The organism is bacterium Unc6, assembly GCA_013626165.1.
Lineage (GTDB): Bacteria > Omnitrophota > Gorgyraeia > Velesiimonadales > Velesiimonadaceae > Velesiimonas > Velesiimonas alkalicola.
In genome coordinates this window covers 1-57671 of sequence record NDHX01000003.1, presented here as the reverse complement: position 1 = coordinate 57671, position 57671 = coordinate 1, and the positions used below count along the sequence as shown (strand labels likewise).

59 protein-coding genes, 3 tRNA genes, 1 other RNA gene and 1 pseudogene (1 of these 64 running past the window's edge) are annotated in these 57671 nt (G+C 37.9%); 62 read left to right on the top strand and 2 right to left on the bottom strand.

All coding sequences use genetic code 11. The features are described 5' to 3' along the window. Window positions 1-538 carry the 5' end (the start) of a hypothetical protein gene (locus B9J78_01950; protein MBA2123692.1) on the bottom strand. It extends 653 nt beyond the left edge of the window, so the window shows 538 of its 1191 coding nt (coding positions 1-538); it begins with the start codon at window positions 536-538; the stop codon falls past the left edge of the window. Between the two features lie 138 nt (window positions 539-676). On the opposite strand from B9J78_01950, the gene B9J78_01945 reads away from it, so the two are divergent. The 27 genes from B9J78_01945 to B9J78_01815 all read left to right on the top strand — a co-directional run bounded on the left by B9J78_01945 (window position 677) and on the right by B9J78_01815 (window position 24391). Next, on the top strand, window positions 677-1816 hold the full coding sequence (locus B9J78_01945) for an 8-amino-7-oxononanoate synthase (GenBank protein MBA2123691.1): 1140 nt from the start codon (window positions 677-679) through the stop codon (window positions 1814-1816). Between the two features lie 169 nt (window positions 1817-1985). Then, complete coding sequence (locus tag B9J78_01940; protein ID MBA2123690.1) at window positions 1986-2414, top strand: division/cell wall cluster transcriptional repressor MraZ; 429 nt, start codon at window positions 1986-1988, stop codon at window positions 2412-2414. 15 nt (window positions 2415-2429) lie between these two features. Then, window positions 2430-3326, top strand: coding sequence for a 16S rRNA (cytosine(1402)-N(4))-methyltransferase (locus B9J78_01935; protein MBA2123689.1), 897 nt, complete (start codon window positions 2430-2432; stop codon window positions 3324-3326). A gap of 2 nt (window positions 3327-3328) precedes the next feature. Continuing rightward, on the top strand, window positions 3329-3685 hold the full coding sequence (locus tag B9J78_01930) for a hypothetical protein (protein MBA2123688.1): 357 nt from the start codon (window positions 3329-3331) through the stop codon (window positions 3683-3685). A gap of 197 nt (window positions 3686-3882) precedes the next feature. Next, window positions 3883-5607 (top strand): hypothetical protein, encoded by a 1725-nt coding sequence (locus B9J78_01925; GenBank protein ID MBA2123687.1) that lies wholly within the window; start codon window positions 3883-3885, stop codon window positions 5605-5607. Between the two features lie 94 nt (window positions 5608-5701). Continuing rightward, the gene (locus B9J78_01920) at window positions 5702-7147 is read left to right on the top strand and encodes a UDP-N-acetylmuramoyl-L-alanyl-D-glutamate--2,6-diaminopimelate ligase (GenBank protein ID MBA2123686.1); all 1446 of its coding nucleotides are present in this window, start codon (window positions 5702-5704) and stop codon (window positions 7145-7147) included. Between the two features lie 152 nt (window positions 7148-7299). Continuing rightward, window positions 7300-8694, top strand: coding sequence for a hypothetical protein (locus tag B9J78_01915; protein MBA2123685.1), 1395 nt, complete (start codon window positions 7300-7302; stop codon window positions 8692-8694). Beyond that, window positions 8670-9758: a phospho-N-acetylmuramoyl-pentapeptide-transferase gene (locus tag B9J78_01910; GenBank protein ID MBA2123684.1), complete on the top strand. Its 1089-nt coding sequence runs from the start codon at window positions 8670-8672 to the stop codon at window positions 9756-9758. Before B9J78_01915 ends, B9J78_01910 begins: the two co-directional genes overlap by 25 nt. 41 nt (window positions 9759-9799) lie before the next feature. Beyond that, a complete protein-coding gene (locus tag B9J78_01905; protein ID MBA2123683.1) occupies window positions 9800-10933 on the top strand; it encodes a putative lipid II flippase FtsW in 1134 nt (377 codons plus the stop codon). Continuing rightward, complete coding sequence (locus B9J78_01900; GenBank protein MBA2123682.1) at window positions 10930-12042, top strand: undecaprenyldiphospho-muramoylpentapeptide beta-N-acetylglucosaminyltransferase; 1113 nt, start codon at window positions 10930-10932, stop codon at window positions 12040-12042. The genes B9J78_01905 and B9J78_01900 overlap by 4 nt, the downstream gene beginning before the upstream one ends. Next, window positions 12032-12217, top strand: coding sequence for a hypothetical protein (locus B9J78_01895; protein MBA2123681.1), 186 nt, complete (start codon window positions 12032-12034; stop codon window positions 12215-12217). The genes B9J78_01900 and B9J78_01895 overlap by 11 nt, the downstream gene beginning before the upstream one ends. A 79-nt stretch (window positions 12218-12296) precedes the next feature. Beyond that, complete coding sequence (locus B9J78_01890) at window positions 12297-12746, top strand: hypothetical protein (protein MBA2123680.1); 450 nt, start codon at window positions 12297-12299, stop codon at window positions 12744-12746. A 175-nt stretch (window positions 12747-12921) separates the two neighbouring features. Further along, window positions 12922-13158: a hypothetical protein gene (locus B9J78_01885; protein MBA2123679.1), complete on the top strand. Its 237-nt coding sequence runs from the start codon at window positions 12922-12924 to the stop codon at window positions 13156-13158. Beyond that, a complete protein-coding gene (locus B9J78_01880) occupies window positions 13159-14193 on the top strand; it encodes a 3-methyl-2-oxobutanoate dehydrogenase subunit VorB (protein MBA2123678.1) in 1035 nt (344 codons plus the stop codon). Window positions 14194-14195: 2 nt separating this feature from the next. Then, on the top strand, window positions 14196-14918 hold the full coding sequence (locus tag B9J78_01875) for a 2-oxoglutarate oxidoreductase (GenBank protein MBA2123677.1): 723 nt from the start codon (window positions 14196-14198) through the stop codon (window positions 14916-14918). Further along, entirely contained in the window at window positions 14867-15460 is a 594-nt protein-coding gene (locus B9J78_01870; GenBank protein ID MBA2123676.1) for a hypothetical protein, read from the top strand. Before B9J78_01875 ends, B9J78_01870 begins: the two co-directional genes overlap by 52 nt. 1 nt (window position 15461) lies before the next feature. After that, complete coding sequence (locus tag B9J78_01865; protein MBA2123675.1) at window positions 15462-16769, top strand: glutamate--tRNA ligase; 1308 nt, start codon at window positions 15462-15464, stop codon at window positions 16767-16769. Continuing rightward, window positions 16760-16833 (top strand) — tRNA-Gln (locus B9J78_01860). Before B9J78_01865 ends, B9J78_01860 begins: the two co-directional genes overlap by 10 nt. Window positions 16834-16996: 163 nt before the next feature. After that, a complete protein-coding gene (locus tag B9J78_01855) occupies window positions 16997-17494 on the top strand; it encodes a pantetheine-phosphate adenylyltransferase (protein ID MBA2123674.1) in 498 nt (165 codons plus the stop codon). Between the two features lie 10 nt (window positions 17495-17504). After that, window positions 17505-17792, top strand: coding sequence for a hypothetical protein (locus B9J78_01850; GenBank protein MBA2123673.1), 288 nt, complete (start codon window positions 17505-17507; stop codon window positions 17790-17792). A gap of 45 nt (window positions 17793-17837) precedes the next feature. Further along, the gene (locus B9J78_01845) at window positions 17838-18308 is read left to right on the top strand and encodes a hypothetical protein (GenBank protein ID MBA2123672.1); all 471 of its coding nucleotides are present in this window, start codon (window positions 17838-17840) and stop codon (window positions 18306-18308) included. Between the two features lie 160 nt (window positions 18309-18468). Further along, window positions 18469-18663: a 50S ribosomal protein L32 gene (locus B9J78_01840; protein ID MBA2123671.1), complete on the top strand. Its 195-nt coding sequence runs from the start codon at window positions 18469-18471 to the stop codon at window positions 18661-18663. Window positions 18664-18665: 2 nt separating this feature from the next. Then, window positions 18666-19673, top strand: a complete 1008-nt coding sequence (locus B9J78_01835) for a phosphate--acyl-ACP acyltransferase (GenBank protein ID MBA2123670.1) — start codon at window positions 18666-18668, stop codon at window positions 19671-19673. A gap of 39 nt (window positions 19674-19712) precedes the next feature. Next, window positions 19713-20906, top strand: a complete 1194-nt coding sequence (locus B9J78_01830; protein ID MBA2123669.1) for a tryptophan synthase subunit beta — start codon at window positions 19713-19715, stop codon at window positions 20904-20906. Window positions 20907-21026: 120 nt separating this feature from the next. Next, window positions 21027-21947: a branched chain amino acid aminotransferase gene (locus tag B9J78_01825; GenBank protein ID MBA2123668.1), complete on the top strand. Its 921-nt coding sequence runs from the start codon at window positions 21027-21029 to the stop codon at window positions 21945-21947. Between the two features lie 223 nt (window positions 21948-22170). Continuing rightward, window positions 22171-23100 (top strand): hypothetical protein, encoded by a 930-nt coding sequence (locus B9J78_01820; protein ID MBA2123667.1) that lies wholly within the window; start codon window positions 22171-22173, stop codon window positions 23098-23100. A 4-nt stretch (window positions 23101-23104) separates the two neighbouring features. After that, a complete protein-coding gene (locus tag B9J78_01815; GenBank protein MBA2123666.1) occupies window positions 23105-24391 on the top strand; it encodes an adenylosuccinate synthase in 1287 nt (428 codons plus the stop codon). A gap of 27 nt (window positions 24392-24418) precedes the next feature. Here B9J78_01815 and B9J78_01810 read toward each other — a convergent pair whose 3' ends face one another. Further along, the gene (locus B9J78_01810) at window positions 24419-25255 is read right to left on the bottom strand and encodes a hypothetical protein (GenBank protein ID MBA2123665.1); all 837 of its coding nucleotides are present in this window, start codon (window positions 25253-25255) and stop codon (window positions 24419-24421) included. A 54-nt stretch (window positions 25256-25309) separates the two neighbouring features. Here B9J78_01810 and B9J78_01805 point away from each other — a divergent pair, with 54 nt between their 5' ends. The 35 genes and pseudogenes from B9J78_01805 to B9J78_01635 all read left to right on the top strand — a co-directional run bounded on the left by B9J78_01805 (window position 25310) and on the right by B9J78_01635 (window position 57627). Then, window positions 25310-26671, top strand: coding sequence for a hypothetical protein (locus tag B9J78_01805; protein MBA2123664.1), 1362 nt, complete (start codon window positions 25310-25312; stop codon window positions 26669-26671). A gap of 145 nt (window positions 26672-26816) precedes the next feature. Then, window positions 26817-27263 carry an SsrA-binding protein gene (locus tag B9J78_01800; protein ID MBA2123663.1) on the top strand — a complete coding sequence of 149 codons (447 nt, stop codon included), beginning with the start codon at window positions 26817-26819 and terminating at the stop codon, window positions 27261-27263. Window positions 27264-27379: 116 nt separating this feature from the next. After that, window positions 27380-27730, top strand: a transfer-messenger RNA (tmRNA) gene (gene ssrA / locus B9J78_01795). A 71-nt stretch (window positions 27731-27801) separates the two neighbouring features. Further along, window positions 27802-28011 (top strand): hypothetical protein, encoded by a 210-nt coding sequence (locus B9J78_01790; protein MBA2123662.1) that lies wholly within the window; start codon window positions 27802-27804, stop codon window positions 28009-28011. Between the two features lie 13 nt (window positions 28012-28024). Beyond that, a complete protein-coding gene (locus tag B9J78_01785; GenBank protein MBA2123661.1) occupies window positions 28025-28870 on the top strand; it encodes a hypothetical protein in 846 nt (281 codons plus the stop codon). A gap of 317 nt (window positions 28871-29187) precedes the next feature. Continuing rightward, the gene (locus B9J78_01780; protein MBA2123660.1) at window positions 29188-30222 is read left to right on the top strand and encodes an HflK protein; all 1035 of its coding nucleotides are present in this window, start codon (window positions 29188-29190) and stop codon (window positions 30220-30222) included. After that, window positions 30219-31085, top strand: coding sequence for an HflC protein (locus B9J78_01775; protein MBA2123659.1), 867 nt, complete (start codon window positions 30219-30221; stop codon window positions 31083-31085). The genes B9J78_01780 and B9J78_01775 overlap by 4 nt, the downstream gene beginning before the upstream one ends. A gap of 16 nt (window positions 31086-31101) precedes the next feature. Beyond that, window positions 31102-31491 (top strand): hypothetical protein, encoded by a 390-nt coding sequence (locus B9J78_01770; GenBank protein ID MBA2123658.1) that lies wholly within the window; start codon window positions 31102-31104, stop codon window positions 31489-31491. A 27-nt stretch (window positions 31492-31518) separates the two neighbouring features. After that, a complete protein-coding gene (locus B9J78_01765; protein MBA2123657.1) occupies window positions 31519-31704 on the top strand; it encodes a hypothetical protein in 186 nt (61 codons plus the stop codon). A 29-nt stretch (window positions 31705-31733) separates the two neighbouring features. Next, on the top strand, window positions 31734-32843 hold the full coding sequence (locus B9J78_01760; GenBank protein MBA2123656.1) for a hypothetical protein: 1110 nt from the start codon (window positions 31734-31736) through the stop codon (window positions 32841-32843). Then, the gene (locus tag B9J78_01755) at window positions 32806-33603 is read left to right on the top strand and encodes a glutamate racemase (protein MBA2123655.1); all 798 of its coding nucleotides are present in this window, start codon (window positions 32806-32808) and stop codon (window positions 33601-33603) included. The genes B9J78_01760 and B9J78_01755 overlap by 38 nt, the downstream gene beginning before the upstream one ends. Before the next feature lie 16 nt (window positions 33604-33619). Further along, the gene (locus B9J78_01750; protein ID MBA2123654.1) at window positions 33620-33988 is read left to right on the top strand and encodes a 6-carboxytetrahydropterin synthase QueD; all 369 of its coding nucleotides are present in this window, start codon (window positions 33620-33622) and stop codon (window positions 33986-33988) included. 577 nt (window positions 33989-34565) lie between these two features. Beyond that, window positions 34566-36266 (top strand): formate--tetrahydrofolate ligase, encoded by a 1701-nt coding sequence (locus B9J78_01745; GenBank protein ID MBA2123653.1) that lies wholly within the window; start codon window positions 34566-34568, stop codon window positions 36264-36266. Between the two features lie 173 nt (window positions 36267-36439). Beyond that, window positions 36440-37594 carry a dehydrogenase gene (locus tag B9J78_01740; protein MBA2123652.1) on the top strand — a complete coding sequence of 385 codons (1155 nt, stop codon included), beginning with the start codon at window positions 36440-36442 and terminating at the stop codon, window positions 37592-37594. A gap of 26 nt (window positions 37595-37620) precedes the next feature. Then, window positions 37621-38583, top strand: coding sequence for a xylose isomerase (locus B9J78_01735; GenBank protein MBA2123651.1), 963 nt, complete (start codon window positions 37621-37623; stop codon window positions 38581-38583). A 3-nt stretch (window positions 38584-38586) separates the two neighbouring features. Beyond that, on the top strand, window positions 38587-39249 hold the full coding sequence (locus B9J78_01730; GenBank protein ID MBA2123650.1) for a hypothetical protein: 663 nt from the start codon (window positions 38587-38589) through the stop codon (window positions 39247-39249). Then, window positions 39249-40250 carry a hypothetical protein gene (locus B9J78_01725; protein MBA2123649.1) on the top strand — a complete coding sequence of 334 codons (1002 nt, stop codon included), beginning with the start codon at window positions 39249-39251 and terminating at the stop codon, window positions 40248-40250. The genes B9J78_01730 and B9J78_01725 overlap by 1 nt, the downstream gene beginning before the upstream one ends. Window positions 40251-40252: 2 nt before the next feature. Further along, window positions 40253-42241 carry an electron transport complex subunit RsxC gene (locus B9J78_01720; protein ID MBA2123648.1) on the top strand — a complete coding sequence of 663 codons (1989 nt, stop codon included), beginning with the start codon at window positions 40253-40255 and terminating at the stop codon, window positions 42239-42241. Beyond that, entirely contained in the window at window positions 42232-42867 is a 636-nt protein-coding gene (locus tag B9J78_01715) for a hypothetical protein (protein ID MBA2123647.1), read from the top strand. The genes B9J78_01720 and B9J78_01715 overlap by 10 nt, the downstream gene beginning before the upstream one ends. Window positions 42868-42905: 38 nt before the next feature. Next, window positions 42906-43778: a 5,10-methylenetetrahydrofolate reductase gene (locus B9J78_01710; protein ID MBA2123646.1), complete on the top strand. Its 873-nt coding sequence runs from the start codon at window positions 42906-42908 to the stop codon at window positions 43776-43778. Between the two features lie 40 nt (window positions 43779-43818). Further along, a complete protein-coding gene (locus tag B9J78_01705) occupies window positions 43819-45537 on the top strand; it encodes a hypothetical protein (protein ID MBA2123645.1) in 1719 nt (572 codons plus the stop codon). Between the two features lie 152 nt (window positions 45538-45689). Beyond that, window positions 45690-46160 (top strand): transcriptional regulator NrdR, encoded by a 471-nt coding sequence (locus B9J78_01700; protein MBA2123644.1) that lies wholly within the window; start codon window positions 45690-45692, stop codon window positions 46158-46160. After that, entirely contained in the window at window positions 46157-48607 is a 2451-nt protein-coding gene (locus B9J78_01695; GenBank protein ID MBA2123643.1) for an anaerobic ribonucleoside-triphosphate reductase, read from the top strand. Before B9J78_01700 ends, B9J78_01695 begins: the two co-directional genes overlap by 4 nt. Before the next feature lie 72 nt (window positions 48608-48679). Beyond that, window positions 48680-48943 carry a hypothetical protein gene (locus B9J78_01690; protein ID MBA2123642.1) on the top strand — a complete coding sequence of 88 codons (264 nt, stop codon included), beginning with the start codon at window positions 48680-48682 and terminating at the stop codon, window positions 48941-48943. A 149-nt stretch (window positions 48944-49092) separates the two neighbouring features. Further along, window positions 49093-49611 (top strand): hypothetical protein, encoded by a 519-nt coding sequence (locus B9J78_01685; GenBank protein ID MBA2123641.1) that lies wholly within the window; start codon window positions 49093-49095, stop codon window positions 49609-49611. A gap of 3 nt (window positions 49612-49614) precedes the next feature. Continuing rightward, window positions 49615-50664, top strand: a complete 1050-nt coding sequence (locus B9J78_01680; protein MBA2123640.1) for a UDP-3-O-(3-hydroxymyristoyl)glucosamine N-acyltransferase — start codon at window positions 49615-49617, stop codon at window positions 50662-50664. Continuing rightward, the gene (locus tag B9J78_01675; GenBank protein MBA2123639.1) at window positions 50645-51958 is read left to right on the top strand and encodes a hypothetical protein; all 1314 of its coding nucleotides are present in this window, start codon (window positions 50645-50647) and stop codon (window positions 51956-51958) included. Before B9J78_01680 ends, B9J78_01675 begins: the two co-directional genes overlap by 20 nt. A gap of 12 nt (window positions 51959-51970) precedes the next feature. Beyond that, entirely contained in the window at window positions 51971-52738 is a 768-nt protein-coding gene (locus tag B9J78_01670; protein ID MBA2123638.1) for an acyl-[acyl-carrier-protein]--UDP-N-acetylglucosamine O-acyltransferase, read from the top strand. Next, window positions 52714-53538 (top strand): hypothetical protein, encoded by an 825-nt coding sequence (locus tag B9J78_01665; GenBank protein MBA2123637.1) that lies wholly within the window; start codon window positions 52714-52716, stop codon window positions 53536-53538. The genes B9J78_01670 and B9J78_01665 overlap by 25 nt, the downstream gene beginning before the upstream one ends. Before the next feature lie 12 nt (window positions 53539-53550). Further along, window positions 53551-53633: transfer RNA gene (locus B9J78_01660), tRNA-Leu, on the top strand. 279 nt (window positions 53634-53912) lie between these two features. Continuing rightward, window positions 53913-53989: transfer RNA gene (locus B9J78_01655), tRNA-Val, on the top strand. 242 nt (window positions 53990-54231) lie between these two features. Continuing rightward, the gene (locus tag B9J78_01650) at window positions 54232-54420 is read left to right on the top strand and encodes a hypothetical protein (GenBank protein ID MBA2123636.1); all 189 of its coding nucleotides are present in this window, start codon (window positions 54232-54234) and stop codon (window positions 54418-54420) included. Window positions 54421-54427: 7 nt separating this feature from the next. Continuing rightward, window positions 54428-55129, top strand: coding sequence for a hypothetical protein (locus B9J78_01645; GenBank protein ID MBA2123635.1), 702 nt, complete (start codon window positions 54428-54430; stop codon window positions 55127-55129). Between the two features lie 326 nt (window positions 55130-55455). Continuing rightward, window positions 55456-55851: pseudogene (locus tag B9J78_01640) on the top strand (hypothetical protein). 498 nt (window positions 55852-56349) lie between these two features. Then, the gene (locus B9J78_01635; GenBank protein MBA2123634.1) at window positions 56350-57627 is read left to right on the top strand and encodes a hypothetical protein; all 1278 of its coding nucleotides are present in this window, start codon (window positions 56350-56352) and stop codon (window positions 57625-57627) included. Window positions 57628-57671: the final 44 nt, after the last annotated feature.

The following is a 57671-nucleotide window of genomic DNA, read 5'->3' as shown; positions in this document are numbered from 1 at the left end:
GTGATTGTGCAATCTGATATCCTGTATCAGTATTGGAGGATTGTTCATATGCTTTTCCGCCGCAACTTATTATTACCCTGTTACAGGTATGAGAACATCCTCTTTGAAATATTTTAAATCCGTTTTTTACAGGTTTTATTCCTATTATTTCGCAACCTGTATTTTCTATTACACCAAGTTCTTTGATTTTTTGTTTAAGGCAAAAAACAACAGAAGATGCCTGATTTGATTTTGGGAAAAACCTTCCTTTTTCATCACAATAAGAATCAATACCTATTGAATTAAAAAAATCAACGGATGCCTTATTATCAAATGCATCAAGGGCCGGCTTTATAAAATTTTTATCCCTACAATGAAAGTGTGATAAACGTAAGTCTTTGTTTGTAAAATTACATCTACCGTTTCCTGTTACAAGAATTTTCTTTCCTAAATCCTGTTTTTTCTCCCATAGAATGACTTTTGAATTGCTTTTTGCAGCAAATATTGAAGCAATCATTCCGGATGCTCCGCCACCTATAATAGATATAGTCTTTTCCATAACGGGTTGTTCAGGCTGTAGACTGTTAGGCTGCAGGTTTTTTCTATAGCCTTGTAGTTTATTTTAAAAGTCTATCTTCTTATCAGTCTATCTACCTAAACAGTCGCATATGTTATAATATACCATAATTAAAAACATATGAAAAAAATAGAAATGTTTTTAGAAGAAAGAAAAGAAAGGGGACTTTTAAGGGAGTTGAGACCCTTTTCTTTTAAGATACAGGGGAAGATATATACAGACGAAAGGGTTTTTATAGATTTTTCCTCAAATGATTATTTGGGTCTGTCTTCACATCCCTATCTTATTGAAAAAGTCAGAGAAGCTGTTGCAATGTTCGGCACCTGTTCTTCTGCATCAAGACTTTTAGGTGGAGATTTTCAGATTCATCACAGACTAGAGGAAAGGGTTGCCAGGTTCAAGGGCAAAGAGTCCGCCGTTGTGTTTAATACAGGATATCAGGCAAACATAGGGATTTTAAGTTCTTTGTTATCAACACAGGATGTTGTTTTTGCCGACAAGGCCTGTCATGCAAGTATTATTGACGGGATTATACTTTCGGGTTCAAAACTGTTCAGGTTCAGACATAATGATACGAACCACCTTGAAAGTCTTCTTAAACAAAAAAGAAAACAGTATAAGACCTCAATGATAATTACTGAAACCATATTTAGTATGGATGGGGACAGGGCAGATTTGAAAAATATTGTCGGTCTGAAAAACAGATATGATTCTTATCTTATGGTTGATGAAGCCCATTCAACAGGTATATATGGCAGAAACGGTTCCGGTATGATTGAAGAAGAAGGGCTTTGTTCTGATGTAGAGTTAATAATGGGAACTTTCAGCAAGGCACTGGCTGGTTATGGCGGGTATCTTGCAACATCAAAAAAGATAGCCAGTTACATTATAAACACATCCAGAAGTTTTATATATTCAACCGCTCTTCCTCCCTTTATATCTGCCTGCAATCTTGCGGGACTGGATTTAATAGAAAAAGAACCTGAAAGAAGAAAAACCGTACTTGAATTATCCGATTTTTTAAGAGAGTCTTTAAAAACAAAAGGTTATAAAATTATCGGAAATTCACAGATTGTTCCTTTGATTACAGGTGATAATACTAATACACAAAAAACAGCATCATTGCTTCTGGAAAATGGATTCTGGGTTTTCTCAGTAAGGCCTCCCACTGTGCCTGAAGGCACATCCAGAATAAGATTTTCAATAACATACCATCATAAAAAACAAGATCTGCAAAAAATAATCTCTCTCATCAATTAAACTCAACAGCACTCCCTACAACAAGCATCATGTCCTATCCAAAACAGACAGTCTTTTTTGCCTTTTTATCTTGTCCTTTTTATTGAAAAAAAAATTTCAAAAAAAATACTTGACAGGGTTTATTTTATATGGTAGATTTGTGGTGGAAAGTGGTGGAAAGTGGTGGATAGTGTTTTACGGCGAATACAATTATAAGATAGATAACAAAGGACGGCTGTTTGTTCCTTCAAAATTTAAACGTGTTTTGCAGGAAGAGGTATCTTCAAAATTTTTTATAACAAGAGGGCTTGAAGGATGTCTTATGGGATTTGCAGAATCAGGGTGGAGAAAAGAAGAGGAAAGGTTAAAGTCAATGCCATTTCAAAGAAAGGATGCAAGAAGGTTTCAGAGGTTATTCTTTAGTGGGGTATCTGAAACAGAAATGGATTCTCAGGGAAGGATATTGATACCTGATTATTTGAAAAAATATGCAGAACTTAAAAATGATGCAAAGATTATAGGGGTTTCACATTATTTTGAAATCTGGGATCCTAAAAAGTGGGAAGTGTTTAAAAAAGAATCGGAAGATAGTTTTGAAGAGATTGCAGAAAGATTATAAAAGACACAGACTAATATGGTCCATATTCCTGTCCTGTTAAAAGAGGTTCTGGATTACCTTAAGCCCAGGAACGGTTTTTTTATGCTTGATTGCACTGTTGGTGCCGGTGGGCATTCAAAAGAAATTCTTCAAAGGATAATGCCTGACGGGATACTGATAGGCATTGATAAGGATGAAGATATTTTACGCATTGCCGGACAAAATCTTAAAGAGTTTGAGGGGCATTTTTTTCTTTTTAAAAAGGACTTTGTAGGTATTGATTCTATATTAGATACGCTTCATAGTTTGCCTTTGACAGGAAAGATAAAAAGTTTTGACGGAATGCTTTTTGATTTGGGAGTTTCATCTTTTCAAATTGACAGTGCCCGGAGAGGATTTAGTTTTTCCGTGGACGGTCCTCTTGATATGAGGATGGATAAAGAGCAGGATTTGTCTGCATATACAATTGTGAATAGATGGACAAAAGATGAAATTGCAGATGTTTTATTCAATTACGGCGGCGAGAGATTTTCAAGGAAGGTTGCTTCCGGGATTATTGAGAAGAGAAAAAAACATCCGATAAAAACGACTTTTGAGTTATCAAATATTATTCTTAGTGTGATTAAAAAAAGGGGAAAGATACATCCTGCGACAAGAACATTTCAGGCACTCAGGATTGCCGTAAATGAAGAACTCAGCACACTTGAAAAATCTCTTCCCAAGGCAATTCAAGTCCTGGCAAGATGCGGAAGGATCTGTGTCATATCTTTTCATTCATTAGAGGACAGAATTGTTAAACGGACTTTCAAAAAATATGAAAAACAGGGAATTATAAATATCTTAACTACAAAACCCATAAGACCGTCTCTTGAAGAAACAAGGGTAAATCCCAGAGCAAGAAGCTCAATATTAAGAGCGGCAGAAAAGAGGTGATTATGAAAAAGGGAAGGCTTTTGTTTTTTGTTTTGTTTATCACCTGTGTTTCTCTTATTTATGTCCATCAAAGAACACAGATTATTGTTAATGGTTACAGGGAGAAAAAAATATTACAGGAAAACATAATTCTTTCTAACGAAAGGAGACATCTTGATTATATAAAAGAAACAATGCGGTCTCCAATTGTTCTGTCAAACATTTTAGGGAAGGATAAGGAAAATTATGTTTTAAGTGACAATACCAATACTTTTTACATACCTGTAAGTTCTACACGGCAAATGGCGGAAGAAAAAACAATATTTAACAAGGTATATAGTTTTATATTTCCACAAACACAAGCACAAGATAGAAGATAAGGGAATGAACCCTGCCTTTCCAAAAAAGAGCAGGGGAAGGACTATATGCAAGATGAAAATGAGCACCTGGTTTTCTCTTTGACATTTATCATTTAACATCGGGGATTATAGCAAAATTAGACCGCTCAATTCATTTTGCCAATAACCCTTTAAGCCTTTCAGCAGATAGGCTCGCCTGCGCGAAGAAGAAAGCAGATATGTATAACCAACAGCATAAATCAAGATCTATTATTGTATTTTTTTCTTGCATCTTTATATTTTTTATATTGGGTGTCAGAATATTTTATCTGCAAGTATTTCAAAATAAATTTTATAAAAATCTTGCTGCATCTCAGCATACTTCTAGAGTACGCGTTGAACCCCACAGAGGAGATATTCTTGACCGCAGAGGCAGGAAGATTGCAACCTCAATTCTTACCACATCCGTGTATGTTCATCCTAAAAAAATATCAGATGTAAAAAAAGTATCCCGCATTCTTTCAGAAAAATTAGATATAAAAGAGGATGTGTTAAAATCAAGAATCACATCGGACAAAAATTTTGTTTGGATTAAAAGAAAAACAGATACACAAACAGGGGATTCTATAAGGGCGTTGAAAATTGAAGGGCTTGGTGTGCGTGAAGAAAGAAAAAGGGTATATCCTACTTCTGAACTTTTTAGTATTGTTGGATACTCTGATATTGATAACAAAGGCATTGAGGGGTTAGAAAAACACTGGGATAGCCTTCTTTCTGGGAGCAGGGGTTTTGAATATTATTCTGTTGATGCAAGAGGAAGAAGATTTAAGGCTCTTCCTGATAAAAATATTGATGTTAAAAACGGTTTGGAAGTGGTTTTATCGCTTGATGCAATATATCAGAATATAGCATATGAAGCCTTAAAAAAGGCTGTGCTACAGACAGGCGCTAAAAGAGGATTTATTATAACGGGTTTTCCAAAAACAGGTGAAATTATAACATTTGTTCGTTACCCATCATTTGATCCAAATACTCCCTTTTCATTATCTGCGGAATCAAAAAGAAATTTTCCTGTAACAGATATCTTTGAGCCTGGTTCTTCATTTAAAGTTGTAACAGCATCGGCTGCAATAGAAGAGGAAATAGTTGAACTACAGGATAGGTTTTATTGTGAACAGGGAATTTACAACATCGGAAGGTTTAGACTTCGCGACCACAAACCTTTTGGTTGGTTGACATTTAAAGAAGTAATTGAACAATCTTCAAACATAGGGACAGCAAAAATTGCTATGATGCTGGGTCCTGATAAACTATATAAATATATAGATGGTTTTGGATTTGGGAAAAAAACAGGCATTGATATGCCGGGTGAGGTAAGGGGTCTTATAAGACCTGTTTCTAAATGGAGTAAAACATCAGAATGGTGTATACCTATGGGGCAGGAAGTAGGTGTTACGGGTATACAGTTATATAGTATGATATCTACTATTGCAAATGGCGGATACTGGGTTCAACCCTACATTACAGATTATTTTCAGTCTAATGACGGTGGTGTTCGGTGGATGCCTAAAAGATTGCCCGCCAGGAGAGTTATATCAGAACGGACAGCAGGTCTAATGGAGGAGATACTTACAGGGGTTGTTGAAAGAGGGACTGGTTTTCGTGCAAAAATACCCGGGGTTTTGGTGGCCGGAAAAACAGGAACAGCACAGAAGATAGGTGCTGACGGTAGATATTCTGCTGATAAATTTATTGCGTCATTTGTCGGATATGTAAAAACAGACGATATATCTATAGCCGGGGTTGTTGTCATTGATGAACCACAAACCTCGCCCTTCGGCAGTGTTGTTGCAGCCCCTGTATTTAAAGAGGTTTGCCAGAAAATTTTAGCCTACATGGTGGACGAATCCTTACAAGAAACATCTACAACAATAGCACAATTGCGTTCTCGTGCCTTGCGGTAGATTTGCCTGTTGTGCAACTTAGGAGCCCTGTCTTGTTGGGACCTTTATCTTAAAAGACAGGCAGAGACAAGGCAGGATTAGATAAGGAGAATGTATGGAACTGCAAAATCTTTTGAAAAATATAAGTGTTATATTCAAAAATTGCAACAGCAGTATAGATATTAAAGGCATAGTAAGTGATTCAAGACTTGTAAGGGAAGGGTATTGTTTTGTTGCAGTAAAGGGTGTCCATACCGATGGGCACAGGTTTATAAAAGATGCTGTGCACAGGGGTGCAGTTGTTGTAGTGTGTGAGGAAAAAGTTAATAACGGTGTTTCTTATGTTCAGGTTAAGGACAGTCATAAATCGTTGATAAGTATTTTAAAGACATTTTATTTTAATCCCTCAGAATCTTTAAGGGTAATAGGTGTAACAGGAACAAACGGGAAAACAACAACAACATATCTTTTAGAATCAGTTCTTAAGACGCAGGGATTTTCTGTTGGTGTGATAGGTACCATAAGTTATAGGTTTAAAGGCCGTTCAATTCCCGCAACAAATACTACGCCCGGTCCTGTTGAATTACAGGCGCTCCTTGCTTCAATCAGGGACCAAGATTGCAAGTATTGTTGTATGGAGGTTTCTTCTCATTCTCTTGACCAGGGGCGTGTGGATGGTATAAACTTTAGGTGTGCGGTATTTACAAATCTTACACCGGAACATCTTGATTATCATAAGGATATGAATTCTTATTTAGATGCCGAGTCGAAACTATTTGAAATGCTTTCAAATAATTCATATGCGGTTTTAAATATTGATGACAACAGTTTTAATATTCTGTCACAAAGAACAAAGGTAAGTATCATGACATATGGATTTGGGAACAATGCACAGATATATCCTGTGGATATAAAAATTTTAAAAAGTGGTATGTATGGAAGTATAAACACACCTGTGGGGTTGTTAAGAATTGAATCTAATATCATTGGCAGATACAATGTTTATAATATAATGGGTTGCATAGGGGCTGCAATATGTGAAGGTGTTAAAAAAGAAAACATAGAAGAGGGCATAAAAGCATTAAAAGGAATTCCGGGAAGAATGGAACCAGTAGAAAATAATAAAGGCATAATGATATATGTTGACTATGCGCACACAGATGATGCTTTGAAAAATGTGCTTCAAACATTAAAGGATATAAAAAAAGATGGAAGAATTATTGTTGTATTTGGTGCCGGCGGAGATAGAGACAAGACCAAAAGACCGAAGATGGGCAAGACTGCAGGTGAAGGCGCAGATTATGTAATCATTACAAGTGATAATCCGAGGACAGAGAATGCTCTGGACATATGTAAGGATATTGAAGCAGGGCTCAATCACAGCGTAGATTATAATATTATTGTAGACAGAAAAGAGGCAATAAGAACTGCAATACAAAACGCAAAACAGGGAGATATTGTTCTTATAGCGGGCAAAGGGCATGAAACCTATCAGACACTTAAAGATACAGTAGTCCCTTTTGATGACAGGGAAGAGGCGGGAAATATAGTCAATAAGTAATATCTTTAAGTATGGTTATAGTTTAATTTAATATTTAGGCGTCAAGGCATTAAGGGATCGAGGTATCAAGGGTAAAACATCAAGATTAAATCGTAGTAGAATCCTTGAAACCCTAAAACCCTGAAACCCTGAAACCTTAACCTGTTAATACCATGGAAGATTCTATAAACTATTCGGATGTTTGTTTTTCTCTTGAAGATGTTTTAGAAGCAACAGGGGGGATTCTTATTCATCCCTGTGAAAGAAATATATTATTTAACGGTGTATTGATTGACAGCAGGATGTGCAAGCCCGGCTCTTTATTTATTGCGATAAAAGGCAATAATTTTGATGGGCATATCTTTGTGCGGGATGCTGTATCCTCAGGATGCACAGGAGCAATAGTATGCCGTGATGTTTCTGTCCAGGCCCCTTGTGCTTTAATAAAAACAGATGATACCAGAAAAGCACTCGGGATGCTTGCAAGATTTCACAGGGAAAGGTTCACTGTACCGGTTGTAGCAATAACAGGAAGTTGCGGTAAAACAACAACAAAAGAAATGTCTGCAAGGTGCCTTGAATATTCAGGGCCTGTTCTTAAAACACCAGGTACCTGTAATAATGATATAGGGCTTCCGCTTACACTTCTTGGCTTAACGCCTTCTTACAAAAATGTTGTTCTTGAGCTTGGTATAAATCGTCCGGGCGAGACCAGGTATCTTACAGGTATCTGCAAGCCCACCATAGCTGTTCTTACAAACATAGGAAAAGCACATATCGGTTTTTTTGGTTCGGTTTATAATGTAAGAAAAGAAAAATCAAGTCTCCTGGAATCCCTTTCTGCTGGCGCATCTGCTGTTCTGCCTTTTTGTGAAGATGGTGTTATAAAACTTGCAAGGTTATTGAATATAAATTTTAAAACATTTGGAGAAAATTCACTGTCTGATTTTTATCCATCCGATATAACAGAATCATCGGAAAAAATAGATTTTAAGTTAAACGGGAAATATGATGTAAGTCTTAAATTGTGTGGGCGGCACAATGTGCTGAATGCCTGTGCCGCTGCTGCTGTTTCCTCTTTGCTTGGCATAGAAGAAAAGGTGTTCTGTTCTTCGGTATCTGATATGGCGCCTCTTCCTCTTAGACTCAAGTGGGAAAATATAAGAGGTGTTAATTTTCTCATGGACTGTTATAACTCAAATCCGGATGCGGTCCACGTCGCTATTGAGGTTTTTAAGCAAAAAGAATGCAAAGGTAGAAGAATAATAATTCTCGGAGATATGAAAGAACTTGGAAGGTTTTCAAAATCTTTTCATATAAATGTAGGCAGAAGAATTGCAAAACAAGATATAGATTTTCTTATAACAGTTGGTAAGGCGGCTAAATTTATTGCTCAGTCAGCAAAGGATGGGATACCTTTTAAAAAAATATTTTGTGTTGATGATATAAGTTCTACATCAAAAATATTGTCCGAGATTATAAAACCCGGCGACTGTGTGCTTATAAAGGGTTCAAGAACTATACGGATGGAAAGGATACTTAAATGTTTTATTACCTCTGGGAATTAAAAGACATATTCTTCGGTTTTAATATATTCAGGTATATTACTTTCAGAGCATTTATGGCAGGTGTATTTGCATTTTTATTCTGTCTTCTTACGGGGAAAAGATGGATAAGATTTCTTGAGAAGATGCGCTTAAAAGAAAATATAAGGACAGAACAAGATGCCCCGGGACTTCATCAACTCCATAAACATAAACAGGGCATACCTACAATGGGTGGCATAATAATTGTCCCTGCAATACTTGCTACAACACTACTGTGGGCGGATATATTAAATCCATATATTATTGTTGTGGTTTTAAGTACACTGTGGCTTGGTTTTATAGGCATACTTGATGATCGTCTGAAATTGAAAAACAACGGAAAAAAAGGTTTAAGTGCTAGAGCCAAAATTTATGGACAGGCGGTTTTAGGCTTAATCATAGGTTGTATTCTTTATCTGGACCCTATGGTTTCTTCAGGTATAGAGATACCCTTCTTCAAAGATCTTATTATAGATATAGGTTTTTTATATATACCATTTGCTATACTTCTTATTACAGTGGCATCAAATGCTGTAAATATAACAGACGGTATTGATGGGCTTGCATCAGGTTGTACCGTGATACTTGCACTTACATATGCGGTGTTTTCTTATGTTGTAGGACACAGGGTGATAAGTGATTACCTTATTTTTAATTATATACCCGGTTCAGGTGAGCTTACGGTATTCTGTGTAGCCATAGCAGGAACAATGTTAGGATTTCTATGGTTTAATACATACCCCGCACAGGTATTTATGGGCGATACAGGTTCACTTGCAATCGGCGGTTTATTTGCAATTCTTGCTCTTATATTGAAAAAAGAGATAGTTCTTCTTATTGCAGGCGGTGTTTTTTTTATGGAGGTCCTGTCTGTTGTTGTTCAGGTGGTATCCTGTAAGATAAGAAAGAAAAGAGTATTTCTTATGTCTCCCATACATCACCATTTTGAATTATCGGGGGCCAAAGAGCCCAAGATTATGGTCAGGTTCTGGATATTGGCCGGTGTATTTTCACTTCTTGCGCTTGCCACATTAAAACTAAGATAAATTTAAGTTAAAAGGGAAAAAATTTGTAAGCATTGCCCTTAATGGGTTGGAACTTATGCTTTGCTTTAGATATAGATATGCGTAATTCAAGGCTTTCATTGTTTTTTAGTGTTTTAATTCTCACCTGTATAGGTATTGTTATGGTTTACAGTGCAAGTTCTTTATTTGCACTTGAAAGATTTGGAGATGGTGAATTTTTTTTAAAGCGGCACATTTTATTTTTTATAGTAGGCCTTATCCTGATGTTCTTTGTAATGAGCATAGACTATGTAAAATTAAGAAAGTGGACAAAACCCCTTCTTTTTTTGACAATCCTTCTTCTTTTGCTTGTTCTTATTCCAGGTATAGGTCATGAAATAAGAGGAGCAAGAAGATGGTTTGTGATAGGGCCATTTAGTTTTCAACCTTCCGAGTTTGCAAAGATAACACTTATCCTGTATCTTGCCGAGGTACTTTCAAGAAAACAGCCGAAGATAAACAGTTTTTCTGAAGGATTTCTTCCTCCTATGCTTATACTTGGTCTGTGCACGGGGCTTATCATTATTGGGCCTGACCTGGGTACCTCTGTTATAATAATATTTATAGCATCTATTATGTTTTATGTTGCGGGCATAAGGATGGTTCATATTGTCCCAATGGTTATCGGTAGCATTCCTGTTGTAATTGCATTTATAATACATAAGGCTTATAGAATAGAAAGGGTTCTTACATTTATAAATCCCTGGAGAGACCCCCTGGGTGTTGGCTATCAACCGATCCAGTCTCTTATTGCAATCGGTTCAGGTGGTTTTTTTGGAAAAGGATTGGGCGATTCGTATCAGAAACTTTATTTTCTTCCAGAAGCGCATACAGATTTTATCTTTTCAATAATAGCAGAAGAACTTGGATTTATAGGAGCGGCTGTCATACTTTTTTTGTATCTGTCGGTGCTTTTTCATAGTGCAAGGATTGCCTTTAAGTCAAACGATCTTTTTGGACATCTAATTGTAATAGGTATTATAAGTAAGCTTGCAATAGAGATTGGGATAAATATAGCAGTATCTCTGGCGCTTCTTCCTACAAAAGGACTTGTACTCCCCTTTTTGTCTTACGGAGGCTCTGCACTTGTGTGCAATCTTGTTTTAATCGGCATAGTATTAAATGTGGGAAAAGATATAAAAAACAGGTTGGTATGAACAACGGTTGCGTTGCCAAAAATAAAAAAATTGTAATTGCCTGCGGGGGAACAACTGGACATATATTACCCGGGATTGTGCTTGGAAAGAAGTTAAAAGAACTGGGATATGAGGTGGTATTTTTCTGTTCAGAAAAGAAAAAATTTGTTATGGACAAGGAGGCTGAAATATTTAAAAAACAGGGATTTTCTGCTTTTCCTGTTCCCAGTATTGCAATGCCTACGGATAAAAATATTTTTTATTGGCTTAGATTTTTTAAAATAATGTCCTGCGGTATTTTCTATTCCAAAAAAATCTTAAAAAACATTTCTCCCTCGGTTGTTGTTGGTATGGGGGGGTTTGCATCTGCTCCGGTTGTATTTTCAGCAAAGATGCTTAATATACCAATCCTTATACATGAACAGAATGCCACACCTGGAAGGGCAAATCTTTTTCTTTCTAAATATGCAAGTACTGTTGCTGTCGGGATTGAGGATGCCAAAAAATATTTTAAGAACAAAAATGTTGTTTATACAGGAAATTTAATAAAAGAAGATATATTTAACAATATCCTGCCACAAAACTCCTTAAGCAAAGATAAAACGACAATACTTGTTTTAGGAGGAAGTCAGGGCTCGCACTTAATAAATGAACAGGTTTTGTTAGCATTGGAAAAATTGCCAGAAAACATAAAATCCCGTATACAGGTTATACATATAACGGGCATAGCAGATTATAAATCTGTCCGGCAAAGGTATGCTCTTCTTAAAATACCCTGCGTTGTTTTCGATTTCTCTGATAAAATAACAGGTATATATAAGGTATCCAATGTTGCAATATGCAGGGCAGGAGCAGGGACAATAACTGAACTGTGTGCTTTCGGTCTTCCTGCAATACTTATCCCCCATTCTGCTGGAACAAATCATCAGGTTTATAATGCGAGATGGCTACAAACAAAAACGGGTTGTATTGTTATAGAAGAAAAAGAATTAAGCCCAGAGGTTCTCTGTTGTGAAATTTTAAGGATTATTGATAAAAATATAAAAGACGAAATATCGTCAAAGATGGTTCGTTTGTATAAAAAAGATGCGGTTTTAAGTCTTGTAAATCAGGTAATAAATGCAAAGTAAAAGAAAAATTATTCAGGAACAGTTTTTAAAATTATCCCCTGTTAAGAGGATTGAAACAATGGAGAGGATATTGAAGGAGCATATCAAGATAAGGGCATTAAGAACAGGAAAAACCGAATATGAAGTCTATCAAGAGTACCTTAAGATTGGTCAAAAAAAATTTAGAGAAGTTTAGCAGATTAAAAAATTGCAACATTAAGGCTGCTTTAATCGGTGGGCAGGCGATCATTTCGCAGGGTGTGCCGAGAACAACAATGGATGTTGATTTATGTGTAGTTATAACTGATAAGAATCAGAAAGAGATTGACCCTGAAAACCTTTTTATTTTTTTGAAGCAAAAACTTTTAGATTTTAATGTTGAATACAAACCTTTTACAAATATTTCAGACCCCCTTAAACATTCACTTATACGGATTGCTCATATTGAGGGCGAGTGTCCGACAATAGATATTTTATTTGCACATTATGGATGGGAAATAGAAGCTCTTGAAAATGCAGAGGATTTAGGGCTTGCTTTTCCTTGTTTTTCAAAGCCATATCTTGTGGCAATGAAGCTTCAAGCCGGGGGCTTAAAAGATGAATACGATATCTTGAATTTACTTTCAGTGATGGGGCAAAAGGAAAAGGAGAAGGCATTAAATCTTTCAAAAATTGTGCATAAAGATAAACGGTTTAGAAAATTAAAAATGCTGCAACACTCTTAAACACCCCGTCCCTTTTAGGACACCCCCTTATAAGAGGGGAATTTTAAGAGATGGATTTCCCGATTAAATTGTGGAATTCAGTGTTTTTGTTGTATCAGGCATTGCGCCTAAAGGGGGTTTTTGCTCACACTCTTAATTTGATTTATCCTGCCTTTAATGGTATCATACCCTGACGATGTCTAAAATAATAATAAATAAGAACAGATGCAAAGGCTGTGGTCTGTGTGTTATGTACTGTCCTAAAAAAGTTTTGTATTTATCAAAACAGGTTACACAGTCAGGTGTCCAAACTGTTGAATATTTAACGAAGGAGTGTGCTGGTTGTGGTATCTGTGCAATCATATGTCCGGATATGGCAATAAAAATGGTAGATAAAGGCGGGCAGGGATGTTTAATTATTCGTAGAGGATGAATGAAAAACATAATTCTTGCAAGTGGAAATGAATCTTGCGGTGAAGGGGCCATCCAGTCGGGATGTAGATTTTATGCAGGCTATCCTATAACCCCTCAGAACGAACTGACCGAATATATGGCAAAAAGAATAAAAGAGGTTGGTGGCACATTTATTCAGGCAGAATCCGAAATCAGTTCCATAAACATGGTATTTGGCGCATCTGTAACAGGCGCACTTGTAATGACCTCTTCCTCAAGCCCTGGTATAAGTTTAAAGCAGGAAGGTATATCGTATTGTGCAGGATGCGAGCTTCCAGCAGTTATTGTAAATATGATGCGGGGTGGCCCAGGACTTGGAAATATTGCCTCTGCTCAGGGTGATTATTTTCAGGCAACACGTGGCGGCGGTCACGGCGATTATAGAACCATAACACTTGCGCCTTCAAGTGTTCAGGAAATGTATGGCCTGATGTATGATGCATTTTACCTTGCGGTAAAATACAGAACTCCTGTCATTGTTCTTGGAGATAGTATTCTTGCCCAGATGATAGAGCCATTGGAGATAAAAAAGTTTAAGTCCATAAAGATTGATAAAGAATGGATATTGGACGGATGTAAAAACAGGAAGCCGAGAATTATCCGTTCTCTTTTACTAAAACCTGATGAGCTTGAAAACTTAAATTTAAGACTGCAGGGCAGATACCGGGAAATAGAAAAAAAAGAAATACGGTTTGAAGCAGATATAAAAAATGGGACGCAAACTCTTGTTGTTTCTTTTGGAACTGTTTCCAGAATATGTAAGGCTGTTGTAGAAGACGCAAGAAAAAAGGGTATCAATGCCGGATGGTTTAGACCAATAACGCTCTGGCCATTTCCGCGGTCTTTTTTAAGAAAAATTTCTGAAAAGGTAAAAAAAATAGTTGTGGTTGAAATGAATGCCGGGCAGATGTTAGAGGATATTAAAATTTCAGTTGAAGGAAGGTGTGCTATTGAATTTTATGGAAGAATGGGGGGTAACATTCCAGATGAAAAACAAGTTTTGAGGTTATTATAAAGATGATAAGTTGGTTTCCCAAAAGTATGAAGCACAATGTTACGCATTATTGTGCAGGGTGTGGACATGGGATCATTACCCGTCTTATATGTGAGGCAATAGATGAACTTAATATAAGAGAGAAAACCATAGGTATTGCGCCTATCGGTTGTGCTGTTCTTGCATATAACTACTGGAACTTTGACACGACAGAGGCAGCACACGGAAGAGTCCCTGCTGTTGCAATGGGGATTAAAAGGGTGCTACCTGATAGAATAGTTTTCGGATGTCAGGGGGATGGGGACCTTGCTGCAATAGGGCTTGCAGAGATTATCCACTGTGCAAACAGGGGTGAAAATATTTGTATATTTTTTATAAACAACGCCGTTTATGGTATGACACAAGGACAGATGGCCCCTACTACACTTATCGGACAGAAAACCGCAACAACACCTGATGGAAGAAATCCTGAAGATGATGGCTATCCTTTGAAAATATCTGAGATGCTTGCACTTCTGCCAGCAGTTGCATATATTGAAAGAACATCTGTTCATAACCCTCAAAATGTTATAAAAACAAAAAAGGCCATAAAAAAAGCGTTCCAGAATCAGATAGAAAAAAAAGGATTTTCACTGGTTGAAATTTTATCTACCTGTCCCAGCTGCTGGGATAAGACGCCTGTTGAGTCTGCATTATGGCTCCAGAACGAATTGATAAAAACTTTTCCGTTGGGAGTTCTGAAATGAGTGATGTAAAAAGAATATTGTGTGGAGGTCGTGGCGGTCAGGGTATCATTGTAATGGGGAAGATGTTAGGATGGGCTGCAATGAGAAACAGATATTTTATAACTATTCTGCCTGCATATGGTGCCGAGGTGCGGGGAGGGGAGGCTTACTGCAGTGTTGTAATATCAAGCCAACCGATTGCAATGCCAGAGTTTGATAAGGCAGACTATTTTATTACAATGAACCAGATTTCTTACGATTCTTTTTTTAGAAGGTTAAACACAGATGGAATAATTATTTTTAATAGTTCAATGATAAAGGAGAAAAAAATTAAAAATATAAATCAGGTCGGAATTTCCGCAACACAGATTGCATCAGATATCGGGAATATAAAAATTTCCAATCTTGTTATGTTAGGAGCCTTTTGTAAAGTTACAAATATTTTTAAAATAAGTGATATTATAAATATTATGGATGATGCTTTGGGATCTTCAAAAAAGCGGTATTTTGAATTAAACAAAAAGGCACTGGAACAGGGATGGAAAATAAGAAACAGGAGATAGAATGCAAGGTAAGGTTCGTGTTCGTTTTGCGCCAAGCCCTACGGGTTTTCTTCATATAGGAGGGGCAAGGACAGCGCTTTTTAACTGGCTATTTGCAAGGCATAACAGCGGGGTATTTATTCTTCGCATAGAAGATACCGATAGTGTTCGTTCAAAGGATGAGTATCTTCTGGACATTACTAATGGGCTTGATTGGTTGGGGCTTAAAACAGATGAAGGTCCGTATTACCAGTCACAGAGGCTTGATATATACAAGAAATATGCCGAACAACTGCTTGAAAAAGGGCTTGCATACTGTCAAAAACAGGAAGGAAGTTTGTTTAAGGGAGTAGTATTTAAAATGCCAAAGAAAAATGTTGTGGTAGATGATATTGTAAGAGGAAAGATAAGTATTGATACATCTATATTTGAAGACCTTCCCATAATAAAATCAGATGGGTATCCTGCTTTTAACTTTGCCAATGTTGTAGATGATGCAACGATGGGAATAACACATATAATAAGAGGAGAAGACCATATATCAAACACACCCAAACAGATTGTATTGTATGAAGCGCTGAGGTTTTCTATTCCTCAATATGCACATATACCGCTGATACTTGGAACAGATAGAAGCAGACTTTCAAAAAGACATGGGGCAACAAGCCTTACGCAGTACAGGAAAGACGGTTTTGACCCTGATGCGATGATAAATTTTCTCTTACTTTTGGGATGGTCCCCTGGTGATAACAGGGAAATATTAGATGTAAATACTATGGTAAAAATTTTCAGTCTTGAAAAGGTGAACAAAACAGGTGCAATGTTTGATATAAAAAAATTGGAATGGATAAATTCACAGTATATGAGAACAATGTCTGCGGAAGATGTAATAAAAAAATTAAAAGATTATATGAAAAATGTTATAAAATCAGAGGTTTTTCTTGATGAAGAGTGGACTAAAAGATTTGTTGCATTATATCATACAAGAGTAAAAACACTTGCAGATTTATTTGATGCTGTTCAGGTTTATAAACAGGAAAATGTCCGGACAGACCCTGTTTTGAAGGAAGAATATCTAAAAAGTGAACCGCTGAATTTACTTTCTGAATTTATCAGAAGAATTGAAGGCCTACTTGAATTTAATTCAAAAAATTTGGAAAATATATTAAGAGGCCTTGCCGAAGAAAAAGGGCTTAAAATTGCAAGTATAGCACAACCTGCAAGGGTTGCGCTTACAGGAAAAAAAGTAAGTCCAGGACTTTTTGAGGTTATGGAACTTCTTGGGAAAGAAAGGGCGATACAGAGATTGAAAAGCGTTGTTGCGGGATAGTGCAGTGGTAGCACGCCTGACTCTGGATCAGGTAACCCTGGTTCGAATCCAGGTCCCGCAGCCAATTTTGAGTTTAGGCCCGAAATTGGTAGAGCAATTGAAAATTGAGTAATAGAACAATAAAGCCGATATTCAATTGCGGTCTGATGTTCAATTGTTCTATTGTTCAAAAGGGTGATTTATGCCTTTTATGTTTGAAAACCGTAGCCAATAAAAAGGAAAGTAAAATGAAAAATATTGTTATATACCCTGGGACATTTGATCCTATTACCTACGGACATATAGATGTAATTAAAAGGGTTTGTTCTATGTTTGACAGGGTTATTGTCGGTGTCGGGGAAAATCCTGATAAAAAGTCTTTATTTTCACTTGATGAAAGGATTGAGATTGTCCAAATTGTGGTTAAAGACATATCAAATATAAAAGTAGAAGGATTTAAGGGGCTTGTTATTGATTTCGCAAAAAAGAAAAAAGCAAAGATTATTGTCCGAGGATTAAGGGTTTTTTCGGATTTTGAATATGAACTCCAGATGTCTCTTACAAACAGAAACCTTGCACCTGATATTGAAACAGTTTGTATTATGCCGGATGAAAAATATTTTTATATTTCTTCACGGCTTATAAATCAGGTTGCATCGCTTGGCGGGGATATTTCAAAGTTTGTTCCTCCGTTTGTTGAAAAAAGACTAAGAGAAAAATTTCTTAAACTTACAGCGGGCAGATGACGGGAGAAAAATCTTTATTAAAGGGGGATGTGTGGGGCTGATTGACGATATAAGAAAAAGGACTAAAAATTCAGGTAAAAAGATTATACTTCCAGAAAGCACAGAAGAAAGGACGCTTAATGCAATCAGGATTATTTTGAAGAATAATTATTGTATGTCTGTTTTGTTGGGTGAACCGGAAGAGGTACTTAAAAAGTTAAAAATTTTTGATGTAGATAAAACCAGAGTGGAAATCTATTCTGTTTTAAGACGCCCCTGTTTTGAGGGCGCAGTTTCTTTTTGTTATTCCTACAAATGAAGAACTTCTTATAGCCAGGGACATATTTGCCCTGGTTTTAAGTGTATGAAAATAAAACTTAGTGAGATACCGGCCAGCGGGCTTTTGAAAGAGGAGATACTTGCACCTGAGCAAATTGATCTTGACCGTAAGGATATAAAAATCCAATCCCCTGTTATTATAAGATGCGATGTTATAAAAAACGGCGGCAAGGTTGATATCATTACCGATGTTAATTTTTCATTTGAGTTTGTTTGTGCCAGATGTCTTAAAACATCTATGTTAAAACTACAAAAGCAGTTTTTATTTACATATTCTATTAACCAGAAGGAAGGGGCAGATATAACAAAGGATGTAAGAGAAGAACTCATTTTAGACTATCCTATAAGGATGCTTTGCACACCCGATTGCAGAGGACTTTGTCCAAAATGCGGAAAAAACCTAAATGAAGAAAAATGTCAGTGTGTGCAGGATGATAGATTTCATAGAAGTAGAATAAAAAGTATAGAAAAACTAAAAAAACAGGTGACGAGGTGACAGATGACGAGGTAACGGGGAAAAGCCGTCGTTCGTGTATCGTCGTAAGTATCTTTTATGGAATGCGGTATACGGAATACGGGCGACGGGATACAGAGTACGGCTTTTCCCTGTTACCTGTAACCGGTGAACCTGTTGCTTTAGAAAAAAGGAGGCTCAAATGGCTTTACCTAAAAGGCGACACTCACAGGCAAGAAGAGATAAATCAAGAACACACCAGAGGGTGTCAGGATTGCCTTCTACAGATTGTCCTCAGTGCGGGGCAATCCGTCTTACACATCGTGTTTGTTCTTCTTGCGGATATTACAGGGGAAGACAGATGGTTATTGTAAAGAGCAAAAAAGAGAAGAAATAATTATGAGGATTGCACTTGATACAATGGGGGGAGATAAGGCTCCCTATGCAATGGTTGAGGGGGCTGTTCTTGCAACCCAGAAGATGGATATAAAAGTTGTTCTTGTCGGGAATGAGAAGCCTATTAATAAAGAACTTTCAAGACATCGTTATGACCTTAAAAAAGTAGAGGTCTGTAATGCAACAGAGATAATAGAAATGCATGAACCGGCGGCAATGAGCGTGAGAAAAAAAAGAGATTCTTCAATAAATGTGATGGTTCAACTTGCAAAAAAAAATATGGTGGATGCCATAATCTCTGCTGGCAATACAGGGGCTGTTGTTTGTTCTGCAACATTAGGATTAAGGATGTTAGAAGGGATTGAAAGGCCCGGCATTGCAATAATTCTTCCAACCCTGCAGGGTCCGTGTATGCTTATTGATGCTGGTGCAAACATTGTTCCAAAACCTACACATTTATTGCAGTATGGAATAATGGGGGATTTATACCTGAAAGAAATACTAAAAATAAACAGTCCAAGGATAGGGCTTCTGAATGTGGGTGAGGAAGAATGCAAGGGAACTACATTTATAAAAGATACATATAAACTTCTTGAAAACAGCGAACTTAATTTTTCTGGCAATGTTGAGGGAAGGGACATATTTTCCGGGAATTATGAATGTATTATTTGTGATGGGTTTGTGGGGAATGTTGTGCTGAAAATATCTGAAAGCCTTGCTGAGGCAATAGAAATACTTCTTAGAAGACATATGAGAAAGGGGATAATGACAACAATGGGCGCATTGTTAAGTAGATCCGCCCTTGCTGCACTTAAAAAAGAAGTTGACTATTCAGAATATGGAGGAGCACCTCTTCTGGGAATAGATGGATGTTGCATCATAAGCCATGGCAGGTCAAGTCCAAAGGCAATATTCAATGCCATCAGGGTTGCAAAAGAATATGCTTATCAAAATGTGAACAAGCATATTGTAGAAGTAATGAAAAAAATGGCAGTCAAGCAGGATACTTAAAAAAAGTCCGTTCCTCACAGGCTTTTAATAAATAAAAATATGAAATTACCGGATAAAAAAGGACATTTTGGTCAGTTCGGCGGCAGGTTTGTTCCTGAGACATTGATGTTTGCTCTTGATGAACTTGAAACAGCATACACAAAGGCAAAGAAAGACACTGAATTTCAGAAAGAACTGAAGTGGTATCTGGAAAATTATGCCGGAAGACCCACACCGCTTTATTATGCAAAACATCTTTCTCATGTTTTAAGAGGGCCAAAGATATATCTTAAAAGAGAAGATTTGTGCCATATGGGTGCTCATAAGATAAATAATACTCTGGGTCAAATTTTACTTGCAAAAAAAATAGGAAAGCAAAGGATCATTGCAGAAACCGGCGCCGGCCAGCATGGAGTTGCAACTGCCACAGCCTCTTCTTTATTTGGTCTTAAGTGTGAGATATATATGGGGGAAGAGGACATTGAAAGACAGAGGTTGAATGTGTTCAGGATGCAGCTTCTTGGTGCAAAGGTAAATCCCGTATATATGGGTTCAAAGACACTAAAAGATGCAATGAACGAGGCTATGAGGGATTGGGTAACCAATGTAAGAAACACACATTATGTGATAGGTTCTGTTGCAGGTCCACATCCTTTTCCAATGATGGTAAGAGATTTTCAATCTGTTATTGGAAAAGAGGCAAAAAAACAGATATTAAAATGTGAAGGAAAACTTCCTGATTGTTTGATTGCCTGTGTTGGCGGCGGTTCAAATTCAATGGGGCTCTTTTATCCGTTTATAAAAGATAAAAATGTTAAACTTATAGGTGTTGAAGCAGCAGGTTTTGGCATAAAAACAGGCAGGCATGCTGCAACACTTTGTTATGGAAAAATAGGAATACTCCACGGTAGCAAGAGTTATATTCTACAGGATAAAAATGGTCAGATAAGCATTGCACATTCAATATCTGCCGGGCTTGATTATCCCGGTGTTGGTCCTGAACATTCATATCTAAAACAAACGGGAAGAGCAAAATATTTTACAATCACAGATGCAGAAGCACTCAGCGGATTCCATTTCCTTTCAGAAGTAGAGGGCATCATACCTGCCCTTGAACCTGCACATGCTGTTGCATATGTTAGAAAAAATGCCAGAGCCTTGAAAGATAAAATAATTATTATCTGCCTGTCAGGCAGAGGAGATAAAGATGTTGAACAGGTATTTAAAAAACAGGAGGCAGTAGATAGTAGATAGTAGATAGTAGGTAGTAGGTAGGAAAAATAACCCTCCTTTTATAAAGGAGGGTTGGGTGGATTATATTTTCCCCTATCTCCTACCTACCAATTCCTATATACTATGTTTTTAGGAGGAGACATGGAAAAAGAAAACAGTAAAATCTGGGTAGATGGTAGGTTTATTAACTGGAAAGATGCAAATGTTCATATACTTACACATGCTATACATTATGGCTCTTCCGTATTTGAAGGTTGCAGGTGTTATAAAACACAAAAAGGGCCTGCCATATTCAGGCTTAAATCACATATAGACAGACTCTATGACTCTGCAAAGATATACAGGATGGAAATTCCGTACACAAAGAAACAGTTCTGCACAATTATTGTTGATACTGTAAAGATAAATGGATTTAAAGAATGTTATATAAGGCCTGTTGTATTCAGAGGATATGGAGCGATGGGTGTCAATCCTTTGAATAATCCTCTTGTGTGTGCTATTGCCTGCTGGGAATGGGGTGCATATTTTGGAGAAGAAGCAACACAAAAAGGAGTAAGTGTATGCGTATCCTCATGGAGAAGAGCGGCACCTGACACATTTCCGTCTCTTGCAAAGGCTGGTGGCAATTATTTGAATTCACAACTTATAAAAATGGAAGCACTAAGATATGGATTTGATGAAGGAATAGCGCTGGATACGCAGGGTTATGTGTCTGAAGCATCGGGAGGGAATATATTTATTGTAAAATCAGGTGTTATTTTTACACCTCCTACAAGTTCATCCATACTTGCTGGTATAACAAGACATACTGTTTTTATACTTGCAAGAGAATTAGGAATAAGAATAGAACAGCATATGATACCGAGAGAGGCACTGTATATTGCAGATGAGGTTTTCTTTACCGGAACAGCAGTAGAGGTTACACCTGTTTCAAGCATAGATAATATCAATATAAAAAGCAGTATAAAAGGATCTATTACAGAAAAAGTTCAGGCAGCATACCTTGACTATGTAGGGGGCAATGTTGAAGATAAACATAATTGGCTAACATATGTGGAATAAAAAGCCTAATATGGTATACTATTTGTGCGTTTCTGTCCGCTTATTTCCCTTCCATAAGACCGAAGAGGCTTGAATATGAAGAGGAAGGCGAGCGAAGCCTGACGGGGTATTCACAAGACACAACCCTACAAAAGGGAAATACCCTGTCCCGACAAAGTCGGGACACCCCTTTACTCAAAGGGGAATGAAATACTTGTTTAATTCTTATTGTCAATAATCAAACATGGGGGGTGGCATGAAAATATACAAGACAGTGGCGTTTATTTTTTTATTTTGTTGGACATCTTTTTCGCAAAATGCAGGTGTAATAGATGTTGGTTTAAGTGAAACAAAAAATTATGTTTTTATTAAAGTTACCTTTGATGCCCCTGTACCTGTTATTTGCTATGAACTTGAAAATCCAGCCCGCATTGTCATTGACCCTATTGGAGATGTTACAATTTTAGATGGGATCGGTTCTTTCTTTATTGAAAAAGGGATGGTAAAGCAAATTAGAAGGGTTATCGGTGCCGGAGGAAAGTTAGATTTTTTTGTGGTAGATTTACAAGAGTCTGTGCCTTTTGACTTTAGAAGACAGGATAATATTAAAGTAGTAAGTATAAGGAAACAAAAGCCGCCAATTGTAGTAGCGGTTAAACCTGAAGAAGAAATAGAGAAAAAAGAAACCGAAAGGCTTGAAAGACTTGCAAGACGGGAGGCTGAAGAGCAAAGAAAGATACAAGAAGAACAGGAAAGACAAAGAAAAAGACAGGAAGCAGTTGCACAAAGAGAACAGGAAAGAAAGAAACGGGAGGCATTAAGGGCCAGAAACAGAGGACTTACATATCAGAGGAGAAAAAATCTCGGTAAGGCAGAGGAATATTATAGAAAGGCGATCCATTTAGACCCGATTTTTGCAACTGCTTATCATGACCTTGGAACAGTGTTGTCTGATAAAGGAAAGTATGATGAGGCAGAGAAGGAATTTTTCAAAGCACTTGAGATTGATTCTGGAAATTTCAAGGTTCACTCAAGTTTAGGCAAACTCTATGAATTAAAAGGTGATAGGGAAAAAGCACTGGAACACTGGAGAATAAGAGCAAAAATGGGCGATCCTTTTGATGAGTGGACAAAGTTTGCAGAGAAGAAAGTGAAAGAATTGGAGGGTAAATAGTTTAATGGGAAAAGTCTGGGTAGTTGTTGGTTCACAGTGGGGTGATGAAGGGAAGGGTAAAATTATTGATATCCTTGCAAGGGACATGGACTGTATTGTAAGGTATCAGGGTGGAAACAATGCAGGGCATACGGTAATTATAGATGACCAGGAGTTTATTCTTCACCTTATCCCATCTGGTGTGTTACACAAGGGAAAACAGTGTGTGATCGGAAACGGTGTTGTAATTGATCCGGAAGCACTTTTTTCAGAAATGGAAATGTTAACGAAAAGAGGGATTGATGTTGACAGTAATATTAAGATAAGCTATCAGTCCCACATCATATTCCCATACCATAAAATTCTTGACCATGTAAAAGAAAAATACTCAGGCAGAGAAAAAATCGGAACAACAGGAAGAGGAATCGGTCCGTGTTACACGGATAAAATAGCAAGATGCGGAATAAGAGCGATTGATATTGTTAATGAGGGAGTGCTCTATCAAAAACTTAAATTTAATATAAATGAGAAAAATCAGGTGTTACAAAAAATATATAATGAACCGCTGTTAAAATTTGAAGAAATATTTGAGAAATATCTTACATATGGGAGAAAAATCAAGAAATATCTTTGTGATGTAACATATCTTTTGTCAGAGGCGGTAGCAAATGGGAAAAATATACTGTTTGAAGGCGCACAGGGAACATTTCTTGATATAGATTTTGGAACATACCCCTTTGTAACATCGTCAAATTCATCTGCCGGAGGAGCCTGTACAGGTAGCGGAATAGGTCCGACAAAGATAGACAAAGTCATAGGGGTTGCAAAGGCGTATACAACAAGAGTTGGAGAAGGACCTTTTCCGACAGAATTTACGGAAGATATGATGGCAAAGGTAAGGTCAAGAGGAAAAGAATTCGGGGCAACGACAGGTCGCCCAAGAAGATGCGGATGGTTTGATGCAGTAATTGTCCGATACTCTGCACTGGTAAACGGTCTTGATAGTATTGCAATTACAAAACTTGATGTTCTTGATACACAGGAAAATATAAGGATATGCACAGGTTACATGTATAATGGAAAGGTTTATGAAGAATATCCTTCTGATATAGAGATACTACAAAATTGCCAGCCTCTCTATGAGGACCATTCCGGATGGCAGGAGGACACCACCCATATCACATCATATGACGAACTTCCTCTGAATGCAAGAAAGTACCTGCGAAGACTTTCAGAACTTGTTAAAACTCCGATTGCAATAATTACCGTTGGTCCTGAAAGAGGGCAGACAATAGTTTCAACAGGGAAATAGATATGTCAGGGGAAAATGGGGTCAACTCTATTTTTCCTCCCTCCTTGGTCTTCCTCTACCCATTAACGATTTAATTTTAAATTTCTCTTTCATTGCTTTAATAAATTCTAAACTTCCAAAAACTCCTTCATCTAATTTCTTTCGAATATCTTGCAAAAATTTTTCTTTTATTACTTCCTCTACGTTCTGGCGGTATCTTTTTTGACGTTCTTCTGAAGTCTCTCCTAATTTTAAATAATAAGAATCGACATCAATTAATCCTTCTATTAAGGGATCGCCTGGCCCAAAGGCATAGAAATTATAACTTGACCATCGCCAATCTTCTGACCGAACTACCAGTCCTGCTCTTACTGGATTTAACTCTACATATAATCCACACCAGATAAAATATTCTTCTCTATCTATTAAAGAACTTTTATATCTCCCCTGCCAGACATGACCTACTCCACCATACTTTTTATTGAAATACGAAGAGTAAGCCAGGGTAAGTCTCATCATAATCTTAGGTAGGCTGCCATCAATTGTCGGCTCAATCACTAAATGGATATGGTTTGGCATCAGGCAAAAGTGGTAGAGCTTGAATTTCAACTCCTTTTTATATCTTTTCAATAATTTAAGGAAATAAATAAAATTTTGCTCGTCTCGGAAAACTACTTGACGATTGTTCCCCCGGTCAAGGACATGGAAAGGCAGATTTGGAAGAGTAATTCGTAAGGATCTTGGCATAGTTGGTTTATCATAGCACAAATTGTTAAAGAAAAATAGAGTTGACCCCATTTTTCTCCATTTTTCTTCTTCCTCGATAAACTTGCCCTTGTGCAAACAGGGATCGGGGCAGGGATGTGTTCCTTCCCGTTTCTCCATGTAAAAATAAATTTTTTATTGTTTTAATATTAGAAAGTATTTATAATAGATACTATGATTGCTATTCTTTATTATATAGTCATTTCAATGGGCGTGGGCTTAATAGTAGGCATTGTTATTGCATCAAGAAAAAACCGTAATAAAGATAAAATTATTATCCGCTTGCAGACGCAGATTCAAGGTTCTGAAAAATTGACCGACGAAATACGGCAACAGGTAGGATTTAAGGATGAAACAATTGAAAAGGCACGACAGGAAATTTTAAGTTTACAGCAGGCTAAAATATCTGCCCAAGTGCGGTGTGAAGAAGCATTTAAGAATATTGAAGAGCAGAAAAAACTACTTCAAAAAGCCGAAGAGAAATTAACAACAACATTCCAGGCATTATCGGGAGAGTCTTTAAAAAGCAACAGTAAAGCGTTTATTGAACTTGCAAAAGAGACATTAGAGACTGTCCTTATCAGAGCCAGAGGCGAATTGGGTGAGAAAGAAGAATCCGTCAAAAATATAGTTGGCTCGCTAAGTGATGCATTAAAAAGGTATGAACAACAGGTAGACGCATTGGAAAAAAGGCGTGCGTCGGATTATGGAAGTCTTGAAAATCAAATCAAGACATTAGTTTTAACAAACCAGCAATTACAGAAAGAAACCGGGAATCTTGTTACTGCGCTTCGCAAGCCTGAAATTAGGGGTAGATGGGGCGAGGTAACCTTAAAACGGGTTGTAGAACTATCAGGTATGTCAGAACACTGTGATTTCATAGAACAGGTGTCTATTGCTACCGAAGATGGGAGGTTGCGTCCCGACATGGTGGTGTATTTGCCGGGAGGCAGAGAGATTGTTATTGATAGCAAAGTTTCTTTAGATGCATTTATTGATGCTACAGCAGTGGCTGATGAAGGACAAAGGCAGTTGCTTATAGAAAAGCACTCTCGTCAGGTAAGAAATCATATGAAGACTTTAACTAACAAAAAATATTGGGAGCAATTCAATAAAACACCGGAATTTATTATTATGTTTATTCCGGGCGAATCTTTTTTAAGCGCCGCTCTTGCTGTTGACCACACATTGATTGAAGATGGCATGGAAAACAAGGTTATTATTGCTACACCCACAACTCTTATAGCACTGCTTCGTGCCGTTGCATTTGGATGGAGACAGGAGCAAATCTCAAAACATGCTGAGGAGATTGCAACTCTCGGTAAAGAAATATACGATAGGTTTGAACCATTTTTACAGCATGTGAATAGGACAGGAACATGTCTATCTGAGGCAACAGAATCGTTTAACAAGATGATTATGTCGCTTGAACACAGGATTATGGTCAGTGTTAGAAAATTCAAGGAATTGGGAGCATCCGGGGATAAGCAATTACCTGAGGTTCGTCCTGTTGAACGGATTCCTATAAAAGTTTAAGTTAAAAGATTAAAGACATTGTTAAGGAAGGGATGAAGCACCAGGGCACCAGTTGCTTCCAAGTTTTACGAGCCTGCCTTGCCACAGATTAGCAAGGACAGGCTGGAATCTTGTAGAACATTATTTTTTATGGTATTATACACAAGTGGAAGAAAGAGCAGTTGCAACCAACAAGAAGGCATATTATACTTATCTGATACTCCAGAAATGGGAAGCGGGAATATCATTAAAAGGAAGCGAGGTAAAATCAATAAGGCAGGGTGATGTTGAAATAAGCGATGCATATGCAAGGGCTGATTCATCAGGTATTGTGCTTTTTAATATGCATATAGCACCCTATACATCTGGTGCACTTGAGAAGATTGACCCCAAAAGGCCCAGGAGGCTCCTTTTACATAATTACGAGGTTAAAAAAATTATCGGATATCTTACGCAGAAAGGTTGTACACTTGTCCCTTTAAAGGTGTATTTTAAAAAAGGATTTACAAAAATTGAGATTGCATTATGCAAGGGAAAACGTATCTTTGACAAAAGAGAAAAAATTAAAAAACGTCAGATAGAAAGAGAAACAAGAGAGGCAAAAAGACAGTAGATAGGAGATAGTAGATAGTAGGTAGGGGATGAGTTTTTAATTTCCAATTTTGAATGTTTTTAAAATTCAATTAAAATTCGGATTTTTAAGTTCAAAATTATACAGATTTAAAGATTGGGGGTGAATAGGGCTCGACTGAAAAATTGCTGGTGAAGGTTGCATCCCGAGGTTGTCAGGTGGCCTCGTTGAAAACCTGACAAAAAACAAACGCTAACGAACACTTAGCATTGGCTGCTTAAGCAGTCACATCCTTCAAATCTCTGCCTGTAAGATTTGAAAGGATGTCGGTTTGCAGGCTGGTTCGCAGGTTTCGGGCTTGAACCTGTGAACAAGAACAATAAGCCATAGTGGTATAAGAAACCTGCTGTTCGGTGTTTTGTACTGCGAAAGACAATAGAATAGACACGGATGTAGATACCTTGGCCAGGGTTTTCAGGACGCGGGTTCGATTCCCGCCACCTCCACCAAAAAGATAGGAGATAGGAGATAGGAGATAGTAGGTAGGAGGTAGGAAAAAAGATAAAAGATATTGAATGAAGTGCAGAAAATAGGTAATAGAATATACCCGCGTCATAGAAGGGGTCTGGGGAAGAGGCTTCCCCAGTATTCAAGGGGTGATACCAGAGGGGCAAAGCCTCTTTGTTTGCGGAAGTTCGGGGATGCATGGTTCGATTTCTATATGCACCACCAACAATTGATACTCTGTCAAAAATTGCATCTGTGTTGGATGTTAAGGTGGACAAGTTGATTAAAAAAATTTTATGCAAAACACAATAGCCGTAAAACAGAATACAAAAATTGGTGAGATAAAATCTCAAAAACTGAATGAAAGTTCGAACGAGAGAGAAATAAAAAAGAAGAAAATAGAAGAAGAAAAACCACCTTTTGAGACGACCACCCTTTGGGATTTTTCAAGGCAAAGCTACGGCAAAAAACCAAAAGGCAATAATAAGTTTCAGGGCGTTACACCTGCTTTTATCATTTGGAATATGCTACAAAGATACACGAGGCCGGACGATTTGGTAGTTGATCCAATGTGCGGGAGCGGAACAACGATTGATGTCTGTGAGGAGGAAGGAAGAAAAGTAATCGGCTATGATATAAACCCGCAGCACCCCAAAGTTGTAAAAAATGATTCGCGGAAAATTCCACTTAAAGATAATTCGGTAGATATGGTTTTTATAGATTCCCCTTATGGCGATAACGTTAATTATTCTAACGAGCTTGCAGATATTGGTAAAATTTCTGCCGAGGGTCCAAAATTTTTCGAGGAATTAGAAAAGGTTGCCGGGGAGATTTACAGAATTTTGAAACCCGGTAAGGTAATAGGGTGGCTTATTGGTGACCAATGGGTAAAGAAAAAATTTACTCCTGTTGGATTAAAAATTTATCAAATGTTAATTGATAATATAAAATTTGAGCCCGTAGATTTAATATGTGTTACAAGAAAAAATCAAAGCTCAAATACTAGAATTTGGCATTATCGGGCCCAAAAATTTAATTTCTTTTTGCGAGGATTTAAATATTTAATTTTAGCAAAAAAACCTGATAGTAAAGTTGAAAATTCTAATTCTACTACAAAAGTAAAATGGCAAAGGTATAAGTAATAAAATTGTATGGGAAAATTAACTTAAAAACAAGACCAATTGAAAATAATTTAGAGGAAATTCCCAATCAATCAGGGTTTATGTTTTTCTCGTTGTGGAGAACAGAGTAAATATGTCGGAAGCGTTGCCGCCGGAGCAAAACAGAAGCGGTTGGCTTAGTTCCCTTCGTTGCTTTTCGGGTTTTGGCGAGCAGGCAAAGGGTTTAGGTTTGGTTAAATAAACACATTAACTGTATTATATGAAGTGTAAAATCAAGTCTCTCCGGGAACGGAACCCGGACGAGTAAAACGAGTAGAAAAAAGAAAGGAGGCGTAGAAGTGAACGGAGGATTAGGAGGAGGAGCAGGAAGCCAGATGCCATGGGAGGATATCTGGCAGGAGATAGTCGGGTGGATGGGTGGTGAGAAGAAGGGCAAGCCGGTGAAGATAGGGCCAATAATATGGCTCGTAATAGGGGTTGTGGTGGCAATCTGGCTGGCAAGTGGAATCTACACGGTTGGGCCCGCCGAAGTGGGGGTGGTGAGGCAATTCGGGAAATTTGTATCCCAAACTGACCCCGGGTTGAAATATCGCCTGCCCTGGCCAATTCAGAGCCATAATGTGGTGAATGTGCTTGCGGTAAGGAGGGCCGAGATCGGCTTTCGGACGGTAGAGAGGCCGGGGAGACCGCCGAGACACGCGCGAATGCCATTGGAATCGCTGATGCTCACCGGGGATAGGAATATCGCTGATGTCCAGGTTTTGGTGCTTTATCAGGTGAAGGATGCACCTACCTATCTATTCCGGACTGAAGGTCCCGAGGAGGCTCTGCGCGTAAATACTGAGGTCGCCCTGCGCAGTGTTATCGGGAACATGGATATTGATCATGCGATGACCGTGGGTCGCCCTGATGTAGAAGCAGGAACCTGGGAGTTTCTGCAGTCTCTGCTGGATGCTCATCTGACGGGACTGCATGTAATTAGAGTGGAACTACAGGTAGTGGACCCGCCAGAAGAAGTCAGGGAAGCCTTCTACGATGTGGTCCGGGCTAAGGCAGATAGGGAAAGGCTTCAGAGAGAGGCTGAAGGGTACGCCCGGGATATAGTTCCCCGAGCCAGGGGAGAGGCGGCAGCGAAAACACACGCCGCCACTGCCTTTAGGGACGAAAGGATAGCGCTGGCTGAGGGTGATACAGCGCGGTTTCTCAAAATTCTTGCGGAGTACCAGATGGCACCGGCAGTGACCCGACAGAGGCTATACCTGGAGACGATAGAACGGGTTCTTGCCGGAACCGAGAAAATCATTATCGATCCCGCAGTCGGCGGCAACCTGATGCCGTTTCTGCCACTGAGGGACCTGGGGGGTGAACAATGAGAAAATTAATGATAACCGTAATAATCGTAGTGGCGGCCATGTTCATGTTAGGTCAGACCATATTTACGATAGACGAGGCTGAGCAGGCGATCATTCTGCAATTTGGGGAATATATAAGGACGATCAAGGAACCAGGGATAAACTTCAAAGTCCCTTTCATTCAAACAGTATCCCGCATGGAAAGAAGGATATTGTTTGCTGATGCCCCGGCGACGGAGTTCATTACCCTGGACAAAGAGAGGCTGCTGGTGGATAGTTACAGCCGGTGGCGGATTGTAGTTCCGCTCCGATTTTACGAGTCGGTAAGAGATGAACATGGGGCCAGGCTCAGGTTAAATAGCATTGCTATCTCCAGATTACGGGAGGAGATTGCTCGACACAACCTCTGGGACATAATTAGCGTCGAGAGGAAGCCGATTATGGAGACCGTAGGCCGACATGTAGATGAGGTTGCTCGCCGTGAGTTTGGTATCGAGGTAATAGACGTCCGGATGAGAAGGGCCGACCTCCCTGAAGGGGTAGAAGAGGCTGTTTTTGCCCGGATGAGAGCGGAGCGAGACCGGATGGCCAAGGAGGCTCGTGCTGAAGGGGCACAGGAGGCCATGAAAATCAGGGCCAGCGCAGATAGAGAGGTAGTGGTTCTACTGGCCGAGGCTGAGAGGGCTGCCCTGATCCTCAGGGGAGAGGGAGAAGCTGGGGCCGCCAGCATCTATGCCGAAGCCTTTGGGCAAGCCCCTGAGTTCTACGCCTTTCTGAGGACACTGGAGGCATACGAGAAATTCCTTGTTGGGGAAACTACCCTGGTGTTGGGATCTAACTCCGAGCTCTTCAGATTCCTGGTGAGTCCGCAGCCCAGGGAATGAGAACCGCACTTAGGCAATGGGAAAGCCTGACTATTACGCTACCCTGCAGGTCCATCCCGAGGCAGACAGAGAGGTGGTCGTCGCCGCCTATCGCCGACTGGCAGCAAAGTACCATCCCGATGTGAGCACCTCGCCGGATGCGGCCGAGAAGATGAAGCAGCTTAATGAAGCCTATGAGGTGCTCTCCGATTCTGACAGGAGGGCGGCATATGATCACTCCGGGGGAGTAACCTCCATGAGGGAATTACCATCCGGGAGGTTCTGGGGCTGGTTTATCGTGCCTGTTATCTTGCTGGTGTTTATTCTGGTAGCAGCCAGGCTGGTGGGGCCGGGCATCATCAAGCTGGCATTAGTGATACTGGTGCTCGTGGTGGTTATCTGGCTGGTGAGCAGGCTAATGAAATGAGAATCACTGAGATTTTTTGAATGTAGAGTGATTCAAAGGCCTCTGGGGGGCGGAGCGTCAGTTTTGCTCCCTCTGTTGTCCTTCGGACTTTGGCAGGCGCAGGCAAAAAAGTTCAGATTTGGTCAAATAAACGCTACCACCCCAGTATTGTATGAAGTACAAGATAAACAGACAACGGAATATACTCTTGCCATAAAAGGGAATGGGAATTAACAGAGCGGTATATTTTTTTTAAGAAAAAAATGAAAAACATAAAATTGTTTATTTTTAATTTTTTCTTTGCGCCTTTGTGGCTTGGTTGTATGTGTATTTTATTTATGTCCGGTTGTGTTCCCGCCCCATATAGAAGAGTGCCACATCCTGATATTTCTAGATATGTAAATGTAGTTGAATTTTGCAACAGAAATAATTTGATTTGGGAATGGGATGTCATTTCACAGAAATTTACCATAAGAAGTCCTGAGCATGAAGCAGTATTTTTTATTAATTCAAATACTGCTTTAATAAATAATCAACCTACAACCCTTAAATTACCGCTTATCTATAAAAGCGGTGCACTTTTTATATCAAAGGATGCTGTCCAAGTTTTTCTCATTCCTGCTCTTGTTCCATCCGCTGTTCACAGGATAAGAAGAATAGTTATTGATGCAGGGCATGGCGGACATGACCCGGGTGCAGTGCACTTTGGTATTCATGAGGATGATATAAATCTTTCAATAGCAAGACATCTTGAAAAAGAACTTCTTTCCAACGGTATAGAAGTTATAATGACAAGAAAAACAGATGTTTTTGTTCCTCTTTCTCAAAGAGTAAGAATTGCAAATACATCTGGTGCAGATATTTTTGTCAGCATACACTGTAATGCATGCAGGGGAAGGAGAAGAACAAGAACAAGGCCAAAAGGTTTTGAGGTGTTTTCACTTGGTGGTCCTATGGATGAAGAATCCCGCCTTAAAGAAGCGGTAGAGCGTGGTCGCTTAAAATATGAGGGGGGAATTTCTGAAAATGTTGGACTTAATATAAGAGCACTACTCTGGGATATTATTCAGGATGAAAACAAGATAGAATCAAAACAACTCTCACAGTTAATTGTCAGTTCTCTTGACAGAAGCCTTGCCACCCCCAACAGGGGTTCAAAGACAGCCCGCTTTTATGTGTTAAAATGGACACACATACCTTCTGTTCTTGTTGAGGTCGGTTTTCTTTCAAACCGTTGGGAGGCATCCAAATTAACAAATACACACTATCAAAAAATGGTTGCAGAATCCATTGCTGATGGCATTTTAAGATTTAAAGAATTATACGAAAAGACAGATGGTTTCTCCAGGCAGGCTTCCCATAGGCGTTTTTGACTCAGGGCTCGGTGGGCTTACAGTTGTTAAGCAGATAAGAAAAATCCTCCCCCGTGAGTCTATAATATATTTCGGGGATACGGCAAGGGTTCCTTACGGCACAAAGTCAAATGATACCATACTTCGTTTTTCAATAGAAAATGTGTTGTTTTTTTTAAAACATAAAGTAAAAATAATAATCATTGCCTGCAATACTTCTTCAAGTGTGGCACTTTCAACACTGGAAAAATACTTTTCTGTTCCTATTATGGGTGTGATTGAACCGGGTGCAAAAATTGCGGCAAAGAAAACAAGAAATAAAAGAATAGGTGTCATAGGCACACAGACAACAATTAAGAGCCAGTCATATCAAAAGCATCTCATTAAGTTAGATTCAGGTTTAAAAGTTTTTAGTAAAGCCTGTCCTTTATTTGTCCCGCTGGTTGAAGAAGGAAGAACAGGAGGAAAGATTGTTGAAGATATTGCAAGAGAGTATTTAAGGGGTTTAATTGATAAAAACATAGATACACTTATTTTAGGTTGTACGCATTATCCAATTCTTGAAAGCACTATAAGTAAGATTCTGGGTAAAAAAATTTATATCGTAAATTCAGCCTCCGTCTGTGCAAGTTCTGTCAAAGATTACCTTGAAAAAAATAAGATTTTAAGTCCAAACAATAAAGGTTTCCTTAAATGTTATGTAAGTGATGACCCTGAAGGTTTTGAAAAGATTGGAACAAAGATTCTTGGAGAAAAAATAACAGCAATAATAACCTTGTAGATTAAGGAAAGGTAATATGCCGTTTCAGATTTGCATATATGAGACATTCAGTGGCGCCCATAATTTAAGAGAATATCAGGGCGAATGCGAAAAACTCCACGGGCATAACTGGAAGGTTGAGGTTAGCGTAACAGGAATCCTAAACAGATTAGGTATGGTTATTGATTTTACGGTTTTAAGAGATTCTTTGAAGAGTATATTATCAAAAATTGACCATACATACCTTAATGAAATTCCATACTTTAAAAAAAACAACCCAACATCAGAAAATATTACAAAATATATTGCACAGGAGTTAAAAAAAGATAAAGATTTAAAAAAAATTAAGATAATAAGTATAAAGGTTTGGGAAAAGGATACAGCAGCAGCAACATATATATTGTGAAAAAGTGTGTGGTTCTTTTATCGGGAGGGCTTGATTCATCTGTTACACTTTTTTTGCAAAAAACAGAGGATTTTTACCTTTTGCCATGCTTATAGTGCTCTGTCAAATAAATAAAGGTATGATTACACAGATTAGTTTAGATTACACAGATAAAGATTGCTGTCGAAATCTGTGTAATCGGATTTAAAAATCTGTGTAATCAATGCAATCCTTATTTTGTTTTCAATGCATTATAGGATGCAACCAGAGGCACAAATGTGAGATTGAATCTGCAAAAAAAATTGTCCAAAAAGCAAAAGTTCCCTTATATATTGCAAAACTTGATCTGCCTGTTTGGAAGTCTGCCCTCATACATCTTCAGGTTTAAGAGTAAGAACATCCGATATAAGACTTAATGTCCCGCAGACATATGTTCCTTCCAGAAATATAATATTTTTAAGTATTGCATCTGCACTTGCTGAAAGTGCGATTCTTGCAGGATAAGAAATAAGGCAATAAATGCAGTATATGGGAAAATGTCATAAAATATAAAGAAATATCAAAAATAATCTTATAATACACCATTCAAAGGAGGGGTATGTCAAAGATACCAAGCGACTTGGAAATCGCGCAGTCTGCGAAGATTGAACCAATTACAAAAATAGCAGAAAAAATCGGGATTAAAGAGGATGAACTTGAACTTTATGGAAAGTTCAAAGCAAAGGTTATTCTTGAAATTCTTGAAAAAATAAAGAACAGACCACAGGCAAAATATATTGTTGTAACCGCAATAACACCAACACCGTTGGGTGAGGGGAAAACTGTTACAACCATAGGTCTTTCATTGGGGCTTGCGAAAATAGGTAAAAAGATAATAACCTGTATAAGGCAGCCTTCACTGGGGCCTGTATTTGGCATAAAAGGTGGCGCAGCAGGCGGAGGATATTCACAGGTTCTTCCAGTGGAGGACTTCAATCTTCATCTTACGGGAGATGTGCATGCGGTATCTCTTGCGCATAACCTTTGTGCGGCATTTCTTGACAATGCACTTCTTAAAAGAACAATAAATATAGACCCTTTAAGTATCACCTGGAGAAGGGTCGTAGATGTAAGCGACAGGGCGCTGCGGAATATCGTAATAGGACTCGGTGGAAAAGAAGATGGAGTTCCCAGGGAGTCAGGTTTTGATATATCTGCTGCAAGCGAGATAATGGCCATACTTGCTCTTACAACAGACTTAAAAGATTTAAGAAAACGATTGGGGAAGATTGTACTTGCTTCCACATACGATGGAAAACCCGTAACAGCAGAAGATATAAAGGTTGCGGGTGCTATGACAGCTCTGTTAAAGGATGCTATAAAACCAAACCTTATGCAGACAACAGAACATACCGCCGCATTTGTCCATGCAGGATCTTTTGCAAATATTGCACATGGAAACTCATCTATTATTGCAGATAAGATAGCGGTTCGTCTTTCTGATTTTGTTGTAACAGAGGCAGGTTTTGGTGCGGATATGGGTGCAGAGAAATTTTTTAATATAAAATGCAGACAGAGCAATCTTGTTCCAAATGCAACGGTTGTTGTATGTTCAGTAAGGGCGCTGAAGATGCACTCAGGAAAGTTCAAGGTTGTGGCAGGAAAACCGCTTGACCCGGGTTTGACAAAAGAAAATCTTCCGGCAATAGAAGAAGGTATATGTAACCTTGAAAAACAGATAGAAAATATGAGGCTTTTTAAGGTGCCTGTTGTTGTAGCAATAAACAGGTTCACAACCGATACAGATAAAGAGATTGCTCTTATAAGAAAAAAAGCAATTGATGCCGGGGCGGATGATGCTGTTGTAAGTGATGTATGGGAAAAAGGCGGAGAAGGTGGAAAAGACCTTGCACAGGCAGTCGTAAAAGCAACAGATAAACCGAACAAGTTCAGGTTCTTATATCCGCTTAATATTTCTATAAAAGAAAAAATTAAAGCGATTGCCACTGAAATATATGGTGCAGCAAAGGTTGAATATTCGCCGATTGCAGAGAAAAAGATAAAGCAGTACACAGAATGGGGATTTGATAGAGTGCCTGTATGCATGGCAAAGACACATCTTTCACTTTCACACGACCCTGAACGGAAGGGAAGACCTACGGGCTATACATTACCTGTAAGAGATATCAGGGCATCAGTAGGTGCTGGTTTTCTATATCCTCTTTGCGGGACAATGAGAACAATGCCGGGACTTCCTACAGAACCCTGCGGTGAAAGGGTTGATATTGATAAGAAAGGAAAAATAGTGGGACTGTTTTAAAAAACAGTAAGCAGGGTTATAAGTGATGGATAACAGGGAAAACCTTTGTTCGTATATCATCGTAAGTATCTTTTATGAAATGCGGTATACGGAATACGGGCGACGGGATATGGAATATGGGTAACGGAATACGGTGAACAGTTAACGGTAAACATAAAAAAATAGGAGAACATATGGCTGATACAATTGGTGTAGGACTTGTAGGTTATAAGTTTATGGGAAAGGCTCATTCAAACGCTTTTTTGAAAGTAAATAAATTTTTTAAGCCAAAGATTAAACCGGTAATGAGAGCTATATGCGGAAGGCATGAAAAAGAAGTGATAAATGTTCAACAAAACTGGGGATGGGAAACATATGAAACTGATTGGAAAAAACTTATAAAAAGAGATGACATACATCTGGTTGATATTTCAACCCCCAATGATACGCACTGTGAGATTGCCATTGAGGCAGCAAAAGCAGGGAAGCATATTCTTTGTGAAAAACCTCTTGCTATGAATAGTGAAGAAGCAAAAAAGATGGTTAATGCGGTTAAAAAAGCAGGAGTAAAACATATGATTTGTTTTAATTACAGGAGGGTTCCTGCCATTTCTCTTGCAAAAAAAATTATAGATGAGGGAAGAATCGGAAGGATATACCATATAAGGGCTGTTTATTTGCAGGACTGGATTATAAATCCTGAATTTCCTCTTGTATGGAGGTTGGACAGCAGGGTTGCAGGTTCAGGTTCACACGGTGACTTAAATGCTCATCTTATAGACCTTACAAGGTTTCTTGCAGGAGATTTTGATGAGGTTGTAGGTTGCAGTGAAACATTTATAAAACAAAGACCTGTATTATCTGCAACAACGGAAGGACTTTCTGCCAAAAGTTCTCCCAAGAAGGGTAAGGTTACGGTTGACGATGCGATGCTTTTTCTTGCAAGGTTTAAAAATGGAGCACTGGGAAGTTTTGAGGCAACAAGATTTGCAGCAGGAAGAAAAAATGGTGAAAAAATAGAAATAAATGGAAGTGAAGGAAGTCTTGTTTTTGAGTTTGAGAGAATGAATGAACTTAAATTTTATTCAAGAAAAGACCCTTCACACATACAGGGCTTCAGGACAATACTTGTTACCGAACCAGGTATTCATCCATATATAGACGGCTACTGGCCACCCGGACATATAATAGGCTATGAGCATACATTTATAAACACTATATATGATCTTCTCAATGATATTGCTGATAACAGGATGCCTTCTCCTAATTTTGAGGATGGGCTTAAATGTCAGAAAGTGTTAGATGCTGTAATGCAATCTGTTAAAGAAAAAAAATGGATAAAAATATAAGAAAAAATTAAAAATTGGAGGGGAATATGAAACTTGGTGTATTTACTGTTCTTTATGGAGATGTAGAATTTGAAAAAGCACTTGTAAAATTTGCAGAGGCAGGACTTGAGGCAATTGAAATTGGGACTGGAAACTATCCCGGCTCTTCACATTGCCCTGTGGATAAACTTCTTGAAAGTGACGGGAAATGCAAGGAATACCTTGCTATGATAAAAGACAATGGACTTATAATAAGTGCGCTTTCCTGTCATGGAAATCCTCTGCATCCTGATAAAAAAATAGCAAGAGAACATCACCAGACACATAGAAAGACCATTAGACTTGCAAAAAAATTGGGTGTAAAAAATGTGGTAAATTTTTCCGGGTGTCCGGGTGATAGTGAAGATGCAAAATTCCCTAACTGGGTTACTTGTCCCTGGCCTGAGGATTTTACACAGATTGTGGAATGGCAGTGGAATAAAAAGGTTATACCCTACTGGAAACAAGAGGCGAAAGTAGCCAGAGAGCATGGAGTAAGAATATGTTTTGAGATGCATCCCGGTTTTGTTGTCTACAATACAGAGACATTATTAAGGTTAAGGGCAGAATGTGGGGAAAATATAGGTGCAAACTTTGACCCGAGCCACCTTTTCTGGCAGGGCATAGACCCGATATTATCGGTAAGGGCGCTGGAGAAAACAATATTCCATATTCATTCAAAAGATACAAAAATATACGAGGCAAATTCAAAAATAAACGGGGTTCTGGATACAAAATCTTATGGAAAAGAAAGCGTAAGGTCATGGATATTCAGAACAGTTGGATATGGGCATGGTGAAGATTTCTGGAAAGACTTTGTAAGTACACTTCGTATGGTCAGGTATGACGGGGTTCTTTCAATAGAGCATGAAGACAGTCTTATGAGCAAAGACGAAGGATTTTATAAAGCGGTGGATTTTCTTAAAAAAATTATATTAAAAGAATCTGCTGGCAGGATGTGGTGGGCGTAAAAAATGGTACCTAAAGAAGAAATAAACACTAAATATTATAAATCTTTTGAAGTCTACTTAAACGACCTTGCCTCAAACCTTCCTGCACCGGGAGGAGGGAGTGCTTCTGCACTTACAGGTGCAATAGGTTGCGCCTGTCTTTCTATGTCTGCAAACCTTACCCTTGGTAAAGAAAAATATAAAGATGTAGAAGAAGATATTAAACTTTTCTTAAATATAACAGAATCTTGTAGAAAAAAACTTATGGAACTTGTGGATGAAGATGTATTGGTGTATAAAAAAATAAGACAGGCTTGGAAAATACCAAAAAAGGACCCAAACAGATATGAAAAGATACAGGATGCACTAAAATCTGCAACAAGCGTTCCTTTTGAAATATGTAAGACCTGTTTTCGGTCTATAAAAATGTGTGAAGAGCTTGCACAAAAATGTAATAAAAATCTGATAAGCGATGTCGGTGTAGGAGTATTGTTGCTTGAGTCTGCATACAGATCAGCTGTGCTTAATGTCCAGATAAATTTGTCTTCAATAAAAGATGAGGTGTTTATCCAGTGTGCAAAAAATGAACTTGAAGTTATCACAAAAGAGATAGAAAAAACAAGTAAAAATACGCTTGATATAGTAAAAAATAAGATGACCGCTAACAGGAAAAATGGAGGAAAATAGTGTCAGCAAAAATACTTGATGGTGAGGTCCTTGCAGGCAGAATAAAAGAGAAATTAAAAAAAGAAATATCAGAATTAAAATCAAAAGGCAAAGTGCCTTATCTTGTTGCTGTTCAATTGGGTGAAAATCCAGCCTCAAAAATATATGTGGGACAACAACAGAAAACCTGTGAGCAGATGGGTATATTGTATACACTTGACCAGATGTCGGACACAGAAACAGAAGAAAATATACTTTCTGAGATTAAGAAACTAAATAGTAATAAGAATATAACCGGTATAATACTTCAGATGCCTCTGCCCCAGGGCATTGATGCAAGAAAGATTCAGGTATCAATATCTCCTGAAAAAGATGTTGAAGGGCTTCATCCTTCAAATATGGGGCGTCTTGTATCTGCAACAAATATAATCGGGCCCTGCACCGCACTTGGTGCAGTAGAACTTCTTAAATCAACAGGTGTAAGATTAAAAGGACTAGAAGCAGTTATTGTAGGACACAGTGAGATTGTGGGAAAGCCGGTTGCAATGCTTCTTCTTCAGTCAATAACAGAATCTCCGACAGTTACAGTCTGTCATATTGCAACAAAAGACCTTGCCTTTCATACAAAAAGAGCAGATATTATATTTTCAGCAGCAGGTAGATCACAGGCAGTGTGGTTAAAATACAATTCGGAACTGAAGAAATATAGCCAGGACAAAACACTTCCCATACCGAAAGTCCCGGATTTATCTGCTCTTATCAAAGCAGGTATGATAAAAGAAGGAAGCACCGTCATAGACATTGCCATAAACAGAATCCCTGAAGGTTTTGACCACAATGGCAATCCTTTATTAAATGAAAAGGGCAAACCGAAAATGAAAACAGTCGGTGATGTGGATTTTGAAAAAGCAAAAGAGAAATGCTCCTGGATTACACCCGTCCCAGGAGGCGTAGGACCTATGACTGTTGCAATTCTTCTTAAAAATATTGTTCAGACAACCAAAATGCAGGCAGGAATCTAACTATGGATTATACAAAATATGGTTTAAAACCGGACGATGAAATAAAAAATATTTTTAGAGAAATAAATTCTATATTTAATCTCTGGTGTAAAAAGTGCTATAAAAAATATAAAACAGATATTGAGCCTGAATGCGAAAGATTAAATGAAATATTGGGAGAGGAGAACTCCAAAATAAAAGGATGGACAGGTATTGATTTTCTTTGTAATAATCATCATACAGCGGAAAAACTTATTGAGTTGGGTGTAAATAGTTTTGATTCAATAGGAATTATAGCCTGCGGACTTGGGGTGCAATTTGTTTCTGAGAAATTCCCTGATAAAAGGATTTTTGCCCTTTGCGATTCAATACCACAAAGTGGAAATTCAACAAGTCCTGAGGGGTTTCACGGAGTATCGCTGAGTAAAGAAAAATGTGCTGCCTGTTCTCAATGCTACTTAAATTTAACAGGAGGGATATGCCCTATAGTCAATTGTTCTAAGTCTCTTTTGAACGGTCCCTGTGGTGGTGTAAAAAACGGAAAATGCGAGGTTAACCCCGATATACCTTGCGCCTGGGAAGACATTTATAACAGACTAAAAAAACAGAATAAATTATTTTGTTCTGAAATACAGGTAAGAGATTTTAACAGATTTAATTTTGATGAAAAAAAGAAATATTCCGAAATATCTTTAAGCAAAAGGCAGGAAGGTTTTTATGGAGGAGTCCATCCATTGGATTCAAAAGAAAACACAAGCAGGGCAAGAATACTAAATTTTCCAGAGCCCCCATATGTATTAATATTTATTTCTCAACATACGGGTTCTTTATCAAAACCGATAGTAAAAGAAGGCGATACAGTAAAGATGGGTCAGAAGATAGCAGAAAGCACAGGTGTGATATCATCTACAATACATTCAAGTATAAGCGGAAGGGTTGTAAAAATTGAAGAAAAAATACATCCAACATTACAAAAACCAATTCCAGCAATTATTATAGAAAATAACGGGAAGAATACTATGGATGAATCAATAAAACCGGTTGATTTTGAAGGTTTATCAAAAGAAAACATTATAGAGATATTAAAGGAAAAAGGAATCGTCGGGCTTGGTGGGGCAATGTTTCCCACATATGTTAAGTTTCTTTTTGAGGTTTCAAAAAAATCAATTGAAACATTAATTGTTAATGGATGTGAATGCGAACCATATCTTAATACAGATAACAGGATAATGATAGAGTACCCTGAAAAAATATTAAAGGGCATAAAAGTTCTTCAAAAGATTGCAAATCCTAAAAATACAATCATTGGAATAGAGGATAACAAGAAAGAAGCAATAGAGATATTACAGAAATATTCTTCTTCTGATATAACTGTTTTGTCATTAAGGACAAAGTATCCTCAGGGAGCGGAAAAGATGTTAATTAAGCGGTTGACAGGGAAAAATGTTCCAGAAGGCGGTCTTCCAATAGAGGTTGGTTCTATTGTTATAAATGTTGGAACAGCCCTTGCGATATACAAGGCAATATTTGAAGGGATACCATTAATAGACAGAGTTATAACAGTTTCAGGAGACGGTGTTGGTAAAGACGGGAATTTTATTGTTAAGATAGGAACTCCATTAAAAAATATTCTTGATTTTTATCTTGGTATGCATAATAAGAATATCTTTGAAGAATATAATATATTTATGGGTGGTCCAATGATGGGTATTCTTCAAAAGAATCTTGATTCAGCCGTTATTAAAGGAACAGGCGGTTTTACAATTTTAAAAAAATATCCTGTTGAATCAAAAGAAGAAAGAGAATGTATTAAATGTGGAAGATGTGTTTCTGTGTGCCCTGTTGAACTTTTGCCCTTGAATTATGTTTATTATGGAGAAAGGCAGATGTGGGAGGAAACTAAAAATTATAGGGTCAAAAACTGTATTGAATGCGGTTCCTGTAATTATATATGTTCATCTAAAATAGATATATTGAGTTTTATAAAGAGAGCAAAGGGAAAATGCTTATAACAAAAATTAAGAAGAAAGAAGATATTGACCTGTTGGTTGCCTTAACCCCTTTTGTTATTAAATGTTATGGATGTAAAGAAGTATATTTCCCGGAAGAAGAGATTAATGAGTTTTTATCTGAAAACCGGGAGAGAATATCAGGAATTGTTCGTCTTGATTATTTATGCAATGAGGATTTTTCAAAAGAATATATGGAAAAATATAAAAACGATATAGAAAATTCAAAATCAATCCTTGTTTTTTCCTGTGGCGTAGGTGTTGGGGTTATCTCAAAAATAATATCACAAATCTTATTGTTAGGTGAAGAAGAAAGGTATGTTTTTACCGGTTGCGATACCTCTTATGTAAATGGATTTCAGGGGTTAGATATTCAACCTTCTGATTGTAGGCAGTGTGGTGAATGTTATCTTAACAGTACAGGGGGTATATGTCCCATAACTGCCTGTGCAAAATATTTATTAAACGGTCCCTGTGGCGGATACAAAAATGGGAAATGCGAGGTAAATCCACAGATGGAATGTGGATGGGTGAGAATTTATAACAGACTAAAAGAACAGAAAAGAGCAATAGAAATTGCAACAGAGTGTAAAATAAGAAATTATCAGAGATATATAACAGGCAAGTGAGAATTTGTTGGCGTGTCCTTGTTGAAAATGGAGGGGGAATGAGTTTTGCAAAAAAACTTACCCGTGGGGAATTTGTAATAACTTCTGAGATTGGTCCTCCGAAAGGAACAAACATTGAACTGCATATCAAAGAGGCAGAACATATAAAGAACAAGATTGATGCTTTCAATGTTACCGATTTACAAAGTTCTGTGATGCGTTTAGGCTCCCTTGCTGTGTCCTGCCTTCTTGTTCAAAAAGGGCTTGAACCGATTTTTCAAGCAACCTGCAGGGATAGGAACCGTTTGGCTTTACAATCGGATCTGTTAAGCGCCCATGCCCTTGGAATAAGAAATATTCTTATTTTGACAGGAGATCATCCTGTTCTGGGGGACCATCCTGAGGCGAAACCGGTTTTTGATTTAGATTCTATAAGTTTATTGAAGGTTGCGACTGATTTGATGAATGGAAAAGATATGAAAGGAAACGAGCTTGATGGAATCCCTAAATTTTTTCTTGGGGCAATTGTAAGTCCATCCTCTGATCCACTTGAACCGCAGATTATGAAAATGGAGAAAAAAATTATGGCAGGAGCAAGATTTTTTCAGACACAGGCAGTCTATAATTTGAATGCCTTTGAGAGGTTTATGAAAATTGTAGAAAAATATAAGGTTCCGATTCTTGGCGGAATTGTTCTGTTAAAATCAGCAGGGATGGCAAAGTATATGAACGAAAAGGTTGCAGGTATCAATGTCCCGGAAAAATATATAAAAATGATGGCTGAAGCAAAAAAGGAAGATAGGGTAAAAACAAGTATAAAGATTGCCGCTGAACTTATTAAGGGTATGAAAAATATATGTCAGGGAATTCATATTATGCCTTTGGGGTGGGAAAAATATGTTCCTGATGTATTAGAAGAATCAGGATTGTAAAACATATATTGTAGTCAGATAATATTGGAATGGAGGAAGTATGGAGAAAGCGATAAAAATTTCTACATCAGGGTTAAAACCCATAAAAGAGCCTGTTATAGGTGTGTTTGCTCCCTGTGACCCGAGGATTGATAAGACTTCAAGAAAAAGGGCTGCAAATATAATACAGATGGTAGCAGATGTTATTGCAGAAGGCGTAAAGATTACAGATGGTTCACCTGTAATGGTTGTTTATAGCGATGTATTAATTGATGGAGAAAAACAGGCTGATATTGTTGCAAGGCAGTTTGAATCAGCAGGAGTAAATATACTTGTAGGAGCACCGGATACATGGGCATTCCCCCAACCTACACTTATCTCACTTATCCAGCAATTCTCCAAGGATACCCCCCTTAACCTTGTTTGCGGCAATAGCGGTCCAAAGCCGGGTGTTGTATATGTTCATGCATGCAGTGGTGCGGTTGCACAGTATGGGAAGATGATGCACATCAATGTCGGAACCTGGCCCGATACTGGCATAGATCCAAAAATGACCGAATCAACAGCAAGACCACTTATAGATTGGTGTTATGCTGCTGTTGCATATAAGGCTTTGCAGGGAAGAAGGGTCGTTGTGTTTGGGCATGATTCAATGGGAATGGAAACCGCACTTGCCCATATAATTCCGACAAGAAATATATTTGGCATTGAAATTACCCGGCTTGATATGAAGATTCTTGCCGATATGCTTGCAAAAAAGGCATACAATGAAAAAGAGTTAAAGGATTTAAGAGGTTGGCTTGATAAGATTGTCAGGACTAAAATTCAGGTAAGAAACAGTGAAGACGATGAAAGATTTGATAAGTCTCTTGCAATGTACCTTATAACCAGGGATATTATGAAAGACCTTAATGCAGTAGGAGGAGGTTTTATGAGTCAGTTGGAATGGGGTTCTGATAAAAGGGGGATACCTCTTCCCGTTGCAGATGTTATGGAATCGCTTTTTAATTCTACATTTGACCATCAGGGTAAGAAGCCGCCCACTCCATATGCAACAGAGGCTGATGTTCAGGGACTTCTTACAATGTTATTTTTTACATATCTTACAGGAGGAAATCCGCCTCTTTTTATGGATTTTAGGAAAGTATGGGAACCCTGGGAAATAAAAAAACTTGCCACAGAACTGGGTATAAAACTTAATGGTAAAAATATATGGGAAAAAAGAGGATTTGTTGATGGGGATAATTCAGGAAGCGCCTCTTTCAACTGGGCGGCAAAGCCGGGTGCTTCTGTAAAAGAGATTATGTCAAAAGTATCTTTTCCGATTGCAGATGAGGGATATTTCCCCGGGCTTGGAAATTCTATAACATTTGTATCACCAGGGGGAATAAAAGGAATTGCGGGAAGAATGGCATATAGTGCCGTAAATAATATGTTCTCACTTGTGTGGGACGAAGCAGAAACGGTAGAACTTCCAGACAAACTATCAGATGCTGTATGTAAGACATCTACACTGACATGGCCACATACATTTGTTGTTCCTAAATATGCAACAATGGGTGAATATAAACAGTATGTGCCTGCGAACCATTTTCATATGATATGGGGACTTGAACCGTCAAGGTTACAATACTGGACGGATCTTGCAAATGTGCTTTCTGTAACTCCATGGAGTTCAAGGCCCTGCTATATAGAAGGTGTGGACAGACCAGTTCCTCTTCTTTATCTTATAAATGGAGGAGAAACACAGGCAAAATTATTATTGTCAAGGAAAATTTAAGAAAAAAAGAGATTTTAATGTATCCTTTTCGTATTTTCAGGTTTTTACCCCAAATTTAGCCTGATTTTAGGCTCTTGACAAGCGCAATATATTGTGTATATACTGGTTGCATACACAATACATTGTGTTTTTGGGCTCAATTGGGGTATAATATGAAATGTCCTTTTTGCAATAGTATAGAAGACAGGGTAATAGATTCAAGAACAAGTCAGGACGGTGAATCTATAAGAAGACGAAGGGAATGTCTTAAATGTGAAAAAAGATTTACAACATATGAACAAATAGAAAACATTCCTCTTATGGTAATAAAAAAAGATGGAAGAAGAGAGCCATTTAACAGAAACAAAACAATTGCAGGGCTGATAAAAGCCTGTGAAAAAAGGCCCATAAGCACTGATAAGATTACACAGATAGTTGATAGGTTAGAAAGAAAATTGCAAAGAAAAAATGGAAAAGAGGTAAATACAAAAAAGATAGGCGAATTTCTTATGAAAAAATTGCACACCCTTGATGAGGTAGCATATGTAAGGTTTGCATCCGTGTACAGACAGTTCAGAGATGCAACCCAGTTTATAACCGAAACAAAAGACTTTATTAAGAAAACAAAAGGAGGAAAAATATGACCGCACAAACAATTCTGAAAGAAAAAGAAGAAAAACAAACAACTACATCCGCTAAATATTTCACACAGGTAAGAAAAAGAGACGGGCGGCTTGTTACTTTTGATAGGTCAAAGATAGCGGATGCCATATTCAAGGCTGCAAAGGCTGTAGGCGGTGAGGATCGTTTGATGGCTGAGGAGATTGCCAATGCGGTAACATTATACTTAAAAAATAGATTTCAAAAAAATATCCCTGAGATAGAACAGATACAAGATATAGTTGAGAAGGTTCTTATTGAAACAGGTCATGCAAAAACAGCAAAGGCATATATTATTTATAGAAAAAAAAGACAACAGACAAGAGAACAGATGAGGGTAAGACACTATGTGAGGGGAAAGACTTCTTCAACTGATGTTTCTCTTCTTGTAACTGCTTCAAGCAGGCATGAACTTCTTTCATGGGACAAAGCAAGGATTGCAGGTGCACTTCAAAAAGAGGCTCAGATAGAAGAAGGGCTTTCTTGGGAGATAGCATCAAAGGTTGAACAGAGAATTATCAATTCAGGCTTAACAGTTATATCCACCTCTCTTATCCGTGAGCTTGTTGATAATGAACTTTTTGAAAAAGGATTAACAAAAAAAATATCAAAAACCTCTGTTATAGGTATGCCTGTATATGACCTTGAACAACTTGTATTTTCAAAAACAAAAGAAAATTCAAATATAACATCAAACAATCCAGAAGCAATAAATCTTGCAATTGCCGAAAACACACTTAAACAATACGCTCTGCAATCCATATTCTCCTCCGATATTGCAGATGCGCACCTAAAGGGTGCTATACATATCCATGACCTTGGTTATCCGACAAGGGTTTACTGTTCCAGCCATTCACTTGAATACATCAAAAAATATGGACTTACCCATATCTGTAATCTTGATACATCAAGCGCCCCTGCAAAGCATGCAAGAACACTTACAGGGCACCTGAATACATTTCTTGCATCAATGCAGGCCTATTATGCCGGAGCACTCGGCATAGGTTACTTGAACATACTTTTAGCTCCGTATCTTGAAGGTATGACCTATAAGGAAATGAAACAGGAGGCACAACATTTGATATTTTCAGGAAGTCAGAATGCATTCAGTCGCGGAGGACAGAGCCTTTTTATAGATTTTAATATCCATACAGGAGTGCCAGAGTACTTAAAAAATATCCCTGCAATAGGTCCTGACGGGAAATATACGGGTAAGACATATAAAGATTATGAAACAATCTCACAGGAGTTTTGTAAGGCTATGCTTGATGTCTGGAAAGAAGGGGATATGTTAGGTAGACCATTTGCATTTCCAAAGGCAGATTTTCATGTGTCGGAAGAAACATTTGAAGACCCAAAACAGTTTGAACTTTTCAAAGCAGCTGGGGAGGTTGCCAGTACCAATGGTTCAGTATATTTCGTTTTTGACAGGGGAAGCCAGGTTGTTCTCTCTATGTGCTGCAGGCTTCGTCAAAAGATAAATGACAAGTTTATGATAGAGCATCCGGAATCAATGAGATTCTGTGGATTCCAGAATGTAACAGTAAACCTTCCTCAGGCAGCATACAGAGCTCAGAAGAACAATTTAAGTCAACTTTATAAGGAAATTGATCATATGATAGAAATATGTGTCCGAGCACACCTTCAGAAGAAACAATTTATTGCCTCCCTTATGAAAGATCCGCATATGCCACTATGGCAGATTGGGAAACCTGCACAGGACGGAAGGCCATATGTGGATCTTGATAAATGCACATATATAATAGGACTTATCGGACTTAACGAATGCGTCCAATTTATAACGGGTGAAGAGCTCCATCAATCGGATTTAGCATTCTTAACAGGTTTAAAAATAGTGGCAAGAATGTATCTAAAAATACAAGAGCAAACTGAAAAAACAGGTTTAAGATTTTCTCTTGAAGAAAGCCCAGCTGAAAGCGCAACAAGAAGGCTCGCAAAGGTTGACCTTAAAACATACCCTGAAAGTGCGGCATCGGTCGTAAGAGGAAGTATTGAAAATGACACTATATATTATACAAACTCAATACATCTCAGGGCAGACGCACCTGTGGATATTGTAACAAGGATTGAAAAACAGTCAAAGTTCCACAACCTTATTGAATCAGGAGCGATTATCCATGCCTTTGTTGGAGAACAGATGCCGTCTGCACAATCCATATTAAACCTTGTTGAAAAGACATTCTATAAATCATCCTGTGCCCAACTTACAATATCACCTGAATTCAGTATATGTAACAATTGTGGCAAAGTTATAAGGGGCATACACAGCGCTTGCGTCCACTGTTTAAGCAAGGACATATACTCTATAACAAGGATAGTAGGATATTATAGCAGGATTAACAACTGGAATCCTTCAAAGCTTGCAGAACTTGAAGACAGACACAGCGGAGACTATAAAGTTGCAAATTAAGGATATTGAAGTTGAGAAGTTAATGAAGTTGTGCAAAACATATCCACCCGATCTTTCAACCTCACATTTTCAATGTTTGAAAGAGGAGGCAGTATGCAAATAGAAATATTTGGGAAACAGGGTTGTTCTCTCTGTCAGGATGCAAAAAGAATAATAGGAGAAAATATGAAACTTGAATATAAATATATGGATATGGAAACAGAAGATGCACTTGCCCTGTACTGTTTTAGGGGATATGATGCATCCTATAGGATGGCATACCCGGTTATAACTGTAGACAAACAGCATTTTAATGTTATAGGGAAGGCGGTAAAGTATATCAAAGACAATATGTGACCTAAGGCACAAGAACACCAGAGCACCAGAGCACCAGTGCACCAGGACTTGTCGGCTGGCAGGGATGTCCGTTCCCGTTCCTGATATTATATTTTAAAATTCTTGTAAAATCTTAAATAAATGTTATAATGGAATAAACAGGAGGGAAGATGAAAAAGATTTTTTTTAGTTTTTTGATTTTTTGTTTTTGTTCTTTGACAAGTTTATATCCGCAACAGAATTTAAACATTGTTTATATAAACTTCTCCAAGGTATTTTCTGAATATGAAGCAACAAAAGATGCAGAATCTACTTTGGAGCAAAAAGATAGATTAAGACAGGAACAAAGAGAGAAGATAGTTGAGGAAATACGGCAGTTAAGGGATAAATCTGCCCTGCTAACCCCTGAGGGAAAACAAGAAAAACAACCCTTGATAGAAGATAAAATGAAGAAACTCCAGGAATTTGACCAGCAATCAAGGTCTGAAATGGCAAAAACAAGAGATGATGCATTGAGAAAAATTATCCAAGAAATAAAAGACTATGTGAAGGAATATGCCGAAAAACAGGGCTATGACATAGTGCTGAATATGGCTGAAGCGGTTGTTGTTTATGGTAGGCCTGAACTTGATAGGTCATCCGATATTATAAAAGGATTAAACGAATCTTATACCCAGAAAAGGAAATAAAAAGTGAAGACAGTAAAAGAAATTGCTGAGATTATAGAAGGGGAGGTTATAGGAGATGATAGCATTGAAATTGCCGGTGCAAGCGGAATAAAAGAGGCACAGCCAGGCGATGTTACATTTATTGCCAATCTCAAGTATGCGCCATTGATGCAACAAACAAGAGCATCTGCAATCATTGTCTCAGGGGAATTAAAAAACTATTCAGGGGCAAAAACATTGATAGTTACGGAAAACCCGAGTCTTGCATTTGCAAAGTTTGTTTCACTTCTTGCTCCGAATAAAATTGTAAGACCTAAAGGCATAAGTTCACAGTCTATTATAGGAAAGAATGTAAAATTAGGTAAAAATGTTGCCATACAGCCGTTTGTTGTTATAGAGGATAGTGTTCAGATAGGGGACGGGACTGTAATATATGCAGGTGTATATATAGGACACCATACAGAGTTGGGCAACGATGTGTTGATATATCCGAATGTTTCTATCAGGGAACGCACCAGTATTGGAAGCAGAGTTGTTATACATTCTGGAAGTGTTATAGGAAGTGATGGTTTTGGATTTGCAACAGTTCGGGGGGTACATCACAGAATCCCACAGATTGGGACTGTTGTAATAGAGGACGATGTTGAAATAGGTTCAAATGTTACAATAGACAGGGCAAGATTTGACAGGACATTTATAGGTAAGGGAACAAAGATAGACAACCTTGTTCAGATTGCCCATAATGTATATATAGGAGCAAATTCTGTTATTGTTGCACAAACCGGGATATCAGGTAGTGTTGAAATAGGTTCAAATGTAACACTGGCCGGACAGTCAGGCGTTATAGGACATATAAAGATCGGAAACAATGTTGTAGTTGCAGCAAAATCGGGTGTTACAAAATCTATCTCTGATAATATGTGTGTATCCGGTTTCCCGGCAAGGCCCCATAACGAGGAAAAGAGGTTAAAGGCATCCATACAAAGGCTTCCTAAATTGTATAATAAGATTTCCGAACTTGAGAAAAAAATAAAAATATTGGAGGAGATGTTAAGTGCAAAAAACAATTCGTAAAGAGGTTCATCTTCAGGGTATCGGTCTTCATATGGGTAATCCTTCACACCTTGTTTTAAAACCTGCGCCACCTGATACAGGTTTAAGATTTGTAAGAACTGATTTACAAGAAAGACCTGTTATAGATGCGAAGCTTACAAACATAACAGATATTTCAAGAAGACCCAGAAGGACCTCGGTAGGCATAAACGGTGTTGAGGTTCATACAATAGAACATCTAACATCTTCTCTTGCAGGATTGGGTATAACAAATATAATTGCAGAAGTTGATAGTGATGAGGTTCCGTCTTTTGACGGGTGTGCTCTTTCGTTTTGCAATGCGTTATTAGGTGTCGGAATTGAAGAACAAAATGTTGCTTATAAAAAATTTATTGTAAAAGAACCGTTATGGATACAGGAACAGGAAGGATCAATAACAGTTTTACCAGGGGATTCTTACAGGGTTTCTTATACGCTTTCCTATAAACATCCGTTTGTTCGTTCCCAGTATGTAAAATTTGATATCACCCCTGAGGTATTTTTAAAAGAGATTGCACCTGCAAGAACATTTTGTTTTGAAAAAGAGGTTGAGGATTTAAGGAAACAGGGACTGGGAAAAGGAGCAAATTATGCCAATACACTTGTAATATCGGAAAAAGGGGTTATAGATAATAAATTAAGATTTGAGGATGAATTTGTACGACACAAGATTATGGATATTATAGGAGACCTTTATCTTTTTAGTGCATCTATACAAGGAGATATTAGCGCTGTAAAAAGCGGTCATACCACAAATATGAAGTTATTAAATAAATTCAGACTTTTTGAAGAGCAGGCAAGGGGTGCAGGTATTCCATTCCGTTATGTGTGCGCCCCCGGAGAAAGGCTTGATGTAACAACCATACAAAAAATAATTCCTCACAGATATCCGTTTCTTCTTGTGGACAGAGTACTGAAATTAGAAGAAGACAAAAGATGTATTGCCATAAAAAATGTAACTGTGAACGAAGAATTTTTTGAAGGACATTTCCCTGGAAAACCAGTAATGCCCGGTGTTCTTATAATAGAAGCGTTGGCACAAACAGCAGGTATTCTATTTCTTTCAAGCAGAGCAAACATAGGAAAGATGGCATTTTTTATGTCCCTTGATAAAGTAAAATTTAGAAAGCCCGTTATACCCGGCGACCAGGTAATTCTTGAAACAGAGGTATTAAGACTTCGCACCAAAACGGGACAGATTAAAGGCACTGCTTATGTTGACAACAAAATAGTGGCAGAAGCAGAGATAATGTTTGCACTTTCAGATGTTGGGTAAATAATAAGAGCTATGAATAACATACATCCAACAGCAATAATTGAATCAAAAAATATTTCTGACAATGTCTCAGTAGGTCCATGGACATATATAAGGCAGGATGTTCAAATTGGGGAAGGAACACAGATAGGTTCACACTGTGTCTTAGAAGGCAATACCGAGATTGGCAAAAACTGTTCTATATTTAAGGGCTCGGTTGTTGGAAGTATTCCTCAGAGTTTAAAGTTTCATAATCAAAAAACATACTTAAAAATAGCAGATAGGGTAGTGATCAGAGAATTTGTCACAATAAATCCCGGTTGTCTAACAGACCTTACAAGCATTGGAAACAATGTTCTTATAATGGCATACTGTCATATCGCACATGATTGTAAGATTGGCGATGATGTTATTATGGCAAACAACGCAGGGCTTGCAGGACATATAGAGATTCACAATAATGCAGTTCTCGGGGGATTTGCTGCAATTCATCAGTTTGTTCGTATCGGTGAATATTCTATGGTAGGCGGTATGTCAAAGATTGTTCAGGATGTTCCTCCCTTTTCTCTCGTAGATGGAAGGCCCGGCAAGGTATGTGGTTTAAATGTTATTGGTTTAAGAAGGGCCAACTTTTCACCTCAGACCAGAGCCACGCTTTATAAGGCATTCAAAATTTTATTCTTTTCAGGACTTTCTACAACCCATGCACTTGTTGAAGTTGAAAGACGCATTGTAGATATTAATGAGGTAAAAAAGCTCGTTGAGTTTGTAAAAACATCGAAGCGCGGAATTGCCAGGTAGTGAAACAAATTCTTATCATTGCAGGCAGCGGAGACTTTCCCATCCTTGTAGCACAACAAGCAAAAAATCAAAGTTTTACTGTAAATGCAATAGGTTTCATAGGTGAAACATCAAAAAATATAGAGAGTTTTGTTGACAGGATAGAATGGGTGGATGTGGGTTCTTTCTCGTTGTTTTTAGAAAAAATTTCTTTTTTTTCTCCGTCTGATGCTATATTTGCAGGACAGATAGAACCTTCAAATCTTTTTAAAGATATTCCGATAGATGTTAAACTAAAAGCATTCCTCAGGGGTTTAAAAGACAAGAGAGCAGACACCATATTTGGTGCAGCCGCAGATCTTTTACCAAAACACAAGATAAAACTGATAAGTTCTGTTAGGTTTTTAAAAGAAATGTTTATCCCGCAGGGCATTATTGCAGGCTCTTCTCTTACAGACGAAGAACGGAAGGATGTCCAATTAGGTTTTAACATTGCAAAAGAATTGGGAAGGCTTGATATAGGCCAGACGGTTGTAATAAAACAAGGTTCTATTCTTGCTGTTGAGGCAATAGAAGGAACGGACGAGGCAATAAAAAGGGGAGGAAGGCTTGGGAACGGAAATGTTGTAGTTGTAAAAGTTGCAAAGCCAAAGCAGGATGTCCGTTTTGATGTTCCAGTTATAGGACCAAAAACAATGGAGTCTCTCATAGAGGCAAAAGCCGGGGTGCTTGCTTTTGAGGCTGGAAAAACCCTCGTTTTTAATAAACAAGAATGTGTAGAGATTGCAAATAAAAATAACATAAAAATTGTTGCAATATAGTAGCATAACAATGGGCGAGTGGTGGAATGGCATACACGTTGGACTTAAAATCCAATGACTGTAAAGTTGTGTGGGTTCAAATCCCACCTCGCCCACATTTAAGCAGAAAAAGGATGATAAGGGATTTGAACCACCAAAGGGGTCAGGGGAAAAGGTAAGTTTTCCCCTGTGTTTTGAAAGGAAAAGGAACATTAAGGGAAAAACTTGGTTTTCCCTTAAAGAGCGCCAGCGATGGTTCATATTCCCACCTCGCCCACATTCTAAAGCTCAAATGACAAATGGGAAATAAATGACAAATGACAAATCTCAAATGACATTTGGATTTTGACATTTGTCATTTAACATCGGAGATTATAGCAAAATTAGACTGCTATGGGCGGTTAGCTCAGTTGGTTGGAGCACTTGCTTGACATGCAAGGGGTCAGAGGTTCAAGTCCTCTACCGCCCACCAAATTGAATTAGCCCGCCGATTTTTAGAAAAGAAAAAAGGTAAATGCCCTTGGTCCATCCCTTCTTCCTGCCCCGTAGTGAACGCAAAGCGTTCTATTATTGGGGTGCACATGCATTTGAAATTAAACTTCTCAAAAAATCTTTTTATATTATGAAAATCATTTTGTATTATAATTATAGATAGCGATTACTCTACATACATATTATTATTTTAATACCACAATATCAAGAGAGATTTCACAAATAGGCAAAAATATAAAAAAGTTAAGGAAACAAAAGGGCTTGTCGCAAGACCGGCTTTCTAAATTGGCTGATATTTCCTATAACACGGTGATAAAACTGGAGTTGGACGGTATCATCTATCTCTTAATTGGTGCGCTTCAAAAATTAGCCAAATCCCTTGATGTTTCAGTTGATAATTTATTAAAGTGATTTAACTATGACCAAAGAACAAAAATTTTATAAAGCACTACAGGATGTATTTATCGGCGCCAAAATTGAAGGCACTGGCGGTTTTGTTAATTTGATGAGAATAAAATCAAATTACTACCGCAAGATTGAAGACATCCTCAAGAAAGATGTTGAATCGGCTCTAAAAAGCCACCCCAAATTTAGAGATGAACTTTTTGACAAACTCTATTCCTTTTTCAGCCGCTATTTTACGGAAAGCGGGTCAATTTATTTCAATTCAACGCCATTTCATAACAATATCTACGAAAAGGTTTATACCGATGAAAAAGATGTTATCCTCTTCTGGAAAACGCAGATGCTTTACTATGTTAAAACCGACCGGATTTTCAGGAGTTTGCCAGTTGAATTCCCCTCTGATAGAGGGGTGTCAGAAACTACCCCGTCAGGCTTCGCCTGCCACCCCTTCGTAGAAGGGGAAGGCGGACGGGGTGTTAATTCCCCTTTGCAAAAGGGGTGTCCCGAAGGGACGGGGTATTTAAAGTTCTACTTTGACGCTTCAAAGATAGAAAGCAAAAAAGCCAACGAAAAACGCTCGCTTGTTTTTGAGTTAAGCAAAGTCCGCGAAGACCCGTGGGAAAGCCTTCGGCTTCCTACGGGGCAGGCGCCACCATTGTTTTTGACGTTCAGTATTCAGAAGGAGGTGCAAAAACAAAACAGGACGAGCTCTTAAAAGCCATCAAGAGAAAAGGCATAGCAATTACCGAAGAACAATTAGAACGCGCTTTTAGAGTTTTTGAAAAGCAGAGCGAGGTTGATTTCTTTATCAACAAAAATGCCAAAGCATTCTTGCAGGAGCAATTTAAACTTTGGAGTTATCAGTATTTTTGGGAAGGAGCCAAAGAGTGGGGCGCGGATAGAGTCAATCAACTACAAATTCTCAAAGGCATCGCTTTCAAAATTATTGATTTTATCTCGCAGTTTGAAGATGAACTGGTAAATATCTGGAACAAGCCGAAGTTTGTCAAAAACTCAAATTATGTGATTACGCTGGATAGGATTTACAAGAATTCCCCTTCTACGAAGGGGTGGCAGGCGAAGCCTGACGGGGTAGTCAAATGGAAGGAATTACCATTTAATCCTGACCTAAAAGAAAGAGCAAAAGAGTTAAGAAAAGCCGGCAATTTATCAGAAGTTTTATTCTGGGATCAAGTTAAAAATAAAAAATTTTTGAGTTTAGATTTTGATAGACAAAAAATTATAGGAGATTATATAGTTGATTTTTATTGTAAGAATTTGGGAGTTGTTATTGAAATTGACGGAGTAAGTCACGATGGAAAGATAGAATATGACAAAGAAAGAGATAATTGCTTAAAAAGTCTTGGGCTCAAAGTTATTCATATTTCTGATCTAGATGTAAAGAAAAATTTGGAAGAAGTATTAGAGTATTTAAAAGATAAACTGACTAACACCCCGTCTGCTTTCGCAGACACCCCTCTAAAAGAGGCAAACACCCCGTCTGCTTTCGCAGACACCCCTCTAAAAGAGGGGAATTTATTAGAGAGAATCTTGAAGCATAAAAATTTTAGAGAGCAAATCAAAGAATGGCAGGAACTTGGCATTGTGGATGAAAATTTTAAGATAGAAGATGTTTTTGAAAATTCCCCTTTTGTAAAGGGGTGGCGGTCCGAAGGACTGACGGGGTATTTAAAATTACCATACAATCAAAACTTAAAACAAAGGGCAAGGGAATTAAGAAAGGCCGGAAATTTATCAGAGGTTCTTTTATGGAATGAATTAAAAAATAAAAAATTAAGATTTGACTTTACTCGTCAACAAATCATAGGTAATTGCATTGTTGATTTTTATTGTCCAAATTTGAGATTAGTAATTGAGATAGATGGTGAAAGCCACAATTTTAAAATTGAATGTGATGAAGAACGAGAGAAATATTTGCAATCTTTAGGATTAAAAGTTCTTCATTTTAGAGATATAGATGTAAAAAAAAGCATTAATTCGGTTATTGAACAAATACAAAGTTGGATAAAAGAAAATACCCCGTCTGCTCCGCAGACACCCCTTTTAATAAAAGGGGAATTTAAGCATTTACCCATAGACACAAAATATTTCAAGGATTTAGAACTTGAAATTTTGAGCCAGTTTGACGATTTAGATAAATCTTTAGACGGCTGGCTGATAAAGTCCGAAAACTATCAGGCGTTAAATACAATCCTGCCGAAATTCAAAGAAAAAGTGCAGACAATTTACATTGACCCGCCGTTTAATTTAGCTTCTTCTGACCAGTTTTTATACCGCACAAACTATAAAGACGCCAACTGGGCAACACTGCTTGAAAATAGATTAAAGATTGCAAAAGATGTTTTAAATAAAAAAGGGAGTATTTTTGTTAGGTGCGACTACAATGGGAATTGGATTGTAAGGTGTTTGATGGATGAATTATTTTCAGACAATAAAAATAATTTTAGAGAGATTATTTTAAGAAAAGCAAATAGTCAAGGCCCATTAAACAACTTTAATCCAGCAAATGAATCATTGTTTTATTATCCTAAAACTATATTAAGTTATTTTCTGCCAGTTTTCAAAGAGAGAAACAGAGAAATCAAATGGGTTAATTGTCTTTCTCCCAAAGAGAATAAAGAGAAAAATACAGTTATAATTTTTGGAAAGGAATATAAGTGTCCTCCCGGTCAACACTGGCGATTCTCTCAAGAAAAATTTGACAAATTAGCATCTGAAGAAAGAATACGAATAAACGAAAAAACAGGTATTCCACAATATTTAGAATCAGAAAAGATACCCTTGGACACTAATTGGACAGATGTTCAAGGATATACTTTTACTATCGGCTTTCAAACAGAGAACGCAGAAATTGTCTTAAAGAGGGTAATTGAAAGCACATCAGAAAGAGAAAACCTAATTCTTGACTTCTTCCTCGGCTCTGGCACGACAACCGCAGTTGCGCATAAACTTGGCAGAAAATGGCTTGGCGTTGAAATGGGTGAGCATTTTTACAGCGTGGTTTTACCGAGAATGAAAAAAGTTTTGGCTTATGATAAATCAGGTATTTCAAAAGAATTGAAAACACCCCGTCAGAATTCCCCTTCTTTGAAGGGGTGTCAACCGAAGGTTGACGGGGTAGTTTCTGACACCCCTCTAAAAGAGGAAAACACCCCGTCCCTTCGGGACACCCCTCTATTAGAGGGGAATTAGGCGGAGGATTTTTTAAATATTACGAACTTGATCATTATGAGGAG

What these genes read in the sequence shown, in the direction of transcription:
- B9J78_01905 (MBA2123683.1), top strand. Translation starts at nt 9,800, where the DNA reads ATGGGTTGGAACTTATGCTTTGCTTTAGATATAGATATGCGTAATTCA.
- B9J78_01830 (MBA2123669.1), top strand. Translation starts at nt 19,713, where the DNA reads ATGAAATTACCGGATAAAAAAGGACATTTTGGTCAGTTCGGCGGCAGG.
- B9J78_01740 (MBA2123652.1), top strand. Translation starts at nt 36,440, where the DNA reads ATGGCTGATACAATTGGTGTAGGACTTGTAGGTTATAAGTTTATGGGA.
- B9J78_01770 (MBA2123658.1), top strand. Translation starts at nt 31,102, where the DNA reads ATGGGAAAGCCTGACTATTACGCTACCCTGCAGGTCCATCCCGAGGCA.
- B9J78_01875 (MBA2123677.1), top strand. Translation starts at nt 14,196, where the DNA reads ATGATAAGTTGGTTTCCCAAAAGTATGAAGCACAATGTTACGCATTAT.
- B9J78_01885 (MBA2123679.1), top strand. Translation starts at nt 12,922, where the DNA reads ATGTCTAAAATAATAATAAATAAGAACAGATGCAAAGGCTGTGGTCTG.
- B9J78_01805 (MBA2123664.1), top strand. Translation starts at nt 25,310, where the DNA reads ATGATTGCTATTCTTTATTATATAGTCATTTCAATGGGCGTGGGCTTA.
- B9J78_01845 (MBA2123672.1), top strand. Translation starts at nt 17,838, where the DNA reads ATGAAAATAAAACTTAGTGAGATACCGGCCAGCGGGCTTTTGAAAGAG.
- B9J78_01730 (MBA2123650.1), top strand. Translation starts at nt 38,587, where the DNA reads ATGGTACCTAAAGAAGAAATAAACACTAAATATTATAAATCTTTTGAA.
- B9J78_01715 (MBA2123647.1), top strand. Translation starts at nt 42,232, where the DNA reads ATGCTTATAACAAAAATTAAGAAGAAAGAAGATATTGACCTGTTGGTT.
- B9J78_01880 (MBA2123678.1), top strand. Translation starts at nt 13,159, where the DNA reads ATGAAAAACATAATTCTTGCAAGTGGAAATGAATCTTGCGGTGAAGGG.
- B9J78_01930 (MBA2123688.1), top strand. Translation starts at nt 3,329, where the DNA reads ATGAAAAAGGGAAGGCTTTTGTTTTTTGTTTTGTTTATCACCTGTGTT.
- B9J78_01745 (MBA2123653.1), top strand. Translation starts at nt 34,566, where the DNA reads ATGTCAAAGATACCAAGCGACTTGGAAATCGCGCAGTCTGCGAAGATT.
- B9J78_01865 (MBA2123675.1), top strand. Translation starts at nt 15,462, where the DNA reads ATGCAAGGTAAGGTTCGTGTTCGTTTTGCGCCAAGCCCTACGGGTTTT.
- B9J78_01835 (MBA2123670.1), top strand. Translation starts at nt 18,666, where the DNA reads ATGAGGATTGCACTTGATACAATGGGGGGAGATAAGGCTCCCTATGCA.
- B9J78_01855 (MBA2123674.1), top strand. Translation starts at nt 16,997, where the DNA reads ATGAAAAATATTGTTATATACCCTGGGACATTTGATCCTATTACCTAC.
- B9J78_01755 (MBA2123655.1), top strand. Translation starts at nt 32,806, where the DNA reads ATGGTTTCTCCAGGCAGGCTTCCCATAGGCGTTTTTGACTCAGGGCTC.
- B9J78_01870 (MBA2123676.1), top strand. Translation starts at nt 14,867, where the DNA reads ATGGCTCCAGAACGAATTGATAAAAACTTTTCCGTTGGGAGTTCTGAA.
- B9J78_01710 (MBA2123646.1), top strand. Translation starts at nt 42,906, where the DNA reads ATGAGTTTTGCAAAAAAACTTACCCGTGGGGAATTTGTAATAACTTCT.
- B9J78_01815 (MBA2123666.1), top strand. Translation starts at nt 23,105, where the DNA reads ATGGGAAAAGTCTGGGTAGTTGTTGGTTCACAGTGGGGTGATGAAGGG.
- B9J78_01750 (MBA2123654.1), top strand. Translation starts at nt 33,620, where the DNA reads ATGCCGTTTCAGATTTGCATATATGAGACATTCAGTGGCGCCCATAAT.
- B9J78_01735 (MBA2123651.1), top strand. Translation starts at nt 37,621, where the DNA reads ATGAAACTTGGTGTATTTACTGTTCTTTATGGAGATGTAGAATTTGAA.
- B9J78_01775 (MBA2123659.1), top strand. Translation starts at nt 30,219, where the DNA reads ATGAGAAAATTAATGATAACCGTAATAATCGTAGTGGCGGCCATGTTC.
- B9J78_01645 (MBA2123635.1), top strand. Translation starts at nt 54,428, where the DNA reads ATGACCAAAGAACAAAAATTTTATAAAGCACTACAGGATGTATTTATC.
- B9J78_01895 (MBA2123681.1), top strand. Translation starts at nt 12,032, where the DNA reads ATGCAAAGTAAAAGAAAAATTATTCAGGAACAGTTTTTAAAATTATCC.
- B9J78_01670 (MBA2123638.1), top strand. Translation starts at nt 51,971, where the DNA reads ATGAATAACATACATCCAACAGCAATAATTGAATCAAAAAATATTTCT.
- B9J78_01695 (MBA2123643.1), top strand. Translation starts at nt 46,157, where the DNA reads ATGACCGCACAAACAATTCTGAAAGAAAAAGAAGAAAAACAAACAACT.
- B9J78_01920 (MBA2123686.1), top strand. Translation starts at nt 5,702, where the DNA reads ATGGAACTGCAAAATCTTTTGAAAAATATAAGTGTTATATTCAAAAAT.
- B9J78_01825 (MBA2123668.1), top strand. Translation starts at nt 21,027, where the DNA reads ATGGAAAAAGAAAACAGTAAAATCTGGGTAGATGGTAGGTTTATTAAC.
- B9J78_01910 (MBA2123684.1), top strand. Translation starts at nt 8,670, where the DNA reads ATGTTTTATTACCTCTGGGAATTAAAAGACATATTCTTCGGTTTTAAT.
- B9J78_01945 (MBA2123691.1), top strand. Translation starts at nt 677, where the DNA reads ATGAAAAAAATAGAAATGTTTTTAGAAGAAAGAAAAGAAAGGGGACTT.
- B9J78_01760 (MBA2123656.1), top strand. Translation starts at nt 31,734, where the DNA reads ATGAAAAACATAAAATTGTTTATTTTTAATTTTTTCTTTGCGCCTTTG.
- B9J78_01720 (MBA2123648.1), top strand. Translation starts at nt 40,253, where the DNA reads ATGGATTATACAAAATATGGTTTAAAACCGGACGATGAAATAAAAAAT.
- B9J78_01700 (MBA2123644.1), top strand. Translation starts at nt 45,690, where the DNA reads ATGAAATGTCCTTTTTGCAATAGTATAGAAGACAGGGTAATAGATTCA.
- B9J78_01900 (MBA2123682.1), top strand. Translation starts at nt 10,930, where the DNA reads ATGAACAACGGTTGCGTTGCCAAAAATAAAAAAATTGTAATTGCCTGC.
- B9J78_01685 (MBA2123641.1), top strand. Translation starts at nt 49,093, where the DNA reads ATGAAAAAGATTTTTTTTAGTTTTTTGATTTTTTGTTTTTGTTCTTTG.
- B9J78_01890 (MBA2123680.1), top strand. Translation starts at nt 12,297, where the DNA reads ATGGATGTTGATTTATGTGTAGTTATAACTGATAAGAATCAGAAAGAG.
- B9J78_01690 (MBA2123642.1), top strand. Translation starts at nt 48,680, where the DNA reads ATGTTTGAAAGAGGAGGCAGTATGCAAATAGAAATATTTGGGAAACAG.
- B9J78_01820 (MBA2123667.1), top strand. Translation starts at nt 22,171, where the DNA reads ATGGGGGGTGGCATGAAAATATACAAGACAGTGGCGTTTATTTTTTTA.
- B9J78_01840 (MBA2123671.1), top strand. Translation starts at nt 18,469, where the DNA reads ATGGCTTTACCTAAAAGGCGACACTCACAGGCAAGAAGAGATAAATCA.
- B9J78_01810 (MBA2123665.1), bottom strand. Translation starts at nt 25,255, where the DNA reads ATGGAGAAACGGGAAGGAACACATCCCTGCCCCGATCCCTGTTTGCAC.
- B9J78_01925 (MBA2123687.1), top strand. Translation starts at nt 3,883, where the DNA reads ATGTATAACCAACAGCATAAATCAAGATCTATTATTGTATTTTTTTCT.
- B9J78_01935 (MBA2123689.1), top strand. Translation starts at nt 2,430, where the DNA reads ATGGTCCATATTCCTGTCCTGTTAAAAGAGGTTCTGGATTACCTTAAG.
- B9J78_01705 (MBA2123645.1), top strand. Translation starts at nt 43,819, where the DNA reads ATGGAGAAAGCGATAAAAATTTCTACATCAGGGTTAAAACCCATAAAA.
- B9J78_01915 (MBA2123685.1), top strand. Translation starts at nt 7,300, where the DNA reads ATGGAAGATTCTATAAACTATTCGGATGTTTGTTTTTCTCTTGAAGAT.
- B9J78_01785 (MBA2123661.1), top strand. Translation starts at nt 28,025, where the DNA reads ATGCAAAACACAATAGCCGTAAAACAGAATACAAAAATTGGTGAGATA.